The following is a 56,983-nucleotide window of genomic DNA, read 5'->3' on the forward strand; positions in this document are numbered from 1 at the left end:
TGTGCTTTGTGTTTTTCGGCTGGCTGCTGAACTACACCACCTACGGGCGCAACACCATGGCCATCGGCGGCAACCCGGAAGCGGCGTTGCTGGCAGGGGTGAACGTTGACCGCACCAAGATCCTGATTTTCGCCGTGCACGGCCTGATCGGCGCGTTGGCCGGGGTGATCCTCGCCTCGCGCATGACCTCAGGCCAGCCGATGATCGGGCAGGGTTTTGAGCTGACGGTGATCTCTGCGTGCGTGCTGGGCGGGGTGTCGTTGAGTGGTGGGATTGGCATGATCCGCCATGTGATCGCGGGGGTTTTGATCCTGGCGATCATTGAGAACGCGATGAACCTGAAGAACATCGACACGTTTTATCAATACGTAATCCGCGGTTCGATCCTGCTACTGGCGGTGGTCATCGACCGTATGAAACAGCGCTGATCCAGACCCTATGAAAGCCGAATGTGGGAGGGGGCTTGCTCCCGATAGCAGTGGGTCAGGTAATGAATATGTAGCTGACACACTGCAATCGGGAGCAAGCCCCCTCCCACAGTTTTAATCGGCGGAGAATTTGAACACGGTGTTCTGGTTGTAAGTTTGTCCTGGGTTCATCAATACGTGATCTGCGGTTTGATCCTGCTACTGGCGGTGGTCATCGACCGCATGAAACAACGCTGAACCCTCGCCATGTGAAGCCCAAAATGTGGGAGGGGGCTTGCTCCCGATAGCAGTGGGTCAGGTAATGAATATGTAGCTGACACACCGCCATCGGGAGCAAGCCCCCTCCCACAGTTTTAATCGGTGGAAAATTTGAATACGGTGTTCTGGTTGTAAGTTTGTATTGGGTTCATCAATGCGTGATCTGCGGTTTGATCCTGCTACTGGCGGTGGTCATCGACCGCATGAAACAACGCTGATCCAAACTCTATAAAGGCCAAATGTGGGAGGGGGCTTGCCCCCGATAGCAGTGGGTCAGGTAATGAATATGTAGCTGACACACCGCCATCGGGAGCAAGCCCCCTCCCACAGTTTTAATCGGCGGAGAATTTGAACACGGTGTTCTGGTTGTAAGTTTGTATTGGGTTCATCAATGCGTGATCTGCGGTTTGATCCTGCTACTGGCGGGGGGCATCGACCGCATGAAACAACGCTGATCCAAACCCTATGAAAGCCAAATGTGGGAGGGGGCTTGCCCCCGATAGCGGAGTGTCAGTTTGCACATTTGTCTCTGACACACCGCCATCGGGGGCAAGCCCCTCCCACCTATAGATCTCAACTGTATTGACGGGCGGTATTTGCCATAATGCCCGCGCTTTCATACTTATAGGCCCGATATGCAGGAAAACGCCCACACCCCCGTCAAAGACGCCGCCCCCACCGGCACCCAGACCTTGCTGCGTGGCCTGGGCGTGGTGCAGGCAGTGGCGGCCGGTGCGCGGGATCTGAAAGAGATCGCCAAGCGCATCGGCACCACTCGCAGCACCACCCACCGCCTGGCCAGTTGCCTGGTGGATGAGCGTTACCTGCGCGTAGTGCCGCAAGTCGGTTACCTGCTGGGTCCAAAGTTGATTGAACTGGGCTTCCAGGCACGGGAAGAGCTGCCATTGGTGACCCTGGCGGTGCCGTATCTGGACGAGTTGTCCGCGCTGACCGGTGACACCATCCACCTGGCGATTCGCGAATTTGACGACGTGCTGTACCTGCACAAGAACCCCGGCCGTAATGGCCCGGAAATGCGTTCACGGGTCGGCCATCGCATGCCGTTGGCGCGCACGGGCGTAGGCAAGGCAATGCTGCTGGATGACACGGTGCAAGAGTGGCAACGCTTGTACGAAACCAGCCTGCCGGCGGGAGGAAAAAACCTGCAGTGGCCGCAGCACCCGGAGCAATCCTGGGCACAGTTCGAGCAGCGTATGCATGAATATGTGGTGGGCGGTTATGCGTTCGATCTGGAAGACAACGAACCGTCGATCCGCTGCGTGGCGGCACCGGTGCGCGATGCGAGCCGGCGAATCGTCGCCGGCATCAGCATCGCCAGTACCGTGCCTTATATGCCGCTGGAGAAAATGGCCGAGCTGATCCCTGTCATCAAACAAGTCGCAGCGCGGCTTTCAGCGGAGTTGGGCGCGAAGGTCTGATCAGACCTTCAGGGTCGCCATGTCGATGACAAAGCGGTACTTCACATCACCGGCGATCATGCGGGCATAGGCCTCGTTGATCTGGCGGATGTCGAGCATTTCGATGTCGCAGGTGATGCCATGCTCGGCGCAGAAATCCAGGACTTCCTGGGTTTCGGCAATGCCACCGATCAGCGAACCGGCCAGTACCTTACGGCCCAACACCAGTTTGGCTGCATTCACCGGCGGGTCCACTGGCTCGATCAAACCGACCAGGATGTGCACGCCGTCAAAGCGCAGCACGTCGAGGTAGGGGTTGAGGTCGTGATGAACTGGGATGGTGTCCAGCAAGAAATCAAAATGCCCGGCAGCGGCTTTCATCTGCTCGGCGTCGGTGGACACGATCACGTGGTCGGCGCCCTGGCGACGGCCTTCTTCAGCCTTGCTCGCGGAGCGGGTGAACAGCGTGACTTCCGCGCCCATGGCCTTGGCGAACTTGATGCCCATATGGCCCAGACCGCCCATGCCCAGGATCCCGACTTTATCGCCGGCCTTTACGCCGTAGTGCTTGAGCGGCGAGTAAGTGGTAATGCCGGCGCACAGGATCGGCGCGGCGCTGGCCAGGTCGAGCTTGGCCGGAATCTTCACCACAAAGTGCTCGCTGACCACGATGCTGTCGGAGTAGCCGCCCATGGTGTTGCTGCCATCCACACGATCCGGCGTGGCGTAGGTCATGGTCGGGCCTTCGAGGCAGTATTGCTCCAGGTCCGATTTGCACGCTTCACAGTGACGGCACGAATCGACCATGCAGCCTACGCCGACGAGGTCGCCGACTTTATGCGCGGTAACGCTGGCGCCGACGGCAGTGACCTTGCCGACAATTTCGTGACCTGGCATCAGCGGGTACACAGCGATGCCCCATTCGTTGCGCGCCTGGTGGATGTCGGAGTGGCAGACGCCGCAGTACATAATCTCGATCGCCACGTCATCGGCGCGCGGGCTGCGGCGTTCAAACGACATGGGGGCGAGGGGAGTGGTGGCCGACTGGGCGGCATAACCGATGGCGGTATACATGGTGAAACCTCGCAAAAAGCAGTGACAAGTGAGGCGGGCCATTCTCCCCATCGACCGTCGAGGCGGCCATGGCGATTGCTCCGAGTCTCATGCCTATTCGTCCGGGAGTGCCCCTTGTTTGGATTTATGTGCCGCCAGACCTGCGATGATGCTCTCATCCCTTTTTCGCGAAGTTTTTTGCCATGTTGTTGACCCGCCATCTCGACGCCAACGCCACGTTGGTTTCCCTGATTGAGGGGCTCACGCCCTGTGACGGTTTTTCCCCTACCCATCTGCCCGGTGTGAAGGTGCTGCGCGCCAGTTGCGACGTGGCGCGCGGACCGCAGATCTATGAGCCGAGCCTGATGTTCGTGGCCCAAGGCAGCAAACTCGCTTATCTGGGGCCGCGGACCCTGGAGTATGGCGCTGGGCATTACTTGATCCAGGCGATGCCCGTGCCGTTCGAGTGCGAGACATTCGCCATGGCGCCCGGAGCACCGCTGTTGGGTGTGTCGGTGGGTATCGACCGTGTGGTGTTGGGGGAGTTGGTGATGGCCATGGGCATGCAGGCTGGGCCGCCACCGACCCCGCAAACCCTGGAGTCGATGAGTTCGGTGGTGCTGGATGACGCCATGCGCGGTTGCGTCGAACGGCTGTTGCAGTGCCTGCACGATCCGCTGGAAAGCCGGATCATGGGTCCAGCGCGGGTGCGCGAATTGTTGTTCACCGCGCTGCGCGGGCCGCAGGCGGATGTGCTGCGTGCGTTGGTAGAGCAACAGGGGCAATTCTCGCGGATTGCTACGTCGTTGAGTCACCTGCATGCCCATTTCGCCGAGCCGCTCAATATCGAGACGTTAGCCGGGTATGCGCACATGAGTGCGTCGACCTTCCATGAGCACTTCAAGCGCTGCACCTTGCTGTCGCCGGTGCAGTACCTCAAGCGTCTGCGCCTGCTCAAGGCCCAGCAATTGCTGCTGGTGGAAGGCATGGGCGTAGCCCAGGCGGCGCACAACGTGGGTTACCAGAGCACGTCGCAGTTCAGTCGCGAATACAAGCGCTACTTCGAGCGCAACCCGGGGGAAGAGCGCGCGGCTTAGTAGTAACGTCGCGGGTCAGAATCGATCAGGCTGGCCAACTTGGTCAGGGCGAAGCGCAGCTCGTCCTGACTGGTGGGCGACATCAGTACCAGCCGTACACTGCGCGTCACCCCGGAACGTTCGGCCTGGAACTGAGTGCCACTGAGCACCAACACCCCATTGGCCCGCGCCAGCATGGTGAATTCGTCGCTGGTCCAGGGCTCGGGCAGCGTCAGCCAGACATGGTAGGAGTACGGCTGGGTCTTGAGTTCGTAATTGGCGAAGATCTCCTGGGCAATCGCTTGGCGCCCGGCGGCTTCGTTGCGCTGGATACGGATCAGTTTTTTGTCCAGGCCTTCGGTGACGACATTGCTGGCCAGTTGCGCAGTCAGTGGCGACGGCATCCACACGCTGCTGCGGACCATCGACGTCAAGCGTGACAGTAGTTTTGGCGGGCTATACAGGTAGCCGATGCGCAGCGCAGGCATCACCGACTTCGACAGGCTGGTCAGGTACACCGAACGGTCCGGGGCGAACGCCGACAGCGGTTTGATTGACGGGTCGGTGGCGAGAAAACCGTAGATGTCATCGTCGAGAATGATGAAGTCGAACTCTTCGGCCAGCGCCGCGATTTGCGCCCGACGCTTTTGCGACATGATCGCCGCCGTCGGGTTCTGGCAGGTTGCCACGCAGACCAGCATCGCCGGTTTTTCGCGCTGGCACAGTTCGCGCAGTGCTTCGGGGATGATGCCTTCGTCATCCATCGGCACGCCCCGCAGACGGCGCTCCAGGCCGTGGGCCAGGGAAATGATGCCGGGGTAGCAAAGCGCTTCGCAGAGCACCAGGTCGCCGGCGTTGGTCAGGGCGCTCATGGCCACCATCAAGCCATGCTGGGCCCCGGCGGTGATGATCACTTGCTGCCACTGCGCATCGGGCAACGAATGCCGCAACCACTGTGCACCCGCCTCGCGATGAGCCGGGTGGCCGCCATCGGGTGCGTAGTCCAGGGCGCGCGCGAAATCGGTGCTCTTGGCCATGCTCACCAATGCATCGCGCAGCCAGTATTCCAGGGTTTCGCTGTAGGGCTTGATGATCGATAGATCGAGCAGTTCGGACTGCCCAAGATTCAAGGGTACGGACGCACTGTTACTCGCCGGCAGTTCCAACTGCTTTTGATTGAGCACATACGTGCCGCGCCCCACTTCACCCTGCACCAAGCGACGCCGCTGGGCTTCGCTGTACGCGCGGCTGATGGTGCCCGGCGTGACATTCAGCGTCGTGGCCAGCTCCCGCAGGGTCGGCAGGCGATCGCCTTCGTTCAATACGCCGTTGCCGATATCGCGTGCCAACGCATCGGCAATCGACAAATACATCGGCTGGCCGAATTCGCTTAGCTGGGGAACCCACATGAATGATCACTGCCCATCGTAGAAATGATGAATATCCGAGCATATCACATGGAGGTTAGGCAACTAATAAATCGACACAATTGGCGAATTGATTCGATTGATCCCGTGATTGAATCGATATTGATCGCTAGGTTCAGATATTTTTTGGTTTTTTAATCGCCTTATAAATCAAATAATTAAATGCGTAATGGCTTGAAAACAGGCACGTATAGCAAAAAAACATCCCGTAACAACCTCGCCAGCTATTGAATCAACTCAATTCCTTCAAATACACTCATCTCGAATCGAAGCAATCGACTCAATCTTCCCCTGTTCACTGCCCGGCCCCGCCGCGCCAAGTCGAGACATCATGGACACACTCAGAAAGGATCTATCCCTGTCAGCCGTCATCGCGGGCTTTATTGCCGTGATCATTTCTTATGCCGGCCCGTTGATCATCGTGTTTCAGGCGGCCAAGGAAGCGCACCTGCCCAATGACGTAGTGTCTTCGTGGATCTGGGCGATTTCCATCGGCAGCGGCATCACTGGCCTGTTCCTCAGCTGGCGCCTACGGGTTCCGGTGATTACCGCGTGGTCCACACCTGGCGCGGCATTGCTCGTCTCGATGCTGCCGACGGTGACGCTGCCACAGGCCATCGGTGCCTATGTGGTGGCGTCGGTGATCATTGCCGTGGTGGGGTTGTCCGGCGCATTCGACAAGTTGATGAGTCGACTGCCCAAGGCCATCGCCGCTGCCATGCTTGCCGGCATTCTGTTCCGCTTCGGCGCCGAGCTGTTTACCTCGATCAAGCTGCAACCCGCGCTGGTATTGTCGATGATCGCGGCCTACCTGATCTTCAAACGCCTGTCGCCGCGCTACGCAATTCTTTCGGTGTTGATTATCGGCTGTGCAGTCGCCGCCTCGTTTGGAGAGTTGAACAGCACGGCAATCACCATCGCTGTGGCGCACCCGGTGTTTATCGCGCCGGAGTGGAGTTGGCACGCCATCATCAACATCGGCCTGCCGTTGGCGCTGGTGACACTGACCGGGCAGTACGTGCCGGGCATGGCAGTGTTGCGCACTTCGGGCTACAACACCCCGGCGCGCTCGATCATTTCGGTGACGGCGATCGGTTCGGTGCTGATGGCACCGTTCGGTTCCCACGGCTTCAACCTCGCCGCGATCACCGCTGCCATCTGCACCGGCCGCGAAGCCCACGAGGACCGCGACAAACGCTACATCGCCGGGATCGCCTGCGGGGTGTTCTACATCCTGATGGGCACCTTCGGCGCGACCCTGGCTTCGGTGTTTTCCGCCTTGCCTAAAGAGTTGATTGCGTCCCTCGCCGGGTTGGCCCTGTTCGGTGCGATCAGCGCCGGGCTGACCGGTGCCATGGCCGACGAGAAGCAACGGGAAGCCGCGTTGATCACCTTCCTGGTCACCGCCTCGGGCATGAGTTTCCTCGGCTTGGCCGCGGCGTTCTGGGGGTTGATCTTCGGTCTCGTCGCCCACTTCGTGCTGACCTACACCCGAGAAAGCAAGGCCATCGCGATGGCTGAGGGCAGCCGTCCATGACCGCACGTTACGATTTCATAGTGGTGGGCGGTGGCATCGCTGGCGTGTCGGCGGCGTATGAGCTGGCGGCCCACGGCAGCGTTTGCCTGCTGGAGCAGGAGCAGCAACTGGCCTATCACACCACTGGCCGTTCGGCGGCGATCTCCATGGAAAGCTACGGCAACCAGCAGATCCGCTCGCTGACCTGCGCTTCCCGAGGCTTTTTCGAGAACCCGCCCGAAGGCCTGGCCGAACACCCATTGTGGTCGCCACGCGGTGCCTTGATCGTGGCGCAAGCGCAGCGGGTGGACAAACTGGCTGCGCGGTTCACCGCAGTGCTCGGGCAAGTGCCCACGGCAAAGTTCCTCGACGACAAACAGGTGCTCGAACTGGTGCCCTACCTGGCCGAAGGCGCCTGGAGCGCAGGCATCTATGAGCCCAGCGCGTTCGACCTGGATGTGCACGGCATTCATGGCGCCTACCTCGGCGGCCTGCGGGGGCGCGGCGGTGTGGTCAAGCGCGAAGCCGAAGTGGTGCGCGGCGAACACCGCAACGATCACTGGACCTTGCACACCGCTGACGGCCAACGGTTGGAGGCGGCGATCGTGGTCAACGCCGCCGGTGCCTGGGCTGATGAGTTTGCCCAGCGTTGCGGGGTGCCCAAGGTTGGTGTGCGGCCGCTGCGCCGCACGGTGCTGGCGGTGGATCCGCAGTGCGACGTGCACCACACGCCGTACCTGGGCACGGTGGACGAAGACATTTTCATCAAGCCGGAAGCCGGGCGCCTGATCGTCTCGCCCTGCGATGAAAACCCGTCGCTGCCCTGTGACGCGCTGCCTGACGAGCTGGACCTGGCGATCACCATGGACCGTCTGCAAAGCACTACGCGCCTGCGTCCACGCTCGATCATCAACAAGTGGGCAGGCCTGCGTACCTTTGTTGCCGACCGGTCCCCGGTGCTCGGCCAGGATCCGCAACACGAGAGCTTTATCTGGCTAGCCGCCCTCGGTGGCTACGGTATTCAAGCCGCGCCAGCCATTGCCCGGCTGTGCAGTCACGCGGCGTTGGGCATCGCCATGCCGACCGATCTGGCGGCGCTGCAACTCAACTACCAGCATTTCTCCCCGGCGCGTTGTCGCGACGAGGCGTTTTCCAGCCTGGCCGTCAAACAGGTTGCCGATTTGCACTAACCCTCCACCCACTTCACAAGGAACGTCACCATGCAGACCAACGCTCAACACCAGTCCGTCGCCAAGCCTTTCCTGGGCGAAGAAAACGTGATCTTCACCGACAAGGCGCCGCTGCCCCTGGGCACGTATTCCCAAGGGATCAAGGTCAGTCACGGGCAAACCATCTACCTGTCGGCACAGACTCCCGTCTCGGCGCTGAACAACGAGGTGCTGGCCAAGGACTTCGAAGGCCAGTTGCGTCAGACCCTGGACAATCTGCAGCAAATGGCCGAGGCCGCAGGCGGCACTTTGGCGAACGTGGTCAAGGTCACGGCGTTCATCACGGACTTGAGCGAGTTCCCGACCCTCAACCGGGTGATGGAGGAGTACTTCACCCAGCCATACCCGGCGCGCACCACTGCCGGGGCCAGCGCCCTGGCGCGCAATACCCTGGTCGCCATCGACGCCATCATGGTGGTCTGAAGCCCACTCTCTGCGTGCAGTGCCCGTCGGTCCGGGGCAGTGGACCGACGTCGGCAGCAAAAGCACCCGCACCGCGTATTTTCAGGGGGTTGGTCATGAAACATTCGTACAGCGAGTATGTGTTGCAGTGCCTGGTCTGCGATCGCAGCTACCAGCCGCATGAGGTCAGCTACTACTGCCCTCATTGCAAAACCGACGGTGCCCTCGATGCGCTTTACGATTATTCGACGCTCAAGCGCGAATGGTCCAGGGACACCCTGGTCCATGATCACGCCCGAGGCATGTGGCGTTATGACCGGCTGATGCCATTGCGTTCGACGCAGTTCATCCCGCCGCTGCTGGTGGGGAACACGCCGCTGTATTCGCGCCCGGAACTGCTCGGTAGGGGCGCGCGGATCAAGGTCTATATCAAAGATGAATCGCGCCAGCCCACCGGCTCGCTGAAAGACCGCGCCAGCGCCCTGGCGGTGGCCCATGCCATGCAGTCCGGTGCATGCACCGTGGCGGTGGCCAGTACCGGCAACGCCGCCTCGGCCCTGGCCGGGATGAGTGCAAGCCTGGGCCTGCATAACGTGATTTACCTGCCCAAAAGTGCGCCCCGCGAGAAGCTCGCTCAGATGCAAGGCTATGGCGCCGAGATTGTACTGGTCGATGGCCAGTACGACGAAGCCTTCGAACAATGCCTCAACGCCTGTGAAACCCACGGTTGGTACAACCGCACCACCGGGATCAACTCGTACATGAGCGAAGGCAAGAAAACCGTGGCCTTCGAGATGTGCGAGCAACTCAATTGGCAGGTGCCGGACCTGGTGTTCGTGCCGGTCGGTAATGGCTGCATTCTGGGCTCGGTCTACAAGGGGTTCTTCGACCTGCTGCAAATGGGCTGGATCGAGCGTATTCCACGGCTAATCGGCGTCCAGGCCGAGCACAGCAACTTTATGTACCGGGCCTGGCGCAGTGACCGGCCGATGCAGCAGATTGAACGCATTGCCCCCACCAGCCTGGCCAGCAGCATCAATGTGGCCTTGCCGCGCGACCGTCTCAAAGCCATGCGCGCCGTGACGGCCAGCGGCGGCGAGTTCATTTGCGTCAGCGATCCGAGCATTGTCGCGGCGGCTTCCCGCTTGGCCGCCAGCACCGGTGTGTTTCCCGAGGCCGGCGCGGCGAGTGCCTTCGCCGGGCTGCTCAAGTACGCCGAAGCACACCCCGACACTCCGCAGACCGCCGTGATCCTGATCACCGGCAGCGGTTTGAAAGACACCTCCATTTTTCTCTCCAACTCGACCAGGGGCCAGACACGGGTGCAATCCCAGCCCCTGGCCGACCTGCTGACCTAGGAATCCCACCATGAGCCTGCAAAATTTCGACCCCGCCATTGCCCGCCTGATCGACCGTGAACGCAATCGTCAGGAAACCCACCTGGAGCTGATCGCTTCAGAAAACTATGTGAGCGACGAAGTGCTCCAGGCCCAGGGCTCGGTGCTCACCAACAAGTACGCTGAAGGTTATCCGGGCAAGCGGTATTACGGTGGTTGCAAGGTCGTCGACGAGATCGAAAACCTGGCCATCGAACGCGCCCGCAAACTGTTCAATTGTGAATACGTCAACGTTCAGCCGCACTCCGGGTCGCAGGCCAACCAGGCGGTGTTTCTCGCGGTGCTGGAACCCGGCGATACCATTCTGGGGATGTCCCTGGCTCATGGTGGTCACCTGACCCATGGCGCATCGGTGAATTTCTCGGGCAAGTTCTACCAGGCGTTTTCCTACGGCCTGGACCCTGACACCGAGACCCTGGACTACGCCGAAATGGAAGCCCTGGCCCGGCAGCACAAACCGAAGATGATCATCGCCGGGGCCTCCGCCTATTCGCGCACCCTGGACTTCCAGCGCTTTCGCACGATCTGCGATGAGGTGGGCGCCTACTTGATGGTGGACATGGCGCATTACGCCGGTTTGATCGCGGCGGGCGTGTACCCGTCGCCGGTCGGCATTGCCGACTTCATCACCTCGACCACTCATAAAACCCTGCGTGGCCCGCGTGGCGGCTTGATCCTGGCCAAGGCGCAATACGCGGCGTTGCTCGATAAGACGATTTTTCCGGTCTACCAGGGCGGCCCGCTGATGCATGTCATCGCAGCCAAGGCTGTGGCGTTCAACGAGGCGCTTAGTGATGGGTTCAAGCATTACCAGCAACGGGTGATCGACAACGCCCGCACCATGGCCGACGTCCTCACTCGCCGTGGTTTGCGTGTGGTGTCGGGAGGCACCGATTGCCATATGTTCCTGCTTGATCTGCGCGCGATGAACATCACTGGCAAGGATGCCGAAGCGTTGCTGGAGAGTGCGCACATCACCTTGAACAAGAATGCGATTCCCAACGACCCGCAAAAACCGGCGATCACCAGCGGCATTCGCATCGGTACGCCGGCGCTGACCACACGGGGCTTTGGGGAGGCGGAGTGTGCTGAAGTGGCAAACCTGATCGCCGACCTGCTGGAGCAGCCGAACAACGCGACACTGCTGGAGAACACTCGGCGCCGGGTGATGCACCTGTGCGAGTGCTTTCCGGTTTATCTGCTGAGCTGACGCAAACAAAAAAGCCAACGCTTTTGGGCGTTGGCTTTTTGTGTTTCAGGCAATCGTCTTACATGTTCGGGTAAGTCGGTCCACCTGCGCCTTCCGGCGTGACCCACGTGATGTTCTGCGAAGGGTCCTTGATGTCACAGGTCTTGCAGTGCACGCAGTTCTGGGCGTTGATCTGGAAGCGCTTCTCGCCGTCTTCCTTGGTGATCACTTCATACACACCGGCCGGGCAGTAGCGCTGTGCCGGTTCATCGTAGAGCGGCAGGTTGGTGCCGATCGGGATGCTCGGGTCTTTCAGCTTCAAGTGGCACGGCTGCTCTTCTTCATGGTTGGTACCAGAGATGAACACCGAACTCAGCTTATCGAAGCTCAGCTTGCCGTCTGGCTTGGGGTAGTCAATCTTCGTGCTGTCTTTGGCCAGCTTCAGGCAGGCGTAGTCCGGCTTGGTGTCGTGCAAGGTGAACGGCATCTTGCCGCCGAGGATGTTCTGGTCGAACCAGTTGAAGCCCGCACCGAGGATCGGGCCGAACTTGTGCATCGCCGGGCCGAAGTTGCGGGTGGCGAACAGTTCTTCGTAGAGCCAGCTGGCTTTGAAGCTGTCGACGTAATTGGTCAGTTCATCACCGCCTTCGGACTCTGCCAGCAGGCGCTCGGCCACGGCGTCGGCGGCGAGCATGCCGGACTTCATGGCGGTGTGGCTGCCTTTGATCTTGGCCACGTTCATGGTGCCCAGGTCGCAGCCGATCAAAGCGCCGCCCTTGAAGACCATTTTCGGCAACGAGTTGATGCCGCCCTTGGCCAGGGCGCGAGCGCCGTAGCTGATGCGCTTGCCGCCTTCCAGGTACTGTGCGAGCACCGGGTGATGCTTGAGGCGCTGGAACTCATCGAACGGCGACAGGAAAGCGTTGCTGTAGGACAGGTCGACGATCAGGCCCACGACCACCTGGTTGTTTTCCAGGTGATAAAGGAAGGAGCCGCCAGTGTTCTCGTTGCTCATGATGTCCAGCGGCCAACCGGCGGTGTGGACCACCAGGCCTGGCTGGTGCTTGGCCGGGTCGATTTCCCAGATTTCCTTGAGACCAATGCCGTAGTGCTGGGCGTCGGCGTCGCTGTCCAGGTTGAAGCGCTGGATCAACTGCTTGCCGATATGCCCGCGGCAGCCTTCGGCGAACAACGTGTACTTGCCACGCAGTTCCATGCCTGGGGTGTACACGCCTTCTTTAGGATTGCCTTCGCGGTCGACGCCGAGGTCACCGGTGATGATCCCGCGCACCACGCCGTTCTCGTCGAACAGTGCTTCCTGGGCGGCGAAACCTGGGTAGACTTCCACGCCCAGATTCTCGGCCTGCTGGGCGAGCCAGCGGCACAGGTTGCCGAGGGAGATGATGTAGTTGCCTTCGTTGTGCATGGTCTTGGGCACGAAGAAGTCAGGCACTTTGGTGGAAGCTTCGGGGCTGCGCAGTACATAGATGTCATCGCGCACCACAGGTGTGTTGAGCGGGGCGCCGAGTTCTTTCCAGTCCGGGAACAGTTCGTTCAGGGCCCGTGGTTCAAACACGGCACCGGAGAGGATGTGTGCGCCGACTTCGGAGCCTTTCTCGACCACGCAGACGCTGATTTCCTTACCGGCTTCGGCGGCCTTCTGCTTCAGTCGGCAGGCGGCGGACAGGCCAGCCGGGCCAGCGCCGACGATGACCACGTCGAATTCCATGTATTCGCGTTCCACAGGCTATCTCCTACTCAAGGCTCAACAGGCTTTTTTTCTAATGGGTGGAGGTTCGGTGTCGTCTTGCGGCAACGGCAAGACCCACCTTTCTCTCTAGGTGGCGCATTATATATAGACCACTGTCAGCGTCCAATACAAACGTTTGTTTGAATTGCCCGCAGGCTAGGAAAATCAAAGCAACGCGGCTTATGACTGGCCATTTTGCCGTATTGACCAGAATAGGCGTTCCGGTCAATATACGGTCGGTTTTGCGCTTACCGTAGGCAGACAGCAGGTTTCAAGAGCACGTCCAAAAGCGAAACAGGTGACGCGCGCCTAAACACCGGCGCGCAGTTTACACGCCGCGATAAAGAATGACCTCTCAGTCACCACTGACGAACGGTCGTCATTTCCCGTGAGCAAGGTCATTTGCCCAGGTTTTTGGAGGTGCCCTTGTGTGCCGATGAGCATCAACCGCCAGGTTCGCCTAGGCGACTTTCTTTTCACCGGAGAGTAACGAGGAATCCATGAAGGTTCTTGTAGCTGTCAAACGCGTTGTCGATTACAACGTGAAAGTTCGCGTCAAGGCGGACAATTCCGGCGTCGATCTTGCTAACGTCAAGATGTCGATGAACCCTTTCTGTGAAATCGCTGTGGAAGAAGCCGTACGCCTGAAAGAGAAAGGCGTAGCGACTGAAATCGTCGTGGTTTCCATCGGTCCTACCACTGCTCAAGAGCAGCTGCGTACCGCCCTGGCACTGGGCGCTGACCGCGCTATCCTGGTCGAATCCGCTGAAGACCTGACCTCCCTGGCCGTTGCCAAGCTGCTCAAGGCTGTTGTCGACAAGGAACAGCCTCAGCTGGTGATCCTCGGCAAACAGGCCATCGACAGCGACAACAACCAGACTGGCCAGATGTTGGCTGCACTGACCGGTTACGGCCAGGGCACCTTCGCCTCGAAAGTCGAAGTAAGCGGCGACAGCGTTGCCGTGACCCGCGAAATCGACGGCGGCGCACAGACGGTTTCCCTGAAACTGCCGGCCATCGTCACCACCGACCTGCGTTTGAACGAGCCGCGCTACGCGTCCCTGCCAAACATCATGAAAGCCAAGAAGAAGCCTCTCGAAGTGCTGACTCCGGACGCTTTGGGCGTTTCCACCGCCTCCACCAACAAGACCGTCAAAGTTGAAGCGCCGGCTGCACGCAGCGCGGGCATCAAGGTCAAGTCGGTGGCTGAACTGGTCGAGAAACTGAAAAACGAAGCGAAGGTAATCTAACCATGACTATCTTGGTAATCGCAGAACACGACAACAAAGTGCTGGCCCCGGCCACGCTGAACACTGTTGCTGCTGCCGCCAAAATCGGTGGCGACATCCACGTGCTGGTAGCAGGCCAAGGCGCTGGCGCCGTGGCTGAAGCCGCAGCCAAAGTGGCTGGCGTGAGCAAAGTACTGCTGGCCGACAACGCCGCTTACGCTCACCAACTGCCGGAAAACGTCGCTCCACTGGTTGCAGAGCTGGGCGCTGGCTACAGCCATATCCTGGCTGCCGCTACCTCCAACGGCAAAAACATCCTGCCACGCGTTGCCGCGCAGTTGGACGTTGACCAGATCTCCGAGATCATCTCGGTTGAAAGCGCCGATACCTTCAAGCGCCCGATCTACGCCGGTAACGCCATTGCCACCGTGCAATCGACTGCTGCCGTCAAAGTCATCACCGTGCGTGCCACCGGTTTCGATCCGGTTGCTGCTGAAGGTGGTTCGGCTGCCGTTGAAGCCGTCTCCGCTGCCCACGACGCTGGCACTTCAAGCTTTGTTGGCGAAGAGCTGGCCAAGTCGGACCGTCCTGAGCTGACCGCTGCCAAGATCGTCGTATCCGGCGGTCGTGGCATGCAGAACGGTGACAACTTCAAGCACCTGTACGCCCTGGCCGACAAGCTGGGTGCTGCGGTTGGCGCTTCCCGCGCCGCCGTCGACGCAGGTTTCGTACCCAACGACATGCAGGTCGGCCAGACCGGCAAGATCGTGGCGCCACAGCTGTACATTGCCGTCGGTATCTCCGGCGCGATCCAGCACTTGGCCGGTATGAAAGACTCCAAAGTGATCGTTGCGATCAACAAGGACGAAGAAGCACCGATCTTCCAGGTGGCTGATTACGGCCTGGTAGCGGACTTGTTCGAAGCCGTACCTGAGTTGGAGAAGCTGGTCTAATCCAGCCGCTTCACTTATAAAGAGCCCGGTCTTGCGACCGGGCTTTTTTTTGTCCGGCCTTTTTGAATATCGGAGAAACCGCCATGGAATTGCGTCCCTGGGCACTATTGCTGGGCCTGTCGCTGCTGCCGAGCCTGACCTTGGCCGCTGGCAAATGTGAGCGCCTGGTGATCACCGGCAGCCCTGACGCACCGCCCTTGTTATGGCGCGACCCCCAAGACCCCACGCACCTGATCGGCGCCACCGCCGACGTGCTCCAGCAAGTGGCAAAGGACCTAGGGTTGAAAATCGACCTGCTTTACGGCGGCAAGCGTTCCCAGGCCTTGGATGAGGTGCGCAGCGGCCGTATGGATATATTCGCCGATACGCCGCTAAACCTCGGCGAGCTGGAAAATCTTGATTACATCCACCCGGCGTTGGTGCAGACCGATTATCTCGTCTGGACGCGCAAAGACTCGGCACTGGTCTACACCACAGCTGCCGACCTGCACGGGCACAAGGGTGCAGTATCGGAGCGTTCCCGTTTTAGTGCCGGATTCGAAACCTTCGCCGGTGAGCAACTGACCTTACAGCGCCTGCCGACGTTGACTCCGGCATTCCAGAAACTGCTGCTGGGGGAGGTGGAGTACGTGCTGGCGGGACGTTATTCCGCAATGGCCATGGCTCAGACACTGGGCATGAGCAACGACCTGATCGCCCGCGATGTTCCGATCGATCAGCCGGGGCTGTACCTGGCTATTTCCCACAACTCGGCCTGCAATGATCCGTGGTTGCGCGGACAGCTCACCAAAAAGATGACAGAATTGCCCGGGTCTGGTGTGACGGAAGCCGCGCTGCAGCGCAATCTGGAGCGTTGGAAAGCGCAATTGCAACAACCCGTCGGCACCCCAACAAAGTAGGGATTTTCAGTGACTCTTCGACCTTTTTTCGCGGCCCTCGCCGTTGTCGCTCTGGCGGGATGTGCGGCCGATCCTGCGCCGAATGAACAAATTCGCCTCACCCAGCAAGCCCTGGAGCAAGCCAACGCGGTGGGTGCCAGCGCCGATGAATCCCCTGAACTGAAGCTGGCCGAAGACAAATTCGCCCAGGCCAAGGCCGAAATGGCCGACCAATCCTACAAAGACGCGCGCATGCAGGCCGAACAGGCCGAGTTGGACGCGCGCCTGGCCGAAGCCCAGGTGCTGACTCGCAAGAGCCAGGAACAACTGAACGTGCTTAACACCCGCATCACGCGCTTGCGCAAGCAATTGCAGTTAGGGGAAGCCCAATGAGTCGGATGATCCGTGGAGTGGGTTTTACCGTGCTGCTGGGCAGTGCGGTGCTGGGCGGTTGCGCCAGTCACCCGAATGGCGAGCAAGCCTTGCAACAGGCCGGCAGCGACTTCCAGAAGGTTAAGGAAGACGCCAACGTGCTGCGCATCGCGCCTAAAGACGTGATTCGCGCCGGTGAATCCCTGGCGCGGGCTGACCGCTTGTCCAGCTACTGGGGCAGCGGCGCCGACGTGGTGCATTACGCTTACCTGAGCCAGCGCTACAGTGCCATCGCCCGTGAACACACCGAGCAGGCACTCAACGAGGAACGCGCCGCCAAGCTCGAACTGGAACGCCAGCGCCTGCAACTGGCCCTGCGTGAAAGCAAGCTGATCAGCGTGCAGCAACAGGGCAAATGGCTGGAAGAACAGATAGCCAGCCTGACCACCACCCAGACCGATCGTGGCCTGGTGATGACCTTGGGCGATGTGCTGTTCGATACCGGCGAAGCGGAGTTGAAGAACTCGGCCAACCGCACCGTGCTGAAAATCGTGCAGTTCCTGCAATTGAACCCCAAGCGCGTAGTGCGCATTGAGGGTTACGCCGACAACACCGGCGGCCAGCAGGAAAACCTCAAACTGTCCCGTGACCGCGCGCAATCGGTGGCCGATGTGTTGGTGGATCTGGGAATCGATGAAAAGCGTATCCAGGTAGAAGGCTATGGTGACCAATACCCGGTGGAAGCCAACGCCTCCGAACGAGGTCGCGCGCAGAACCGTCGGGTCGAGATTGTGTTTTCCGACGAGAAAGGCCAACTGGGCGCCGCTCGCTAAAGTCTTGTACCGATCAAAACTGTGGGAGGGGGCTTGCCCCCGATGACGGAATATCAGTCACCGAAAAGGCTGACTGAACCACCGCAATCGGGAGCCAGACCCCTCCCACAGTTTTTTCGTATACACCTGAAAATTCTATCCGACACCCTTACAGTTTTTACTGTCACTCCCGCGCGCGCTCGACTATTGTGGCAACTGTCCCCGTACACTTTCAAACTGTGCCGGTATGTTTCACACAAAAATAAAATACCCGTGAAATCGAGTGCTGCGTCATGACCAATCTGTTGCTTTACCAACGTATCGCCCAGCAACTGGCTGAGGACATCCGACGCGGTGTCTATCAACCGGGTGAGCGCGTGCCCTCGGTGCGCAAGATGAGCTCCCAGCTCAATGTGAGCCACGCCACGGTATTGCAGGCTTACGCCAACCTGGAAGACCAGGGGCTGATCCGGGCGCGGCCGCAGTCCGGCTACTACGTGCACCAGACGCCAGCGCTCACGGCGCCGACACCGGACATCGCACGGGTCGAGCGCCCGGGGTTGGTTACGCGCAGCAGCATCATTCAGCAGGTTTTGGGCGAATCGCGCCGCGAAGGCGTGTTCCCGCTGGGCGCCGCCGTGCCGAGTGTCGACTACTTGCCGGTGCGGGCGCTCCACCAGCAGTTGGCCAAGGTCACGCGGTTCCAGAGCCCGCGCGCGTTCAGTTATATGTTCAGCCCAGGTTTCGAGCCGCTGCGCCGCCAAGTGGCGATCCGCATGCGCGATGCGGGCGTTGTGGTTGACCCGTCCGAAGTAGTCATCACCCACGGTTGTGTCGATGCATTGCAGATGTCTTTGCGCGTGCTGACGCGCCCCGGCGACTTGATCGCGGCTGAATCACCGACGTATTACGGCTTGCTGCAACTGGCCGACTTGCTGGGCCTTAAAGTCATTGAGATCCCCAGTGATCCGTCCACCGGCATGAGCCTGGAGGCCCTGCAACTGGCAGCCAACCAATGGTCGATCAAGGCCCTGGTGCTGACCACGCGCCTGAGCAACCCCTTGGGCGGCACCATGCCCGAGGAGCGGCAGAAACAGTTGCTGCGCCTGGCGTCGGATTTCGATATCCAGATTGTCGAGGACGATATCTACGGCGAGTTGATGTTCGAAATCGGTCGCACCAAGGCCCTCAAGGCCTACGACCGCCTGGACCGGGTGATCTATTGCTCAAGCTTCTCCAAGACGTTGTCTCCGGGCGTGCGTATCGGCTGGATGATCGCCGGTAAGTACCAGCAGGAAATTCAGCGCCTGCAGATGTTCAGTACCCATTCGGCATGCAGCGTCACTCAGATGGGCGTGGCGGCGTACTTGGAGAACGGCGGCTACGACCGGCATCTGCGCTACATCCGCCAGGAATACCGCAAGAATCTCAGCGCCTTCCAACTGGCAGTGCAGCAGTATTTTCCCGAAGGCACCCAGATGACCCGTCCGACCGGCGGTTTTATCCTGTGGGTCAGTTTGCCCGGACGCGTCAATACCCAGGAACTGCACGTGCGCGCCCTGCAACAGGGCATCAGCATCGCGCCGGGGTTGATCTTCAGTAACACCGAGCAGTTCAACCACTGTATTCGCCTTAACTGCGGCACCCCGTGGAACCGCGAGGCAGAGCGGGCGCTGATGACGTTGGGGATGCTGGCCAGCCAGTTGTGTCAGGAAACCGCGGCAGGATTTTGAGGCGCTGAAAGGGGACAACTCCGATAGCTGGCTAATCACCGCCCTTGTCATGGCGCGCACAACAAGCGAGCATATGGCCCTCTGCCGTTAATGCTGTAGGCGATATGACCTCGATTGTTCGTGCTGTTTTGGTGATTGGCCTGTTAAGCCTGTGCAACGTCAGCACAGTGCTGGCGGCGGCACCTGTGACTGAAAACAAGCCTGCTGCCACTACCGAGCAGAACGCTCCGGCAAAGAAACCAAGCCCCGCCAAGCAAGCCTCCGTTACGAAGAAACAAGCCGCCACGGCGAAAAAGCGTGTAGCGAAGGCGAAAAAGTCCAAGTCAGCCCAGGAAGTGGCACAGACCAAGCTGCCACCGGCACAGTTGGATCTGTCGCTGCCGTCGGACATGGTCAGGCACCTGCAGCCCCTCGGCACCATGCCCAAGCCCCAGAGCGTGCCGTTGCTGCCGCCAATGTTTGGCGAAAAGCCCACCGACAACAGTGCCTTCCAGATCAATGGCCGTCTGCTCAGCAATGAGATGAAGCTACAACTGCGGAACGAAGAGCGCCGTGACGTGGAAGGTGCCGCGCTGGAATTCGAGTTCAAGCAATAAACGTTTCCCATAGACGTGACGCAGGCCAATGACCATCTGTCGCAGACTGGTCAGTCATGTTTTTTTTATGCGAAAAACCCCTGTTAGACCATTTTAAAACGGCTGTTTAAGGGCGTACTCTAGCCCGGCCATCCCTATTGAGTCGTCGAGGACCTGCTGGTCATGAATTGCCGTGAAGGCTGTGGCGCTTGCTGCATCGCTCCCTCCATCAGTTCGCCATTACCCGGAATGCCCCATGGCAAACCGGCGGGCGAACGCTGCCTGCACCTGTCGGTCGAACAGCTGTGCCAACTGTTCGGCCAACCGGAACGCCCGGCGGTGTGCAGTGATTTCAAGGCGGATATCGATGTCTGCGGCACCGACCAAGCCGACGCGATCCGGTTGATCGGCTGGTGGGAGCAGATGACGGCGGCTTGATGGGCTTTACTATCGGAACTTCAACAATAAGGAATACAACAATGGGTTCGCTGAAACGAATGGCTGTGCTGTGCGGGTTTACGGTGTTGTTCGCTGCCACTGCCCAGGCTGAGGATTGGCAAGTCGCGAAGGATGAGGACGGTATCAAGATTTCCCTGAGCGAAATCGCCGGCTCCAAGTACAAGGCGTATCGCGGTGTGACCGTGATCAAGGCCCCTGTCGCCAAGATCCAGGCCCTGCAGGAAGATGTGGCAGGCGCCTGTTCATGGATTCATGAGTGCAAATCCCAGAAGCTGGTGGACAAGAAAGGCGATGAGGCCTGGACTTACACCCAGTTCAAGGCGCCGTTCCCGGTGACCGATCGCGATTCGTATATCCATGTCACCACCACCAAGGACGCCGATGGCAGCGTGACCCGCAAGTTGCAGGGCGTGCCTACGTACAAGCCTGAAGAGAAAGGTTACGTGCGTGTTGCCCAGGTTGAGGGTTTCTGGAAGCTGGTGCCTAAAGGCGCCAATGAAACCGAAGTCACTTATCAGGTTCACACCGAGCCAGGCGGCAGCGTGCCTTCGTGGTTGGCGAACAAGTTTGTGGTGGACGCGCCGTTCAACACTTTGAAAGCCTTGAAAGAACACGCTGAAAAATAAGTGCAGTTGATCAGGTGTCTCCGGACTTGAGCGGAACGTTTTCCGGGCCCTCAAGGTCCAGATAGTTGTAAGCCCAAACACGGGTTTTATCGAGGAGGCACCGATGCAAAAGTGGCAGATTACCTTCGTTGATGATCACGGCGTCCAGTCCGTGGAGCAGTTCACCTGCGACCAAAAGCCCAGCCTCGAAGATGCGGCACACATGATTCGCAACAAGTTGGTCCCCGTCGCAGCAGAACTCGACCTCAATGACCTGGAGGGCCGCAAGCCCGAGCCTACGGTCAAGATCCTGAAAGACCAGAACAGTATCCAGATCCTCGATATCTCGCCCGCCGTCTGAACATTCCCGCTATGCCATCCATGCGCCTCTGGTGGAGGTGATAGCTTCGCGCTACTCTGCAAGTGAGATCAGCGAATGAATCGCTAAGGTCTGGTCTTGTCAGCTACATGCTTGTTTTCCTGCGGTGATGTTATTGCCGTGGTGCCCGCGCCAGCAGCGCGCGGGGCTTTGGGAAGCACGGAAAGTCTATCCATCAGTTTGAGGAGGACGTTTCATGAGCACAGCCTATCAAGAAGACATCAGCACCAACGTTCTGCGCCGCATGAAAGAGGGCGGCTTCGACTTTTCACGCTTCCACCCCATCGAGTTCTACGCCATTTTCCCGGATGAGGAACGGGCGCGCAGGGCTGCGGGTGAGTTTCGTGGAGAATCACTGAATGCCCAGGTCAGCGCGCGCGACGATGGCGCCTGGTACCTGGAACTGAGCAAAATCATGTTCGCCACCTACGACGGCATAGGAGACTTCGAGCAGGACTTTGAGGCGGTGGTCGAGCCGCTGGGCGGGATCATCGAAGGATGGGGCGTCAAGCAGGAGGTGCGTGGGTTACCCATGTAGCGCAATTGTATGAGTAACGCAGCGTATCGGCTGACCTTAGGGTCGGCCGATTTTGTATGGGTTGCGAGAAAATTCCTGGAACTTGCGCTGCCTTTTCGTGCACCAAAAAAAAAGCCATCCTAAAAGGATGGCTGAAAGGGAAGACCGTAGGAGTCAGTCAGTACACGAGCTGTCACGGTACCGAGTGTGCAAGGGGTAAAGCTGTAGGAAAGATCCTGTTCAGCTGATGGAGGCGATTATCCGCACCCTTCGTCCGGCAGTGAAATCAACTCTGGCTATGCTGTTGATAGTCAAAGCCTGCATTGCGATGAAGCGTGCAGCAATACGACGGGCGTTCTGCGCACCAGGACGGTGCGATCAGCGCTTCGATTTTATTTAACTCACTGATTTTTAAGTGTTTATGCCGCTGGCACGGGCCTTGCGATGGTTCTTGCGTCCGGGTGACAAGGAGTACGGCATGATCCGCACTTATTACGACGAAATGTACGATGGAGCGGGGCAGGTCCGCCCCCATTACCGCGAGTTCGCCCGCTGGTTGGCCGAGACCCCTGCAGAACTGCTGGCCCAGCGCCGGCGTGAAGCCGATTTGCTGTTTCATCGCGCCGGTATCACCTTCACGCTTTATGGCGACGAGCAGGGCACCGAACGCCTCATTCCTTTCGACACCATCCCTCGCAGTATCCCCGCCAGTGAGTGGCGAATTGTGGAGCGCGGCTGTATCCAAAGGGTCAAGGCGCTGAACATGTTCCTTGCCGACCTGTACCACGAGCAACGCATCATCAAGGCTGGGATTATCCCCGCCGAACAGGTGTTGGCTAACGAGCAATACCAGTTGGCGATGCAGGGGCTGGACCTGCATCGCGACCTGTATTCCCACGTCTCCGGGGTCGACCTCGTACGCGATGGCGACGGCACTTACTACGTGCTTGAAGACAACCTGCGCACACCGAGCGGCGTGAGCTACATGCTCGAAGACCGCAAGATGATGATGCGCCTGTTCCCCGAACTGTTCGCCGCCCAGCGCATCGCGCCCATCGACCACTATCCCAACCTGTTGCTCGACACCCTTAAAAGCTCCAGTCCTTTGGATAACCCCAGCGTGGTGGTGCTGACGCCGGGGCGCTTCAACAGCGCGTTCTTTGAACATGCGTTCCTTGCCCGGGAAATGGGTGTGGAACTGGTGGAGGGCGCCGATCTGTTCGTACGTGATGACCGCGTCTTCATGCGCACCACTGACGGACCTAAGGCGGTGGACGTGATCTACCGCCGTCTCGATGACGCGTTCCTCGACCCGCTGGCCTTCAACCCGGATTCCATGCTCGGTGTGCCGGGCCTACTGGCGGCCTATCGCTCCGGCAACGTGGTGCTGGCCAACGCCATCGGCACCGGGGTGGCGGATGACAAGTCGGTGTACCCCTTCGTTACCGAGATGATCCGTTTCTATCTGGATGAAGAACCGATCCTAAAGAACGTTCCTACCTTTCAATGCCGTAAGCCTGACGAATTGTCCCACGTACTGGCCAACCTGCCGGACCTGGTGGTCAAGGAAACCCAAGGCTCCGGCGGCTACGGGATGTTGGTGGGGCCGGCGTCCACGGCGGCTGAAATCGAAGCGTTCCGGGCGCGAATCAAAGCCAAGCCTCATGCCTATATCGCACAGCCGACCCTATGTTTATCCACCTGCCCGACCTTTGTCGAAAACGGTATCGCCCCGCGCCACATCGACCTGCGCCCGTTTGTGCTGTCCGGCAAGGAAACCCGTGTGGTGCCGGGTGGCTTGACCCGCGTGGCGCTGCGCGAAGGTTCGCTGGTGGTCAACTCGTCCCAGGGCGGCGGCACCAAAGACACCTGGGTGGTTGAGGACTGAATGCCATGTTGAGTAGAACTGCCTCGGATTTGTATTGGATGTCGCGCTATCTGGAGCGTGCGGAAAACCTCGCGCGCATGCTCGATGTCAGTTATTCGCTGTCGCTGATGCCTCAGGATGGGCGCGGCGATGGCCTGCATGAATTAGCCATGCCGCTGCTGATCACCGGCACCCTGGATGATTACCGCGAGCGCCACGGTGAATTGCATGCCGAACGCCTGCTGCACTTCTTTGCCCTGGACGCGGCCAACCCGGCGAGCATCTACAGTTGCCTCGGCTCGGCGCGGGCCAGCGCCCATGCGGTGCGTGGGCGAATTACCGCCGACATGTGGGAAAACATCAACGCCACTTGGTTGGATATTCGCGATATCGCTCAGCAAGGTCTCAGCCGCTACGGTATGAGTCGCTTCTGTGAGTGGGTTAAGGAACGCTCCCATCTGTTTCGAGGGGCGACCTACGGCACCATCATGCGCAACGATGCATTCCGTTTCATTCGTTTGGGCACCTTTATCGAACGCGCTGACAACACCCTGCGTTTGCTTGATGCGCGCTATGAAATGGCCGGCGACCGTGCTGAAGCCGTCACCGATGGCACGGCCCACGCCTACTATCAATGGAGTGCCTTGCTGCGGGCGTTGTCGTCGTTCGAGGCCTACACCGAGATCTATCGCGATGCCCCTGGCGCCCGGCAAGTCGCCGAATTATTGCTGTTACGCGCCGATGTGCCGCGCTCGCTGCGCGCCTGCAGTGAAGAAATCGACCAGATCCTTGCCAGCCTGCCCGGCCTCAACGGTCGACCGGCCCAGCGCTTGGCCGCCGAAATGGACGCGCGCCTGCGCTTTACCGCGATCGATGAAATCCTTGAGGAAGGCCTGCACGCCTGGCTGACCGACTTTATCCCCCTGGTCCGCCAATTGGGCGACGCCATCTACAGTTCCTACCTGGAGGCGGCATGAGACTCTCCATCAGCCACGAAACCACCTACCACTACGAGGACCAGGTTCGCGCCAGCATCCAATACCTGCGCCTGACGCCCCATGACAGCGAGCGTCAGCACGTGCTCAGTTGGCAACTGGACCTGCCGCGCCCGGTGCGCGCTCAAGTGGACCCTTTCGGCAATATCCTGCACGTGTTGACTCTGGACGAACCCCATGACGCCATCATCATCGGCGCCCGTGGCCAAGTGGATATCGACGAATTACGCGAAGCCGAGCATGAGAGCCAGTCGGCGTTTCCGTTCCTGCGTTGCACGCGCCTGACTGAACCGGATGACGCCTTGCGTGGCTTCGCTGCACAGCATTGTCATCAGCGTCGTGATCGCACCGCGCTGATCGACCTGATGCACGCGCTCAACCAAGCGATGGTCTACACGCCAGGCGCTACTGAGGTCGACACCTGCGCCGCCGAGGCCTTCGCTGGGGCTGCGGGCGTGTGCCAGGACCACACCCACGCGTTCCTGGCCTGCGCACGCAGCCTGGGCATTCCTGCGCGGTATGTGTCGGGGTATTTGTACACCGAAGACAGTACGCATCTGGCCAGCCACGCCTGGGCCGAAGCCTGGTTGGATGACGCCTGGTACAGTTTTGACGTGACCAACCAATTGGCGCGCCCGGAGCGGCATCTCAAGCTGGCTGTGGGACTGGATTACCTGGATGCGTGCCCCGTACGCGGCATGCGTCGTGGCGGCGGGCATGAGCAAATGCACGCGAAGGTGTTTGTGGCGCCGACGCCGGTGGTTTCTGTGCAGCAGCAATAAATGATGAGTGGGTCGTGGCTTGTTGGGGGGAGAGAGCTTTCTGTGGTGAGCGGGCTTGCCCCGCGCTGGGCAGCGAAGCAGCCCCAAGACCATCCGCCGCGTAATGCCTGCCCGACAAAATTCTGCTGTATTGGGGCTGCTGCGCAGCCCAGCGCGGGGCAAGCCCGCTCACTACACGAAAACTATCTTTCGAAGGAGGCTGGCTCAGGGCTGCTGCTTACGCCCCGCCATATGCTTCAAATACCCCACCAATAAATCCAGCTCGCTGTCAGGCAACACACTGGCAGCGAACGCCGGCATCTTCGCCTGGGGCCAATGCCTCAAACTCTGCGGATCACGGATATAGCGCTTGAGGAAATCCCCACCGAAATATTCGGTAGGGCTGTAGGGGATATTCAGATCCGGACCCACTTGCGCATCGCCCGCGCCATTGAGGCGATGGCACGCCAGGCAGTTTTTCTGGAACAGGGCAAAGCCCTGGTTGATGGGGTCATTCGCCGCCAGTTCCGGATCGGGCAGCAGCGCGGGGAAGCGTTCGGCTACGGTCTTCAATTGCTTGATTGTCGAGACTTGAAACGGCCACTGCTCGGGGCTGATGTGCCCCGCTTGCGGGTCGGTCCACACCAGATAAAACGGGCCGGCACTGTGTTTGCCATCGGTCAGGGCGGGCCACGGTTTGGCCGGGTCTTCCACGGCCAACCACGCGCGGGCGCCGTTTTGTTCCAGCAGCGGTGCGGCGGTCAGTTCTGCAGCGAAGCCATCCAGGGCAACCGCTTGCACATGGCTCTGTGGCGTTAGGCCTGGTAAGAGCACCGCCAGCGGCACCGCGCGATAGGTCATGTTGCGCTTGTAGGAAACGTCATCGACGATCTGCACCGTCTGCGCATCCGGATGCTTGAGCAGGTCGGCGGTCTGCCAGGTCTTGCGGGTGTGGTCCAGTTCGATAGTCAATTGCGCCGCGGCTGCGGGCAGAGCAAGCAACAAGGCTAAGAGTGCGAAGATCGGTTTCAAGACAGAGGCCCCGTGTTAAGTGGCAATGGGACTCACAATACCGGAAAAACGCGCGTAAAAAGGCAGCCCCTGCAACGGGGTCGCTATGCACGAAGTCCCGGCAGGTGCTGCCAAAAAGCTGCAATCCTGATGCACAAAGCGCGGAGGATAGAGGGTCACCCAATGACCTTGGTCAAATTGGGCAGTATCAGAATCAGTGTGGTGGCGAACAGAATAAGTCCCGCCTGACGTACTTTCGAATGCTTGAACATGGCTGACTGCCTTTTGTTGTTATTCCTGAGCGTCAAATACGTGCCGTTTTATTTCAGTATGGCGCTATGACGTGTCACTTTTCTTACAGTTGCTCCAGCAAAACCCGGCAGCAACATCTTACTGATTGAACCTTAGAGCCCTCGTTCTTCGCGGCTTAGATCCATTTCATATCAGCTAATCAGGATTTCAGCTTAAAAAGGCATGAGGCAGAACGCCATCTTGGCGCCAATGCCTTGGCTAGACAGCTAAAACGATTAATCAGCCTATGCGCTTAGGGGCCTACCGTTCGTCCGAGCGTGGGGGTCAAAAGCAATGAGCGCATCCGTCATTGAAACCGTGTCAATCGGGCCTAAGGTAAGGGCACTACTGCGCAATGGTTCGAGGATGTCATGACCCAAGCTTTGATCTTTGATGCGATACGCACGCCACGGGGCAAAGGCAAGGCAGACGGCGCCTTGCACAGCGTGAAACCGGTAAATCTGGTGGCAGGTCTGCTCACGGCGCTGGCGCAACGCAGCGACCTCGACACCCACCAAGTGGATGACATCGTGCTCGGCTGCGTCACCCCAGTGGGCGACCAAGGCGCCGACATCGCCAAGACCGCCGCCTTGGTAGCGAACTGGGCGATCAGCGTCGCTGGCGTACAGGTCAACCGCTTCTGCGCCTCGGGCCTTGAAGCAGTGAACCTGGGGGCGATGAAAGTGCGCTCCGGCTTTGAAGACCTGGTGGTGGTTGGCGGAGTCGAGTCTATGTCCCGTGTGCCCATGGGCAGCGATGGCGGTGCCTGGGTGCTGGACCCGCAGACCAACCTGCACAGCCACTTCACACCCCAAGGCATCGGCGCGGATCTGATCGCCACCCTGGAGGGTTTCAGTCGCCAGGATGTCGATAGCTTTGCCCTGCAGTCCCAGCAGAAAGCGGCCAGGGCCAGTGCCGACGGTTCCTTCAGCAAGTCGTTGATCGCGGTGCAGGACCAGAACGGTATTGTCCTGCTGGACCATGACGAATTTATCCGTGGCGACTCGACCCTTGAAGGCCTGGGCAATCTCAAACCGAGCTTCGAGATGATGGGGCAAATGGGCTTCGACGCTACGGCTCTGCGGGTCTACAGCCATGTGGAACGCATCAACCACGTACATACCCCGGGTAATAGCTCCGGCATTGTCGACGGCGCCGCACTGATGTTGATCGGCTCTGAAGCGAAGGGGCGCGAACTGGGCTTGCAACCGCGGGCGCGCATCGTCGCCACGGCGGTTACCAGCACTGATCCCACCATCATGCTCACGGGGCCCGCGCCAGCCACACGAAAAGCCTTGGCCAAGGCCGGTTTGCGCGTGGAAGACATTGATCTGTTCGAGGTCAACGAGGCCTTTGCCTCAGTGGTGCTCAAATTCATCAAGGACATGGGCATCGATGCCGCACGCGTCAACGTCAACGGCGGTTCCATCGCAATGGGCCACCCGTTGGGCGCCACTGGTTGCGCGATCCTTGGCACTCTGCTTGACGAGCTTGAAGTGCGCCGGCAGCGCTACGGCCTGGCCACCCTGTGTGTCGGCGGTGGCATGGGCATCGCCACTATTATCGAACGTCTCTGAGCCTAAGGAATTTCTAATGACCGATGCCATTCGTTACGAAAAAGGCCAGGACCAAATTGTGGTGCTGACTCTCGACATGCCCGGCCAGAGCGCCAACACCATGAACGGTATTTACCGCGATGCCATGGCCGCTGCGGTTCTGCGCCTTGAGTCGGAAAAGGACCACATTGCCGGTGTGATTATCACCTCTGCAAAGAAGACTTTTTTCGCGGGCGGTGACCTCAATGAACTGATCAAGGTCGAGAAGTCCCACGCCAAGGACTTCTATGAGAGCGTGTTGGTGCTTAAGGCGCAGTTGCGTCGCTTGGAAACCCTCGGCAAGCCGGTGGTGGCCGCGATCAACGGCGCGGCCCTGGGCGGCGGCTGGGAGATTTGCCTGGCCTGTCATTACCGTGTGGCGCTGGATGACAAATCGGTGCAGCTTGGATTGCCGGAAGTCACCCTCGGCTTGCTGCCGGGCGGCGGTGGCGTGGTGCGTATGGTGCGCATGCTCGGCTTGGAAAAAGCCCTGCCGTATTTGCTGGAAGGTAAAAAAGTACGGCCGCAACAGGCGCTCCAGGCGGGGTTGATCAACGAACTGGCGGAGGACCGCGATGGGCTGCTGGCCAAGTCCCGCGCTTGGATTCTCGGCAATCCCGAGGCTAAACAACCCTGGGACAACAAGTCGTACCAGATTCCCGGCGGCACTCCATCGAACCCAAAAGTCGCGCAGATGCTGGCGATTGCACCGTCGATCCTGCGCAGCAAAACCAATGGCTGTTTTCCGGCTCCAGAGAAAATCCTCTGTGCTGCCGTTGAAGGCGCTCAGGTGGACTTCGACACCGCGCACTTGATCGAAACCCGTTACTTCACCGAGTTGGTCACCGGGCAAGTGGCGAAAAACATGATTGGCACCTTCTGGTTCCAGCTCAATGAAATCAACGCCGGCAGCTCGCGACCCAAGGGTTTTTCACCTTACGTGACACGCAAAGTGGGTGTGCTTGGTGCCGGGATGATGGGGGCTGGAATTGCGTATGTCAGCGCCTGTGCGGGGATCGAGGTGGTGCTCAAGGACGTCACCCAGGCCGCCGCCGAGAAGGGCAAGGCACATTCGGCCGCGCTGCTGGACAAGAAGGTCAGCCGTGGGCAATTGACCGCCGAGCAGCGGGAAGCCACCTTGGCGCGGATTTACCCTACTGCCTCGGATGCTGATTTGGTCGGCTGCGATTTGATCATTGAGGCCGTTTTCGAAGACCGTGAACTTAAGGCCAAGGTTTCGGCCGCCGCGCAACGTGTGGTCGGAGCCGACGCGGTGATCGCCTCCAATACCTCAACGTTGCCCATCACCGGCCTTGCTAGAGCTGTGGCGGATCAAGGCAAATTTATCGGCCTGCATTTTTTCAGCCCGGTGGACAAGATGCCTCTGGTTGAAATCATCAAGGGCGCCCAGACCTCGGACGAAACCCTGGCCCGAGGTTTCGATTTCGTCCTGCAAATCAAGAAAACTCCGATTGTGGTCAACGACAGTCGCGGCTTCTTCACCTCGCGGGTGTTCGGCACGTTCACCAATGAAGGCATCGCCATGCTCGGTGAAGGTGTGGCCGCGCCGATGATCGAGACCGAGGCGCGCAAGGCCGGTATGCCGGTGGGGCCGCTGGCGGTGTCCGATGAAGTGTCCCTCAGCCTCATGAGCCATATCCGACAGCAGACGGCCAAGGATTTGCAGGCCGAAGGTAAGACGGTGCCAGGGCATCCGGCAACGGCGGTCATCGATCTGTTGGTGAATGAATACAAACGCGCGGGCAAGGCGGCGGGTGGCGGTTTTTACGAGTATCCCGCTGGAGGGCAGAAGTACCTGTGGCCGGAGTTGAAAGCCCGCTTTGAACGGCCGGGCCAGCAGATTTCGCCACAGGATGTGCGCGACCGTTTGCTGTTTATCCAAGCCATCGAAACTGTGCGCTGTGTGGAGGAGGGCGTGTTGATGTCCACCGCTGATGCCAATGTGGGATCGATCTTCGGCATTGGTTTTGCGGCGTGGAGCGGTGGGGCGTTGCAGTTTATCAATCAGTACGGCTTGAACGACTTCATCGCCCGTGCGCGTTATCTGGCTGAGCAATATGGGGAGCGCTTTGCGCCGCCAGTGTTGTTGCTGGAGAAGGCGGCGAGGAGTGAAGTGTTTCGGTGATTAATGGAGGGGCTTGCCTTGAAGGGGTGTTTCAAGGCAGGCTCTGGGTGTTCAATATTCCCATCGCCGTGTCAGGTATTTTTTATGTCGCTACGCGTCTGCATCCTGGAAACCGATATCCTGCGTCCAGGCTTGATCGATCAGTACCAAGGTTACGGGCAGATGTTCAAGCGCCTGTTCTCCAAGCAGCCGATTGCTGCCGAGTTTGTGGTTTACAACGTGGTGCAGGGCGAATATCCGTCAGACGATGAAGTGTTTGATGCCTACCTCGTTACCGGCAGCAAGGCCGATTCCTTCGGTACCGACCCTTGGATCCAGACCCTCAAGACCTACTTGCTGCAGCGCTATGAGCGTGGCGACAAATTGCTCGGTATCTGCTTCGGTCACCAGTTGTTGGCATTGCTGCTCGGCGGCAAGACTGAGCGCGCCAGCAAAGGCTGGGGCATGGGCATTCATGACTACAAACTCGATGCCAAGGCTCCGTGGATGAGCCCTGAGGTGCCTGAGTTGACGCTGTTGATCAGTCACCAGGACCAAGTCACCAGCTTGCCGGACAATGCCACGGTCATCGCCTCCAGCGATTTTTGCCCGTTCGCGGCGTATCACATTGGCGACCAGGTGCTGTGCTTCCAAGGCCACCCGGAATTTATCCACGACTATTCGCGCGAGTTGCTGGAGATTCTTCAGACAACCCTCGGGGAAACGGTTTACACGAATGGTGTCGCCAGCCTGGAGCGCGACCACCACGGCGCCACCGTGGCGGAATGGATGATGCGGTTTGTGGCGCACAAAGCTTAAAGCCAGCCCGAGCGTTTGAAACTGGCCCACAGGCTGGTGCATCCCACCGCAATAAACCCGAGCACCGCAAAATAGCCATAGTGCCATTGCAGCTCGGGCATGTTCTGGAAGTTCATCCCATAAATCCCTGCCACCGCGGTGGGGAATGCTAGGATCGCCGCCCACGCGGCAAACTTGCGCTGCACCACGCTCTGGCGTGACGCCTCCAGCAACACCCCGATTTCGATCGTCTGGCTGGCGATGTCGCGCAGGGTAGTGAGGTCCTCCATCTGCCGTGTCACGTGGATCTGCACATCACGAAAATACGGGCGCATGTTCTTGTCGATAAACGGGAAGCTCAGCTTCTGCAACTCCTGGCTGATCTCCACCATCGGCGCCACATACCGCTTGAGCCGCAGCACATCGCGGCGCAGACCGTGGATCTTCTGAATATCGCGTTCGCTCAGTGAACTGCACAGTACGTTGCGCTCCAGTTCATCGATCTCGGCGTGGATCGCCTCGCTGACCGGCTGGTAGTTTTCGGTGACGAAATCCAGCAACGCATAGAGTACGAAATCTTCCCCATGCTCCAGCAACAGCGGGCGCGCCTCACAGCGTTGGCGCACAAAGCCGTAGGACGCTGAGTGACCGTTGCGGGCGGTGATGATATAGCCGGTGCCGGCAAAGATATGGGTTTCGATAAACTCCAGCTTGCCGTTCTCGCGCACCGGTGAATAGGTGACGATAAACAGCGCATCGCCGAAGGTTTCGAGCTTGGGGCGGCTGTGTTTTTCCAGGGCGTCTTCGATGGCCAGTTCATGCAGGTTGAACTGGCGCTGCAGGTTGGCCAGCTCCTGGGCATCGGGCTCTTCCAGGCCGATCCACACAAAATGCCCGGGCTTGGCGGCCCAGGCGGCGCCTTCATCAAGGGTGATATCAGAGACTTTCTTACCGGCGCTGTAGACGGCTGCCGCAACAACTCTACCCATGGTGCTGATCACTTCTTGTTTGGAGGACAGATGTTGGGCAGCTTAGCTTGAATGGCGTTCCGTTGTAGACGTCGTTGCGGCGAGCTTTGTGTGGTGAGCGAGGTTGCTCGCGATGGGGAAGGAGCGCCCAAATAACGTGTTCAGGCGGACTGCACTTCGCGGTCCAGTTCTGCAATGCATGCATCCATCTGCGCCTGACACGCCTGCATCAACGCAGGGACGTCATTCGCTGTCAGCCCGGCTGTAGGAACGGGTGGCAAAGAACGTATGAGCACATCACCACTGTTCCAGCGATTAAGCTTCATATGAACGACGTAATTGCTGACGCACACCTGCACGATAGGTACACCCGCCGCAATCGCCATATGAAACGCGCCTTTCTTGAACGGCAGCAGACCCTTGCCCAGATTGCGCGTGCCTTCCGGGAACACCCAGATCGACGTGTCTTTGTGTTGCAGCGTATGGGTGGTGGTCAGCATCGCACGGCGCGCCTTGTGCGCATTGCCGCGGTCGATCAACACATTGCCTGCCAGCCAGAACAACTGGCCGAACAACGGCACCCATTTCAGGCTCTTTTTGGCAATACACACTGTGCGATGGGGCACTACAGTGCCCACCACGAACAGGTCATAGTTGGACTGGTGGTTGGCGATGACCACGCAGGTGCCGGGCTTGTTGCGCAGCGAGTCGACATCGGCCTTCACGTTCAGTCGCAAGATGCGCATCGCGGGCAGCGCATACAGGCGCGCGCACAGGCGGCTGTTGTCCGGGTTGAACGGCCGGCAGATACCTAGAAAAACCCCGAGCACACCCGCCACCATAAAGTGCAGGCCCATCAACAACATACGCAGCAGAAAAAGCATCGACACGGCCTATCGGGACAAAAGGTGGCGCAGTGTACGGATGTGCACTGACTTCGGCAATTACCCAGGTAGAGGTCGGAGATAGGCGATGTTTAAGCGTATGTTTCAACATGTGCCGACACTGGCTGGCTAGAGCGGCTAGGGGCGTTTCGGATTTACGTGTAAGAAAAAGCCCGACACAAGGTCGGGCTCTGGCACAGCAGGTGTAGGGACTTAGCTCAGGTTGTGGCCCTGATCCTGGATAATTGCATCGTCCAAGGCTTCCAGGAGCGCTTTACGCACTTTCAACTTGGTGTGCTTGTGGGCATTCATATTGATCTTCTTCAACTGGCGCGCCGCTTCCAGTGCCGCTGCGTGCAGTTCTTCAGGCGCCACCACCTTGTCGAGGAAACCGGCCTGCAACGCGCCCTGCGGGTCAAACATCTCGGCATTGATCACCGAGCGGTGGAACGCCGACTTGCGCAGACGATCCCGCGCCAGCTCGATCCCTGCGTGGTGCATGGTCATGCCGATTGCCACTTCATTCAGGCCGATGCTGAACGGGCCTTCCACCCCAATCCGATAATCGGCCGACAGCAACAGAAACGCGCCCTTGGCCACGGCATGCCCAGGGCACGCCACAATTACCGGGAATGGGTGCGACAACAGACGACGCGCCAACGTCGAGCCCGACGTGACCAGGCCGATGGCCTCTTTAGGGCCTGCCGTCATCACTTTCAAATCATAACCACCCGACAAAATCCCCGGCGTGCCGGTGATCACCACCACCGCCCGATCTTTCTCGGCTTGGTCCAGCGCTGTATTGAACGCACTGACAACATCTGGAGAAATGGCATTCACCTTGCCGTTGCTCAAGGTCAGGGTCGCGATACCGTCTTCGAGGTGGTAGGCAATCAACTCACTCATGACGCGGTTCCTTGTAGGACTTGTTATAGAAGAATGCAGCAGACGTTACCCACCACGCCCGTTCCGGTAAAGCGCAATGACTGACTGGCCAGTCAGCCTTTTCCCGTATCCCTGGTCGAAAATGGCCTGCAGCCGGGCACAGTACCCAGCGAAGACCCTCTGAACCCTCCCCGAGATTGGCATAATCACTGTCCTCCCGCGGGCCCATTCCGGTATAACCGTCTAACCGCATGAAAATTCTGAAAAAAACCTTTGCCATCAGAAAGGCTTTCGACTACATTAGCGCGCCTCGACAGACTGAACTGGTTTGACGAGATACGGTGAAGTGTCCGAGTGGCTTAAGGAGCACGCCTGGAAAGTGTGTATACAAGAAATTGTATCGAGAGTTCGAATCTCTCCTTCACCGCCACATTCTACAAACACAAACCCCTGATTTTCCTAGAGAAAGTCGGGGGTTTGTGGTTTTTGGCGTTCAAAAAAAGCCCCGTTAGCGGGTTTGCGACAGGGTCATCTCGTATGGGCGCTCACGAAGGTCCTGCGTACGGTTCCCATCGCCCCAAAGAAACCCACCCGATCGATAGCTTGCTTTAAATATGTATGTATCCGTATATTCGGTTATTCACATATAGCAAGTGGCCCACATGATTACGCCTCCAGAAGTGTTTAAGAGCCTTGCAGAGGAAACTCGCGCACGCGCTACTTTGCTGATTGCCTCCCAAGGAGAACTCTGCGTCTGCGAACTGATGTGCGCTCTCGGCGACAGCCAATCGAAGATCAGCCGTCACCTCGCACAGTTACGCAGCAGTGGTCTCCTGCTGGATCGTCGGCAGGGACTCTGGGTTTACTACCGCTTAAATCCGGACCTTCCCAGCTGGGTGCACGAGATCCTGCAAGTGACGTTACGAGCCAACGTTCACTGGCTGCAGGGCGACACTTCCCGTCTACAGAATATGGATGGACGCCCTGTCCGCGATGTTGCCTGCTGCTAATCCCAACCGTTAACCCTATCGAAGCTGGCGCTGCGCCTAAGTGTTTAATGTCCGCGAAGAGTGGAAGGAGTAATTAATGCGAGTCTTGTTCATGTGCACGGCCAACAGCTGCCGAAGCATTCTTTCAGAAGCCATGTTCAACCACCTGGCGCCGGAGGGTTTCAAAGCGGTGAGCTCCGGAAGCTTTCCCAAGGGGCAGGTGCTACCTCGCAGTTTGACGACTTTGACCCAATCGGGCATTTCCATCGAAGGCTTGAGCAGCAAGGGCAACGAAGCGTTCGAAGATAACCCTCCGGATATCGTCATTACCGTATGCGACAAGGCAGCTGGCGAGTCTTGCCCGGTCTATTTCGGCCCAGCCGTGAAAGCTCATTGGGGCCTGGAAGATCCTTCCGATGTGATGGGGGGCGAAGAAGAAGTTGATGCTGCTTTCCGAGCCACGCTCGCTTGCATCGAAAAACGCTGTAAAGCGTTCTTTGCGCTTCCCTTCAACAGCCTCAGCCGCGATGAACTCAAACGCGAGCTGGATCAAATCAGCAAACACTGAGAAGGAGGACATATGTCAGAGCAACTGCCCAACCTAGACCTCTCTCTGTTCGACCCCCTGCCAATTGCATCTCGCCCGAAAGATCAAAAGCCTCGAATTCTCTTGCTGTATGGGTCGACCCGCGAGCGCTCTTTCAGCCGTCTGCTGGTCGAAGAAGCTGCGCGTTTACTGGAGCACTTTGGTGCGCAAACCCGTGTGTTCAATCCTAGTGGGTTGCCACTGCCCGACGACGCATCGGTGAATCATCCTAAGGTGCAGGAACTGCGGGATCTGATGTTGTGGTCGGAAGGTCAGGTCTGGTGTTCACCAGAACGGCATGGCGCGATGTCAGCGGTGTTCAAGGCGCAGATCGACTGGGTGCCTCTTGAACTCGGCGCTGTTCGCCCCACCCAGGGAAAGACCCTGGCCGTGATGCAGGTCTGCGGTGGTTCACAGTCCTTCAATGTGGTTAATCAGTTGAGGGTACTGGGTCGCTGGATGCGCATGTTCACGATACCCAATCAATCCTCTGTACCGAAAGCCTATATGGAGTTCGACGAGGCAGGCCGAATGAAGCCTTCTGCTTTTTACGATCGCGTGGTCGATGTGATGGAGGAACTGGTGAAGTTCACCCTGTTGCTGCGTGACCAAAAGGCGTTTTTGGTGGATCGTTACTCGGAACGCAAGGAAAGCGCGGAACAGCTCATGGCGCGCGTGAACCAGCGTTCAATCTGAGTTCAATCAATGTCCATTGAAATCAGAGCGGCACGGCTTGGAGATGCTGTTGCCATCCAGGCTATCTATGCCTCGGTAGTGACCGGCTCGGCTATTTCCTTTGAAGAGGTGCCGCCTAGTATTGAAGAGATACAGCAGCGCATTGAGCTAACGCTGCGGATCTATCCATATCTGGTGGCGGTTCGAGAAGGCAAGGTGGTCGGCATATGCTTATGCAAGTCAGCACCGAGCTTCTGGTTCGGCAGGGCTATCGTCTGGCCTATGCTGGCATTTCTCAGCCCAATTCAGGCAGCGTCAAGTTGCATGAGCGGTTTGGCTTCCAACACATCGGTACCTATCCTCAAGTCGGTTATAAGCTCGGTCAGTGGCACGATGTGGGCTATTGGCACCTTGAGTTAGCGGATAAAAGCCAGCCGATCGGGCGTCTGTTGGTCTCAGAGCCATGCCCATCGCCCCTCAATGCCTGTGCCGATGATGCACATCCGGAAAATGCGCATGGCTGTGCCTCAGCGGACTGTGCACATGCACATGGCTGTGGGGCTCAGCCGGATCCCACTCAAACCCGTGCTCATGTTGGTGATGTTCATCATGCACATGCCGATGTCCGTGCTCCATGGCCTCATGCTGATGATCATGGGCATGCCGTTCCGTCAGGTGCAGCCAAACGCCCATGGCCATCAACGCCGATGCAATCCAGAAAGCCAATGTCATTGACTCACCCAACATCAGCACCGCAATCGCGGCACCCAGAAACGGCGCGGTAGAAAAATAGGCTCCCGTGCGTGCACTGCCCAGTCCGCGCAGCGCCAGCACGAACATCACCAGGCTGATGCCATAGCCCAGAAAACCAACCAGCAAGATAGGCGTCAGCTGCGCCATACCCGGGATTTGCGCTCCGAAATAGAGCGCCAACCCGCCATTCACCAGCCCCGCAATCAACCCCTTGGTCCCGGCGATAAACAGCGCGTCCGACGCAGACACTTTGCGCGTCAGGTTGTTATCAATCCCCCAGCACAGGCACGCCACGGCAACCGCCAGCGGCCCCGTCCAGTCATGGCTCGTGCCACCGCCGTCGGCCCATGACAACACCACGCCGCCCAGCACGATGGCGATCATCCCCAGGACGATGCGACGGTCGGCGTTTTCCTTGAACACGACCCAGGCGATGACGGCGGTCAGCACTGATTCCAGGTTGAGCATCAGGGAGGCGGTTGCGCCGGCCGTGCGGGTCAGGCCGAACATCAGCGCGACAGGCCCGAGGAAGCCGCCGAATGCGATGGCGCCGAGCAGCCAGGGCCATTCCGATGAGGTCAGTCCGCTGGGTTTCCAGCCACGGTCACGGATCAGGCGCACGCCGGCGAGGCCGACGCCGCTGCCGAGGTAGAGCAGGCCGGCGAGCAGCACGGGCGAGAGGCCCTGGCCGAGATTTTTGGCGAGCGGGGTGCTGGCGCCGAACAGGGCGGCGGCGGCGAGTGCGTAGAGGATACTGAGGTTCATGGGTCATCCTCGAAAGGGTGGCCCATGATACGTCGCGGGCTCAGGTGAAAGCCCGAGCGGATTTACTGCGCGGTTTTCAGCTTGATCACATCACCGGAAATCTTGGTGGTGTAACCGCTGAGGACCCAGGCCCAGAACCAGTTTTCCTGCACTTGGGTGTTGATCAGCGCATCGCCGCCTTTTGCTTTGATGGCGGCATCCTGGGCGCGCACGAAACGGCTGTTCTGGCCGATCGGGATCACGCCGAACAGCATAATGCCGGTGGCGCTGGCTTCACTGTGGCCCAGGACGGTGTATTGGCTGCTGTCGTATTGCGGGGATTTGATGGCGGTGCCGGTGCAGCCTGCAAGCGTGAAACCGAGAACGGCTGCTGCAACCACTTTACTGATGTACTTCACTGGGAAACTCCATGGACTAAAGCCCGAGATTCAATTCTCGGGGGGCGTACTTTAATCGCCCCGGCAGGGGATTGAAATCAATCTTCCCGTCGTCAGATGTGCAACCACGCCAGGCTGCCTAACACCACCGCCACCCCCGCCGCCGTATACGCCATGCGCTTCAACCACTCCTTCCTTGTGAGCAACGTAATTGCCGCCAGCGAAATCGCGATCTGAATCGCGGTCATCGCCTGGGCCCAGCGGTGGTGCTGGTGCAACGCCTGCTCTGATTTTTCATCCCATTCCCGCGAGGTGGCCTCAAGCTTTTCTGCCTGCTGGCGCACGTCCTCCTTCTGGCTTTTGTAGCGCTCGATCTCGCCCTTGTAATGCGCAGCGTCTACGCCGGGAATATGGGTGGCCAGCTCCGCCAGGTTTTGGCGGCTGGATTTGGCCTGGTAGTAGTTCCACTGGTTGGCTGCTTCGGTCTTGATGATGGCCGCGTTGTTCTTGTCCATCGCCGCTTCGCTTTCGGTGGAACCGGCCTGGTAGCTGAGCATGGCGCCGAGAGTGGCCATCAGCGCGGTCATGACGGCGATTCGGCTGGCGAAACTGTCTCCTCTTGCGTGGGCATGTTCGGTGGTGTGTTCGATGTGTTTTTCGTGGGGGCTGGGGACTTCGAAGGCTTCGGACATGGCGGCGGCTATGAAGGGACTGAGGGAGTCTGATTCTTCACCCGTGCGGCTGTCTCAAGGCTGTACGTAACGCCGAATCAGCCGCGTATACACCGCGATATTGATCACTAACACCAATGCACCCAGCGCCAGTTGAATCTGCGGAGTCAGGCCAGCCGGATAGATGAGCGTAAGAATGTAGTGTTCGATGAATCCGCCGCCGTAGCCGTCTTGACCGGCGAGATGGCGAAGCAAGTTTTCCCAGCGCGTGAGTGGGCACGGCAGGTGAAAGACCTCGACGGCCACGCCCCACGCGGCAGCGGGCAAGTGAAGCCAGATAACCGGCCGCCACTTAAGGGCCAGCAGCCCGCCGAATAATACGAACAGGATAAAACACAGGTGAAACAGCACGAGGCTGTCGGCAGCTAGACGGTAGAGCATTGTGCGCGCTTCAAAAAGGGGAGGGCGTAGTCTAAGGGTTGCCCGCAGGTAAGCGGGACCGTTATTGTGCTGAATCCTTTTAGTCCTTCCTCCCAAGGATCTGTTGTGATGAATTCGCCACGTACCGTTGCCCCGATCAAGGCTGTGATTTTCGATATGGACGGGTTGTTGCTCGATACAGAAGGCATCTACACCGAAGTCACGCAGATCATCGCCGAGCGCTACGGTCGTACTTATGATTGGGGGATCAAGCAGCATATTATTGGCCGTGGCGCCCAGGACCTGGCCGATTACGTGGTCAAGGCACTGGACTTGCCGATCACACCGGCGCAGTTTCTGGAAATTCGCGAACCGTTGATGAGCGAGCGCTTTCCAAAGGCCCTGGGCATGCCCGGTGCCGAGGCGCTGGTTCGGCACTTGAAGGCACACAACATTCCGATTGCCGTGGGCACCAGTTCGTCGCGCAATTCGTTTGGCCACAAAACCACGTTGCACCGCGAGTGGTTTAGCCTGTTTGGGACCATCGTTACCGCAGATGACCCCGAAGTTGGCGCCGCGAAACCCGCGCCGGATATTTTCCTCACCGCTGCACGCCGCCTGGGCGTTGCCCCTGAGGATTGCCTGGTGTTCGAGGATTCGCCCTTTGGTGTAACGGCTGCGAAGGCCGCCCATATGACCGCCATCGCCGTGCCCGACGAAGCCATGGCCGACAGCAAGTACCAGCATGCCGACCAGATCATCCGCAAGCTTGCGGACTTTGACCTGGCGGCCTATGGCTTGCCGCCAATCTCCTGACCTTACTCGGTAAAAAATGTGGGAGGGGGTTTTCCCCCCCCCGATGGCAGAGTGTCAGTCACCATTGAGCTGGCTGACACTCTGCCATCGGGGGCAAGCCCCCTCCCACATTTGTTTTTGCAGGGATTCAGAAAATTTGGTTTTGCAGGGATTCAGAAAATCAGGCGCTGAACCCACCATCAATGGTCAGGCTGGCACCGGTGATATACCCCGCTTCCGGTCCGGCCAGATAGGCCACGAAACTGGCAATCTCTTCTACATGCCCGTAACGCCCCACCGCCATTAACCCGATCAGGCTCTCGGCAAAATCACTGTTTGCCGGGTTCATATCGGTGTCCACCGGCCCAGGCTGCACATTATTGATGGTGATGCCCCTCGGTCCCAGATCCCGCGCCAACCCCTTGGTCAGGCCCACCAGCGCCGCTTTGCTCATCGCGTACGGGCCACCTCCGCCAAAGGGCATGCGTTCGGCATTGGTGCTGCCGATGTTGATCACCCGACCACCTTCACCCATATGCTTGGCGGCTTCCTGGGTAGCGATAAACACGCTGCGCACGTTGATCGCCAAGGTCTGGTCGAAGTCTTCCAGCTTGAAGTCTTCCAGCGGTGCGATGGCCAGCACGCCAGCGTTATTCACCAGGATGTCCAGGCGGCCAAAGGCTTCCACGGTGGTATTGACCGCGTTGCGGATCGCAGTGGCATCGGCGCTGTCGGCGTGAATCGCCAGGGCTTTGCCGCCGGCGCTGATTACGCTGTTCTGCAACTCTTCTGCCTTGGCGGCCGAGCTGACATAGGTAAAGGCGACCGCTGCGCCTTGGGCGGCGAGGCGCTTGACGATGGCGGCGCCGATACCGCGGGAACCGCCTTGAATCAAGGCGACTTTGCCGCTGAGGTTGAGTGTGGTCATGTCGATCTCCTGGCTGTTCAAGGCAGGCTGCCTTGTTGTTGGAGCCGAGTATCGACTTCACCCAGCCCTACCGGTAGACCGTGATTGCTATAGTCTGTGTAAACCAAAAGTTTAGAGTGGGCTGTGATGGAAAGCTTTGGAAGTATCGAATGCTTCGTGCGCAGCGCCGAAGGTGGCAGCTTTGCCGAAGCGGCGCGGCACTTGAGCCTGACCCCGGCGGCGGTCGGTAAAAGCGTCGCCAAGCTGGAAGCGCGCCTCGGTGTGCGGCTCTTCCAGCGCAGCACTCGGCGCCTCACGCTGACTGAAGCCGGCAAGCTGTTTCTAGAAGAGGTCAGCGCCAGCCTTACCACTATCCAGAACGCCGTCGCCAACCTGGCCAGCGCCGAAGGGCGACCGGTGGGTACGCTCAAGGTCAGCATGGGCACGGTGTTCGGCAATCGCTATGTGGTCCCGCTGCTGGGGGAGTTTATGCGGCGTTTCCCGGATATCAGCCCGGACTGGCATTTTGATAACCGCCAGGTGGACCTGATCGGCCAAGGCTTTGATGCCGCGATTGGCGGCGGTTTTGAACTGCCCCAAGGCGTGGTGGCGCGCAAGTTGACGCCCGCGCACCGGGTGCTGGTGGCTTCACCGGGTTACCTGGCGCAACGCCCACCGGTGCGCGAGCCTGAAGACTTGTCGCGGTGCAAAGGTATCCTGATCCGCTCACCGCAAACCGGGCGTATCCGTTCCTGGCAGTTGACCAGTGTCGAACGTGAATGCCGCCCGCTGGTGCTCAAACCCGGCATGACCATGAGCGACTCCGAAGCCGCCTGCCGCGCCAGCGCTCAAGGCTTGGGAATTGCGCTGGTGAGCATGCCCATGGCCGTGCCGTTCTTCGACAGCGGCGAGGTGGTAAGGGTATTGCCCGACTGGTACGTCGACGACGGCAATATTTCCATCTACTACGCCGAGCACAAACTGCTGCCCGGCAAGACCCGGGCGTTTGTGGACTTCATCATTGAGCAGTTTGCCGAAAAAAAACTGGGGCAAAGGTTCAGCGCAATCTAAAACCAGACGCAGCTCGAAATGTGGGAGGTGGCTTGCTCCCACATTTGATTTTCAGCGGCCGAACCGGGTCGGCCAGCCAATGACCTTCTTCGGCCGAGGCGTCGCGTAAGTCCGGATCTTCGACGTCGACAACCCCAGCCGTACCAAGGATTCGGCGATGGTCACCGCCGCCGTCACGCCATCCACCACCGGCACCCCGGTGCGCTGGCGAATCTGCTCATCCAGCCCGGCCATGCCGCCGCAACCCAGGCAAATCACTTCGGCCTTGTCCTCGCGGATGGCCAGTTCCGCCTGGCGCACGATGGCTTCCATCGCAGCCAACGGGTCTTCTTCCAGCTCCAAAACCGCCATGCCACTGGCCCGAACTGAAGCGCAGCGCTGGTACAGGCCGGCAAGTTTCAGGCGGTCTTCGATCAGCGGCACGGTGCGGTCCAGGGTGGTCACCACCGAATAGGCATGGCCCAGGAACATCGCCGTGCTGGCCGCCGCCTCGGTGATATCCACCACCGGCACATTCAATAACTCCTGCAAACCTTCCCGGCCGTGTTCGCCGTAGCCGGCCTGGATCACCGCATCGAACGGTTGGTCGTAAGCCATTACCCGGTCCATCACGGCGATGGCGGCCAGGTAGCTCTCAAAATTGCCTTCAACCGATTCCGCGCCGAAGTACGGGGTAAGTCCGACAATCTCAGTGCCCGGCGAGGCCACGGCCCGCGCTTGCTGGGCGATGGTTTCAGTGATGGATTCGGTGGTGTTGACGTTGACCACGAGGATACGCATGGAAGGTCCTTACTCAGTGACTGACGTTATCGACGGCAATGCTTTCGCCGCTGACATCGGCGTAGAACGGCTGGCGCTTGGCGATCAGCAGGTACAGCAACCCTGCAATACCGGCGCCAAACAACCAGGAAAACGGTGAGACGCTGGCAAATCCCGGCAACAGCGCCAGCAGGATGGCGATGATGGCCGCAGGAATAAACGCCGCCACTGCACGCATATTCACCCCACGGCTGTAGTAATAAACGCCATTCGGGTTTTCGCTATACAGCTGGGGTACGTCCACCTGGCTTTTACGGATCAGCCAGTAGTCGACCATGATCACCCCGTACAACGGCCCTAGCAGTGCGCCGAGGCCAGAGAGGAAATACACGATCACCAGCGGGCTGTTGTAGAGGTTCCACGGCAGAATCAATACAGCCACGGTGGCGCTGATCAGACCCGCACGGCGGAAGTTCAGGTACTTGGGCGCCAGGTTGCTCAGCACAAAGGCAGGCGCAACGAAGTTGGCCATGATGTTCACCGCCACGGTGACGATCAGGAACGCCAGGCAGCCCAGCACAAGGAAGAAGGTATTGGGGATGGCCGCGATGATTTCGGTCGGGCTTTCGATCACCCGGCCATTGAGTTGGAATTGTCCGCCGCAGAGCAGCACGGTGATTGCGGCAAACACCAGGATGTTCACGGGCAAGCCCCAGAAGTTGCCGACCAGGATGGTCTTGCGGCACGGCGAAGAGCGTGCAAAGTCGCAGAAGTTGAGGATCAGCGTGCCGTAGATCGCCAGCCATAGCGCGCCGCCGGCAAAGATATTGCGCCACATCTCGCCACCGCTCAGCGGTTCGCGGATCGACCAGGCAATGTTGCCGCCGGCCTGGAAGTACATCCAACCGGCCAGCGACGCCACAGTCAGCAAAATCACCGGCCCGGCGAAGCCTTCATAGCGCCGTACCATCTCCATGCCGTAGGCCAGGATCACCAGTTGTACGAACCATATCGCCACAAAACACGCCCAGCCAAGGGATGACAGGCCGAGGATTGAGTTGTGGTCATAGTCGGCAAACCCTGGATGAATTGCCGTCAGCAGCACGCGGAAAACCACCGAGGCCAGGTAGGTCTGGATACCAAACCAGGCAATCGCAATGACCGCACGGATCAACGCGGGAATCTGTGCGCCGTGAATGCCAAAACTGATACGGCTGATGACCGGGAACGGTACGCCGGTCTTTTGCCCCATATACCCCGACAAGTTCATGAAGAAGTACACCAGCGCCGCACCGATCCCCAGGGATAACAGGATCTGCCAGCCGCCGAGGCCCAGTGCATATAAGCCAATGGCGAACGAATAGTTGGCGATGTTGTGCACGTCATTGGTCCACAACGCAAAGATGCTGTAGCGCCCCCATCGACGGCCTTCGATCTTGGTCGGCGCCAGGTCTTTATTGTGCAGGCGTGGGCTGAGCACTAACGGGCCGGGGCATGCGGCGTCCGGGTTCAGGGCGGAGGAGGGCAGATCCAGTGCGATATTGTTCGAGAGGCTTGTACGCATTCCGGCAGGCTCCAGCATATCTGCCGGGAAGAGGCAGATGGCAAAGTGTATGTAGGTTTTGTATTTATTGTATACAAAGCGCAATTCACCTTAAGCCACATGCGTGCCAGTTTTGGATCTATGAAAGTCCTGGGTAATTTCGTTTTTATAGGTTGGTTAAATAAATAGCTGAATTTAAAGAGATATAAATTGACCGACTGAACAGCTATTTATTTTTGGGTTGCCAGTATGCGATTCGCCAGGCCAATCGAGGGGAGGGTAGAGGTGTTACGTTATGGTGCGGCCGAATAAGAATTGCACACATAAATGGCACCGATGGTTACATGTATGTGTACATCTCCAACACTCAACCCAAGACAAATGTGGGAGGGGGCTTGCCCCCGATAGCGGCCTGTCAGTCAATCTATGTTTGACTGGAAAACCGCTATCGGGGGCAAGCCCCCTCCCACATTTTCTAACCGCGTCAGCCCTTAGGCCTTGCTGATGATATTCCCGGCGTGCAGCCCGCATTCTTTCTGCGTGGCTTCTTCCCACCACCAACGACCCTCTCGCTCATGCTGGTTCGGCAGCACAGGCCGGGTGCATGGCTCACACCCGATGCTGATAAAACCGCGCTCATGCAAGCTGTTGTACGGCAGCTCCAGCATGCGGATATAGCCCCAGATCTCTTCGCTGCTCATCTGCGCCAGCGGGTTGAATTTGTATAGGGTGCGTTCCGGGGTAGAGAAGGCGGTGTCGATCTCCAGCGCCGCCACTTGGCTGCGGGTGCCAGGGCTCTGGTCACGGCGTTGGCCGGTGGCCCAGGCACTCACGCCCGACAGCTTGCGGCGCAGCGGCTCGATCTTGCGCACGCCGCAGCATTCGCCATGACCATCCTTATAGAAGCTGAACAGACCTTTCTCCTTGACGAAGGGCTCCAGCTTGCTCTGGTCCGGCGAAATCAGTTCGATGTCGATCTTGTAGAAGTCGCGCACCTGCTCGATAAACCGGTAGGTCTCCGGGTGCAGACGGCCGGTGTCGAGGCTGAACACCTTGACGTTCTTGTTCAGCTTCCAGGCCATGTCCACCAGCACCACGTCCTCGGCGCCGCTGAAGGAGATCCACAGGTCATCGCCGAACTGGCTGAACGCCAGCTTGAGAATGTCCTGGGCGGATTTGTTGGCGTAAGTCGCGGCGAGTTCAGCGACGTCGAAGGCTTGGTTCATCAGGACGGTTCCTACAGGTCAGTGGCGCTGAGCGCTCTATAGGGGAGCGATGGTATCAAAATCCGCTCCGCGTTGCGGCGGCGAGCTTGAATCGCTAGAGTTCGGCAGTCCTTTTGCTCGCTCAACTAACAACATCCAATAGGAGTGTCTTGTGGAAATTGCCTGTCTCGACCTGGAAGGGGTACTGGTACCGGAAATCTGGATCGCCTTCGCCGAAAAAACCGGTATTGAATCGCTACGGGCCACCACCCGGGACATTCCTGACTACGACGTGCTGATGCAGCAGCGCCTGCGCATTCTCGACGAGCACGGGCTCAAGCTCGCCGATATCCAGGCAGTGATCGCCACGCTCAAGCCTTTGGACGGCGCCATCGAGTTCGTCAACTGGCTGCGCGAGCGTTTTCAGGTGGTGATCCTGTCCGACACCTTCTACGAATTTTCCCAGCCGCTTATGCGCCAACTGGGTTTCCCGACTCTGCTGTGCCACCGCCTCATCACCGATGAATCCGACAGGGTGGTGAGCTACCAACTGCGCCAGAAAGACCCCAAGCGCCAGTCGGTATTGGCGTTCAAGACTCTTTACTACCGCGTGATCGCCGCTGGCGACTCCTACAACGACACCACCATGTTGGGCGAGGCCGACCGTGGGATTCTGTTCCATGCGCCGGAGAATGTGATTCGCGAGTTCCCGCAATTCCCGGCGGTGCATACGTTTGAGGATTTGAAGAAAGAGTTCATCAAGGCGTCGAATCGGTCGCTGAGCCTCTAAAGCGGATTGTGGCGAGCGGGCTTGCCCCCGGAATGGGACTGCTGCGCAGTCCAACGCGAGCAAGCTCCCTCGCCACAAGAGGTCTACCTGCTACAACCCTTCCAGCGTTTGCAGCAAAACCCGCACCTTCGTCAGCGACTCCTGATACTCGGCCTCCCACTGCGAATCCGCGACAATCCCGCCACCGCCCCAGCAGCACACTTGCCCATCCTTGACCAATAAGCTGCGAATGGCGATGGAGCTGTCCATCTCGCCGCGTACGTCCAGGTACACCAGCGAACCGCAGTACAAGCCGCGTCGGGTGGGTTCCAGTTCGTCGATGATCTGCATGGCGCGAATCTTCGGCGCGCCGGTGATGGACCCACCAGGGAAGCTGCCGGCGATCAGGTCGAGGGCGTCTTTGTCGTCGGCCAGTGTGCCGGTGACGCTGCTCACCAGGTGGTGCACGTTGGGGTAGCTTTCCAGGCTGAACAACTCCGGCACGCTCACCGAGCCGGTGCGGCAACTGCGCCCCAGGTCGTTGCGCAGCAGGTCGACGATCATCAGGTTTTCGGCGCGATCCTTGGGGCTGGCCAGCAGTTCCGTGGCGTGGACGGCGTCTTCTTCAGGCGTGACACCGCGTGGGCGAGTGCCTTTGATCGGGCGGGTTTCGACCTGGCGCTCGCTGACGCGCACGAAACGCTCCGGTGACAGGCTCAATACCGCGCCGTCATTGGGCAGGCTCTGGAATCCGGAGAAGGGCGTCGGGCAGGCTTCGCGCAAGGCGCAATAGGCGACCCAAGGATCACCGCTGCACGGCGCACGAAAACGTTGGGCGAAGTTGACCTGGTAGCAGTCGCCGGCCTGGATGTAATCCTGGATGCGCTCAATGGCCTGCTGGTAAGCCTCGACGCTGAGATCCGGCGCCATGGGGCCCTGCAATTTGAAGGTTGCAGGGGCGGTGGCGGCGTCACCGCTGAACAGCGTGATCAGTCGCTGCCGTTCGCTATCGGCCAGCGCCGGGTGAAACACCAGTTGGCTGGTCTGTGCCAAGTGGTCGCTGATCAGCGCCCAGGCATACAGTCCAAAACGCGCATCCGGCAGGTGCAAATCATCCACCGCCAAGTGCGGCAACTGTTCCAAATGCCGGCCAAAGTCGTAGCTCAGGTAGCCGATCAAGCCACCGGCAAACGGCAACTCATAGCCGTCGGGCAATTTCGCTTCACCCAACTGTGAAAGGTTTTTCCGTAATCGCCGCAGGAAGTTGCTGCCGCTTTCGTCAGGATCCACTGCAAGAGTCGCCTCGGGCCAGGCGCTGAGCAGGTCATAACGACCGCGTTCGGCAGCAGGTCGGCCGCTGTCGAGCAGGACCGCGCCGGGTGCATGGCGAATCGCCGCAAAATACTCGGCGGGGTTGGCCCGATAGGGCAGTGGGTGTACTGAACAGGTCGACATGCGAGGGTGGATCAGCCAAGGCGCGGGGGAGGGAATTGTAGTCCCCTGTAGGATTTGCTCCTAGAGGGGATGTCGGCGATAGACAGTTCGAAGACCGGATCAGCCTTCCAGAGGGGGAATATGCCCAAACATTTCCTGCACAAACTTCACCCGCTCTTCCGGGGTTTCCGTCACACCGGCGGCTTTGAGTGCTTCCAGTCGTGCTTCTACCGCGTGGGTGCGCAAGGTCAGGCCGCAATCGTTGGCGATCTGGATGTTCAGCCCTGGCCGCGCATTGAGCTCCAGGATCAGCGGGCCTTTTTCCTGGTCCAGCACCATGTCCACACCGATGTAGCCCAGCCCGCATAGCTCATAGCAGCCGGCGGCCAGCTTCATGAAACCGTCCCAGTTGGGCAGTTGCACGCCATCCACCGCGTTAGTGGTGTCGGGGTGTTTGGTGATGATGTTGTTCAGCCAGGTACCGCGCAGGGTCAGGCCGGTGGCAAGGTCCACACCGACGCCAATCGCGCCCTGGTGCAGGTTGGCCTTGCCGCCGGACTGGCGGGTCGGCAACCGCAGCATGGCCATCACCGGGTAGCCCATCAGCACGATGATGCGGATATCCGGCACGCCTTCGTAGCTGATGCTCTTGAAGATCTGGTCGGGTACCACACGGTACTCGATCAGCGCGCGGTCACGGTGGCCGCCCAGGGAATACAGGCCTGTGAGGATGCTGGAAATCTGATGCTCGATCTCTTCATGGCTGATGATCTTGCCGGACACCGTGCGGTAGCGCCCTTCAAAACGGTCGGCCACCACGAGAATGCCGTCACCGCCGGCGCCCTGGGCCGGCTTGATCACGAAGTCGCTGCGCCCACCGATAATTTCATCGAGCTTGTCGATTTCCTTCTCGGTGGAGATCACTCCATACATTTCCGGCACGTGGATACCCGCCGCGATCGCCCGTTCCTTGGTGATGATCTTGTCATCCACGATCGGGTACAGGCTGCGCTTGTTGTACTTGAGCACGTAATCGGCGTTACGCCGGTTGATGCCCATGATTCCCCGCGCTTCCAGGGCTTTCCAGGTCTTCCAGAAACCGAACATTACTTATCAGCCTTCAAGAACGCCTTGAAACGCACCAGCTCGGTCAGGCGGTAGCCGCGATAACGACCCATGGCCAGCATGAAGCCCACCAGGATCAGGAGGATCGCAGGGAAGGTGAACACGAAGTACACCAACTCCGGCACGCTCATAATCAAGTGCGCCAGGGAGGCAGCGAACAACGTACCAATCGCCACTTTCAACGCATGGTTGGCACCGCGTTCTTCCCAGGTGATCGACAGGCGTTCGATGGTCATGGTCAGGATCACCATCGGGAACAATGCCACCGACAGCCCGCGCTCCAGCCCCAGTTTATGGCTGAACAGACTGATGGCCGCGATCAGCACCACCACGAAGGTCAGCACCACCGACAGCCTCGGCAACATTTGCAGCTTCAAGTGTTCCAGGTACGACCTGAGTGACAGCCCCAGTGCCGTAATAATGGTGAAAAGCACGATTCCGAAGCCCAATTGCGTCTCGCGGAACGCGAGGGCAATCAGCACTGGCGTGAACGTGCCCAGGGTCTGCAGGCCGATCAGGTTGCGCAGGATCAGAATCACCAGCACGCCAATCGGGATCATCACCATGATCATGAACGTCTGCTGGGTTTGCAGTGGCAGGCCGTACAGCGAGTATTCGAGGAAGTTGGCGTCGGTGTTTTCATCCGTCAGCTTGGCCAGGCGAATCGCGTTCATTTCGCTGTTGTTCAGGCTGAACGTCACCATGGCTTTCTTGCCGCCGTCGACCGTGATCAGGTTTTCATCGCCGGTCCACCACAGCAAGCGGTCGCTGGGCAGGCCCTGTTCGCCGGTTTCCGGGTTGAAGTAGAGCCAGTCATTGCCATTAAAGCTGCGCAGCCAGAGTTCGGGCGTTTGCGGCTGGTCGGCGACCAGGCGGATGGTGTGGACCTTTTCCACCGGCACGTGGGCGATGGACAGCAGCAACTCGACGATCTTGGCCTTGTGCGGCGTGGACGGGTCGCCGGCCAGCAACAGCTTCACATTGTCGTCGTTGAGGTTGTTGGTGCGCTTGATGGCTTCGGTAATGAAGGTTTCGACGTCGGCCGAATGCTGGCGGATCGGCGCCAGCAGGGCTTCGGCGGCGATTTTTTCCGGGCCTTCCACCGCGATGCTGTCGCGGAACGTTGGGCCTTTGATCTTGGTTTTTTCACCGCTGTAACGCTTGGTCAGCACCAGGCGGTAATACAGGGTCTGGTTGCCGTTGGCGCGGCGTGCCGACCAGGTGACCTTACGGTTGCCATCAATACGATTGACGCTCACCCCATAGTTGTTCGAGATAAAGCTCTCATTAAGGCTGACGAAATCGCGGCTCAGGGGCGGCACGAACATCTGGATCTTCACCGGGTCCTTCGGATTGGCGACGAACTCGACCTTGGCGTCGATGTTCCACAAATCGTCGGTCGCGTCCTCAGTGACAGGAATGCCCAGCACGAAGATCTGGTAGGCGGTGACCGAAATACCCAGCACCACCAGGATGGCGATCAGGATTTTCAGGTGCAGGGTAAGAGAGCGCATTCGGTTTACTCGGCGGTATGAGCGTCGGTGGCGCAGGCGGGTTTGCCTGCTGCGTATTTAAGACTGGGGTCGACCAGCGCATCAAAGCGTTTCAACGCTTCGGAGCCGATCAGCAGCGGATATTGGAATGCGCTGCGGTCAGTCAAGTTCACTTCGATGCTGCGTAAAGCGGTGCCCATGCAGATATCCAGGGCTATCACTGGACGGGCGGTGTAGTTCTTGTCCTCATCGGGGTCGTAGTCACCGGCGCGGCGCTTGATCTTGCTGACGCGGGCCAGGGGCCGTTCGATGGGGTGGGAATGGGCGGTGTCGATGGCCAGGTAGAAGCGCACCCAGGATTCGCCGTTGCGCTTGAAGCGCTTGATATCACGGGCGCTGAGGGAGGCGGTCTTGGCGCCGGTGTCCAGCTTGGCGGCCACTTCAAGGTCGATGCCAGCCAATTGGGCGTATTCATTGAGGCCATACACGGTCTTCTCGGCGGCAACGCCAAGGCCGGGGATGAACAGTAGGCAAAACAGGGGGAAGGGCTTGAGTCTCATAGATCCTGAGGCGGTGCAGTGCGATGTTCAATTCAAGGCGACTGGCATTGCTGCGCAAACTCCCTCGTGCGCCGTTTCATCAAGCGATGTCAGGCAAATGCGGCGGCATTCTAACATGATGCTTTTTTGGCGCCACCGCTGGCAGGCGGCCATGCTCCGAGCGCGTGCAACAAGGGTTATTAGACGATTGTCGACAATGTGTATTTATTCTTTGACTATCGAGGTCTGATTGGCTAGTTTTTGCGGCATTGCTTTTCAAGGTGTCGACAATATGCTGGTTCAGCCTGAAGCTCCGATAGTCGTGTCGGACGAATCCCAAACGATGTCGGAGAACGTTTTCCGGCGCATCCAGGCCGCCATCGTCAAAGGCGAGATCGCCCCCGGCAGCAAGATCTCCGAACCGGAACTGGCCCGCACCTACGGCATCAGCCGTGGCCCGTTGCGTGAGGCGATCCACCGCCTGGAAGGCCAGCGCCTGCTGGTTCGCGTGCCCCATGTGGGCGCGCGGGTCGTGTCCCTGAGCCACGCCGAGCTGATCGAACTCTATGAAATCCGCGAATCTCTGGAAGGCATGGCCTGCCGCCTGGCCGCCGAGCGCATGACCGACGCCGAAATCGAAGAGCTGCGCCAAGTGCTGCACACCCACGAACGGGATGCTGCGTTCCAGGCCGGCGTCGGCTACTACCAGCAAGAAGGCGACTTCGACTTTCATTACCGGATAATTCAAGGCGCCGGTAACCGCACCCTGACCCAAATGCTCTGCGGCGAGCTGTACCAGTTGGTGCGCATGTACCGCATTCAGTTCTCCACCACCCCCAATCGTCCACGCCAGGCTTTTGCCGAGCATCACCGCATTCTTGACGCGATTGCCGATCGCGACGGTGAACTGGCCGAACTGCTGATGCGCCGTCATATCGGCGCGTCCAAACGCAACATTGCCCGTCACTTCCCGGACGGCGCCCCTGATAGAGGTGAGTCATGAGTTCGAACAATAAAAGCACACCCGGCCAGCGTTTCCGTGACGCAGTCGCCAGTGAACAGCCGTTGCAGGTCGTCGGCGCAATCAACGCCAACCACGCGCTGCTGGCCAAGCGCGCTGGCTTCAAGGCGATCTACCTGTCAGGCGGGGGCGTGGCGGCCGGTTCCCTGGGCGTGCCCGACCTGGGCATCACTGGCCTGGATGACGTGCTCACCGACGTGCGCCGTATCACCGACGTCTGCGACCTGCCGCTGTTGGTGGACGTGGACACCGGTTTTGGCTCCTCGGCGTTCAACGTCGCGCGCACCGTCAAATCGATGATCAAGTTCGGCGCCGCCGCGATTCATATCGAAGACCAGGTCGGCGCCAAGCGCTGCGGCCATCGTCCGAATAAAGAAATCGTGTCCCAGCAGGAAATGGTCGACCGCATCAAGGCTGCCGTGGATGCGCGCACCGATGACAGCTTCGTGATCATGGCGCGTACCGATGCCTTGGCCGTCGAAGGGTTGGAGTCCGCCCTGGAACGCGCCGCCGCCTGCATCGAAGCCGGCGCCGACATGGTGTTCCCGGAAGCCATCACTGAACTGGAGATGTACAAACTGTTCGCCGCCCGTGTGAAAGCGCCGATCCTGGCCAACATCACCGAATTTGGCGCGACGCCGCTGTACACCACCGAACAGTTGAAATCTGCTGATGTTTCCATCGTGCTGTATCCGCTCTCGGCCTTTCGCGCCATGAACAAGGCCGCCGAGAACGTTTACACCGCGATCCGTCGCGACGGCACCCAACAGAACGTGATCGACACCATGCAAACCCGCATGGAGCTTTACGATCGCATCGACTACCACACCTTCGAGCAGAAGCTCGACGCGCTGTTCGCCGCGAAGAAGTGACGAACACGTCTCCCTGAATAACGACAAAATTGGAGAAAAACCATGGCTGAAGCAAAAGTACTGAGTGGCGCCGGCCTGCGTGGCCAGGTCGCCGGGCAAACTGCACTGTCCACCGTGGGCCAGGCCGGTGCCGGCCTGACCTACCGCGGCTACGATGTTCGCGAACTTGCTGCCGATGCGCAGTTTGAGGAAGTCGCCTACCTGCTGCTGTACGGCGAATTGCCGACCAAAGCCGAACTGGCTGCGTACAGCCAGAAGCTGAGCAAGCTGCGCGACCTGCCGCAAGCGCTCAAGGAAGTGCTGGAACGCATCCCCGCCGACGCCCATCCGATGGACGTGATGCGCACCGGTTGTTCGTTCCTGGGCAACATCGAGCCGGAAAAAGACTTCAGCGTGCAGCGCGATGTCACCGACCGCTTGCTCGCCGCCTTCCCGGCAATCATGTGTTACTGGTACCGCTTCAGCCACGACGGTAAGCGCATCGACTGCGTGACCGACGAGCCGAGTATCGGTGGTCATTTCCTGCACCTGCTGCACGGCGAGAAACCGAGCGAGCTGCATGAGAAGGTCATGAACGTCTCGCTGATCCTTTACGCCGAGCACGAATTCAACGCGTCGACCTTCACCGCTCGCGTGTGTGCCTCGACCCTGTCCGATCTCTACTCCTGCGTCACTGCCGCCATTGGCTCCCTGCGCGGTCCGCTGCATGGCGGCGCCAACGAAGCGGCGATGGAAATGATCGAGCGTTTCGGTTCGGCAGAGGAGGCTGTCGAAGGCACCCTCGGCATGCTGGCGCGCAAAGACAAGATCATGGGCTTCGGCCACGCGATCTACAAAGACAACGACCCGCGTAATGAAGTGATCAAGGGCTGGTCGAAAAAACTCGCTGACGAAGTGGGCGACACCGTGCTGTTCCCTGTCTCCGAAGCCATCGACAAGACCATGTGGGAACAGAAAAAACTCTTCCCTAATGCCGACTTCTACCATGCCTCGGCGTATCACTTCATGGGCATTCCGACCAAGCTGTTCACGCCGATTTTCGTCTGCTCGCGCCTTACCGGCTGGGCAGCCCACGTATTCGAGCAACGCGCCAACAACCGCATCATCCGTCCAAGCGCCGAGTACACCGGCGTCGAACAGCGCAAGTTCGTGCCAATCGAACGTCGCTGAAGACTGACGATCCCAGGATTGGAATGAGGTCAAAGTGTGGGAGGGGGCTTGCTCCCGATGGCGGTATGTCATTCAACACCTATGGCAACTGATAAACCGCTATCGGGGGCAAGTCGAAACGTCGCACCGCCCCTCCTACATTTGAATCGCATTTCAATTCTGGATCGGCCCAGGTCTTCCTTTTGTAATCACCGTGACCGAGTCCTGACGATGAACACAGAATTTCGCAAACCGCTCCCCGGCAGCCGCCTGGATTTCTTCGACGCCCGTGCGGCAGTCGAAGCAATCACCCCCGGCGCCTACGCCACCTTGCCCTACACCTCCCGCGTACTGGCAGAAAACCTGGTGCGCCGCTGCGACCCGGCCACTCTCAATGCTTCCCTGAGCCAGTTGATCGAACGCAAGCGCGATCTCGACTTCCCCTGGTTCCCGGCGCGTGTGGTGTGCCACGACATTCTTGGCCAGACCGCGCTGGTCGACCTCGCCGGCCTGCGCGATGCCATCGCCCTGCAAGGCGGCGACCCGGCCCAGGTCAACCCGGTGGTGCCGACCCAATTGATCGTTGACCACTCCCTGGCCGTCGAAGCCGGGGGGTTTGACCCCGATGCGTTCGAGAAAAACCGCGCCATTGAAGACCGTCGCAACGAAGACCGTTTCCACTTTATCGAGTGGACCAAAAAGGCCTTCAAGAACGTCGACGTGATCCCGCCGGGTAACGGCATCATGCACCAGATCAACCTGGAGAAAATGTCCCCGGTGATCCAGGTGCGTGACGGCGTGGCGTTTCCGGATACCTGCGTCGGCACCGACAGCCACACGCCCCACGTGGATGCTCTGGGCGTGATCGCCATTGGCGTCGGCGGCCTGGAAGCGGAGAGCGTGATGCTCGGTCGCGCCTCGTGGATGCGCCTGCCGGAAAGCGTCGGTGTCGAGCTGACGGGCAAGCTGCTGCCGGGCATCACCGCCACCGATATGGTGCTGGCGCTGACCGAGTTCCTGCGCCAACAGAAAGTCGTCGGCGCATGGCTGGAGTTCTTTGGCGAAGGCGCATCAAACCTGACCTTGGGCGACCGCGCGACCATCTCCAACATGGCCCCGGAATACGGCGCCACGGCAGCGATGTTTTATATCGACCAACAAACCATCGCCTACCTGAAACTCACCGGTCGTGAAGATGAACAGGTCGCACTGGTCGAGCAATATGCGCGTCACACCGGTCTGTGGGCGGATGATTTGAAAGGAGCGCAGTACGAGCGCGGCCTGACCTTCGACCTTTCCAGCGTCGTGCGCAACATGGCCGGCCCGAGCAATCCCCACGCCCGCGTCGCCACCCGCGACCTGGCGGCCAAAGGTATCTCCGGACAGTGGGATGAAGTGCCGGGGCAAATGCCTGATGGCGCGGTGATCATCGCCGCCATCACCAGTTGCACCAACACCAGCAACCCGCGCAACGTGATCGCCGCCGGGCTGTTGGCGCGCAATGCCAACAAGCTGGGGCTCAAGCGCAAGCCGTGGGTCAAATCCTCCTTGGCACCCGGTTCGAAAACCGTGGCCATGTACCTGGAAGAAGCCGGCCTCGGTCACGAACTGGATAAGCTCGGTTTCGGCGTGGTGGCGTTTGCCTGCACCACCTGCAACGGCATGTCCGGCGCGCTCGACCCGGTGATCCAGCAAGAGATCATTGACCGCGACCTTTACGCCACCGCCGTACTGTCGGGTAATCGCAACTTCGACGGGCGCATTCACCCTTACGCCAAGCAAGCCTTCCTCGCGTCGCCGCCGTTGGTGGTGGCGTATGCGATTGCCGGCACCATCCGTTTCGACATCGAGAAGGACGTGCTCGGCCTCGACGCCGACGGCAAGGAAATCCGCCTGCAGGACATCTGGCCGAGCGACGAAGAAATCGACGCGGTGGTCAAGGCCTCGGTCAAGCCGGAGCAGTTCCGCGCGGTGTATATCCCGATGTTTGCGATCCACGAAGACACCGGCCCCAAAGTCGCGCCGCTGTACGACTGGCGTCCGCAGAGCACGTATATCCGCCGTCCGCCGTATTGGGAAGGTGCGCTGGCCGGAGCGCGTCCGCTGAAGGGCATGCGCCCGCTGGCGGTGCTGCCGGACAACATCACCACCGATCACCTGTCGCCGTCCAACGCGATCATGCTCGACAGCGCTGCCGGTGAATACCTGGCGAAAATGGGCCTGCCGGAAGTCGACTTCAACTCCTACGCAACCCACCGCGGCGACCATTTGACCGCGCAGCGCGCAACGTTCGCCAATCCGAAACTGTTCAACGAAATGGTGGTGGAAAACGGCAAGGTCAAACAGGGTTCCCTGGCGCGCATCGAGCCGGAAGGCCAGGTTACGCGGATGTGGGAAGCCATCGAAACCTACATGGAACGCAAGCAGCCGCTGATCATCATCGCCGGTGCCGATTACGGCCAGGGCTCGTCCCGCGACTGGGCGGCCAAGGGCGTGCGCCTTGCTGGTGTGGAGGCGATTGCCGCCGAAGGTTTCGAGCGCATCCACCGCACCAACCTGGTGGGCATGGGCGTGTTGCCCCTGGAGTTTTTGCCGGGGACCGACCGTCACACCTTGCACATCGACGGCAGTGAAACCTATGACGTGGTCGGCGAGCGCACCCCGCGTGCGCAGTTGACCCTGGTGATCAATCGCAAGAATGGCGAACGTGTCGAAGTGCCGGTGACCTGCCGCCTCGACACCGCCGAAGAAGTGTCGATCTACGAGGCGGGCGGCGTGTTGCAACGTTTTGCCCAGGACTTCCTGGAATCGGCGGCGACCGCTTAAGAGGACAACCATGGCACACGTACCGCAAATCAAGATCCCCGCCACCTATATGCGTGGCGGCACGAGCAAGGGCGTATTTTTCAGCCTCCAGGACCTGCCCGCCTCGGCGCAGGTACCGGGCGCTGCCCGCGATGCCTTGTTGTTGCGGGTGATCGGCAGCCCCGATCCCTACGACAAACAAATCGACGGCATGGGCGGCGCCACATCGAGCACCAGTAAAAGCGTGATCCTGGCCAAAAGCACCCGCGCCGAGCACGACGTGGACTACCTGTTTGGCCAAGTCTCCATCGACAAACCCTTTGTCGACTGGAGCGGCAACTGCGGCAACCTGTCGGCGGCGGTGGGTTCGTTCGCCATCACCGCCGGGTTGGTCGACCCGGCTCGCATTCCGCACAACGGCGTGG

Annotated in this window: 54 protein-coding genes, 1 tRNA gene and 2 pseudogenes (1 of these 57 cut by a window edge); 38 read left to right on the forward strand and 19 right to left on the reverse strand. The window is 59.4% G+C overall.

Annotated features, from left to right (window positions below):
• Both CKW32_RS15240 and CKW32_RS15245 read left to right on the forward strand, forming a co-directional pair.
• Positions 1–428, forward strand: a pseudogene (locus CKW32_RS15240) (L-arabinose ABC transporter permease AraH); the annotation flags it as partial.
• Between the two features lie 893 nt (positions 429–1,321).
• Complete coding sequence (locus CKW32_RS15245; RefSeq protein WP_032887414.1) at positions 1,322–2,125, forward strand: IclR family transcriptional regulator; 804 nt, start codon at positions 1,322–1,324, stop codon at positions 2,123–2,125.
• Here CKW32_RS15245 and CKW32_RS15250 read toward each other — a convergent pair whose 3' ends face one another.
• On the reverse strand, positions 2,126–3,178 hold the full coding sequence (locus tag CKW32_RS15250; RefSeq protein ID WP_095185322.1) for an NAD(P)-dependent alcohol dehydrogenase: 1,053 nt from the start codon (positions 3,176–3,178) through the stop codon (positions 2,126–2,128).
• Positions 3,179–3,360: 182 nt separating this feature from the next.
• Here CKW32_RS15250 and CKW32_RS15255 point away from each other — a divergent pair, with 182 nt between their 5' ends.
• Entirely contained in the window at positions 3,361–4,254 is an 894-nt protein-coding gene (locus CKW32_RS15255) for an AraC family transcriptional regulator (protein WP_032887418.1), read from the forward strand.
• Here the strand turns inward: CKW32_RS15255 and CKW32_RS15260 are convergent.
• Positions 4,251–5,642, reverse strand: a complete 1,392-nt coding sequence (locus tag CKW32_RS15260; protein WP_095185323.1) for a PLP-dependent aminotransferase family protein — start codon at positions 5,640–5,642, stop codon at positions 4,251–4,253. The genes CKW32_RS15255 and CKW32_RS15260 overlap by 4 nt on opposite strands.
• A 349-nt stretch (positions 5,643–5,991) precedes the next feature.
• On the opposite strand from CKW32_RS15260, the gene CKW32_RS15265 reads away from it, so the two are divergent.
• The 5 genes from CKW32_RS15265 to glyA all read left to right on the forward strand — a co-directional run bounded on the left by CKW32_RS15265 (position 5,992) and on the right by glyA (position 11,414).
• A complete protein-coding gene (locus CKW32_RS15265; protein WP_032887422.1) occupies positions 5,992–7,197 on the forward strand; it encodes a benzoate/H(+) symporter BenE family transporter in 1,206 nt (401 codons plus the stop codon).
• A complete protein-coding gene (locus CKW32_RS15270) occupies positions 7,194–8,366 on the forward strand; it encodes an FAD-binding oxidoreductase (protein ID WP_095185324.1) in 1,173 nt (390 codons plus the stop codon). Before CKW32_RS15265 ends, CKW32_RS15270 begins: the two co-directional genes overlap by 4 nt.
• Positions 8,367–8,396: 30 nt before the next feature.
• Complete coding sequence (locus CKW32_RS15275) at positions 8,397–8,828, forward strand: Rid family detoxifying hydrolase (RefSeq protein WP_050442841.1); 432 nt, start codon at positions 8,397–8,399, stop codon at positions 8,826–8,828.
• A gap of 95 nt (positions 8,829–8,923) precedes the next feature.
• The gene (thrC, locus tag CKW32_RS15280) at positions 8,924–10,165 is read left to right on the forward strand and encodes a threonine synthase (RefSeq protein WP_095185325.1); all 1,242 of its coding nucleotides are present in this window, start codon (positions 8,924–8,926) and stop codon (positions 10,163–10,165) included.
• A gap of 10 nt (positions 10,166–10,175) precedes the next feature.
• A complete protein-coding gene (gene glyA, locus CKW32_RS15285; RefSeq protein WP_095185326.1) occupies positions 10,176–11,414 on the forward strand; it encodes a serine hydroxymethyltransferase in 1,239 nt (412 codons plus the stop codon).
• 58 nt (positions 11,415–11,472) lie between these two features.
• On the opposite strand, the gene CKW32_RS15290 is transcribed toward glyA, so the two are convergent.
• Positions 11,473–13,137, reverse strand: a complete 1,665-nt coding sequence (locus CKW32_RS15290; protein WP_032887428.1) for an electron transfer flavoprotein-ubiquinone oxidoreductase — start codon at positions 13,135–13,137, stop codon at positions 11,473–11,475.
• 506 nt (positions 13,138–13,643) lie between these two features.
• Here CKW32_RS15290 and CKW32_RS15295 point away from each other — a divergent pair.
• From CKW32_RS15295 to CKW32_RS15360, 14 genes are all read left to right on the forward strand, one after another.
• Positions 13,644–14,393, forward strand: a complete 750-nt coding sequence (locus CKW32_RS15295; RefSeq protein WP_032887429.1) for an electron transfer flavoprotein subunit beta/FixA family protein — start codon at positions 13,644–13,646, stop codon at positions 14,391–14,393.
• A 2-nt stretch (positions 14,394–14,395) separates the two neighbouring features.
• Entirely contained in the window at positions 14,396–15,325 is a 930-nt protein-coding gene (locus CKW32_RS15300) for an electron transfer flavoprotein subunit alpha/FixB family protein (RefSeq protein ID WP_027603632.1), read from the forward strand.
• An 83-nt stretch (positions 15,326–15,408) separates the two neighbouring features.
• Entirely contained in the window at positions 15,409–16,224 is an 816-nt protein-coding gene (locus CKW32_RS15305; protein ID WP_032887431.1) for an ABC transporter substrate-binding protein, read from the forward strand.
• A 9-nt stretch (positions 16,225–16,233) separates the two neighbouring features.
• On the forward strand, positions 16,234–16,596 hold the full coding sequence (locus tag CKW32_RS15310) for a DUF4398 domain-containing protein (RefSeq protein ID WP_095185327.1): 363 nt from the start codon (positions 16,234–16,236) through the stop codon (positions 16,594–16,596).
• Positions 16,593–17,408: an OmpA family protein gene (locus tag CKW32_RS15315; RefSeq protein WP_032887435.1), complete on the forward strand. Its 816-nt coding sequence runs from the start codon at positions 16,593–16,595 to the stop codon at positions 17,406–17,408. Before CKW32_RS15310 ends, CKW32_RS15315 begins: the two co-directional genes overlap by 4 nt.
• A gap of 272 nt (positions 17,409–17,680) precedes the next feature.
• A complete protein-coding gene (locus tag CKW32_RS15320) occupies positions 17,681–19,120 on the forward strand; it encodes a PLP-dependent aminotransferase family protein (RefSeq protein WP_032887437.1) in 1,440 nt (479 codons plus the stop codon).
• Positions 19,121–19,224: 104 nt separating this feature from the next.
• A complete protein-coding gene (locus CKW32_RS15325; protein WP_095185328.1) occupies positions 19,225–19,716 on the forward strand; it encodes a translation initiation factor 2 in 492 nt (163 codons plus the stop codon).
• Between the two features lie 162 nt (positions 19,717–19,878).
• Positions 19,879–20,133, forward strand: a complete 255-nt coding sequence (locus CKW32_RS15330) for a YkgJ family cysteine cluster protein (RefSeq protein ID WP_032887441.1) — start codon at positions 19,879–19,881, stop codon at positions 20,131–20,133.
• Positions 20,134–20,174: 41 nt separating this feature from the next.
• Positions 20,175–20,780, forward strand: coding sequence for an START domain-containing protein (locus tag CKW32_RS15335; RefSeq protein WP_032887442.1), 606 nt, complete (start codon positions 20,175–20,177; stop codon positions 20,778–20,780).
• A 103-nt stretch (positions 20,781–20,883) separates the two neighbouring features.
• Complete coding sequence (locus tag CKW32_RS15340) at positions 20,884–21,120, forward strand: hypothetical protein (RefSeq protein ID WP_032887444.1); 237 nt, start codon at positions 20,884–20,886, stop codon at positions 21,118–21,120.
• Positions 21,121–21,334: 214 nt separating this feature from the next.
• Positions 21,335–21,676 carry a ribonuclease E inhibitor RraB gene (locus CKW32_RS15345; protein WP_015885395.1) on the forward strand — a complete coding sequence of 114 codons (342 nt, stop codon included), beginning with the start codon at positions 21,335–21,337 and terminating at the stop codon, positions 21,674–21,676.
• Between the two features lie 457 nt (positions 21,677–22,133).
• Entirely contained in the window at positions 22,134–23,543 is a 1,410-nt protein-coding gene (locus tag CKW32_RS15350; RefSeq protein WP_032887446.1) for a circularly permuted type 2 ATP-grasp protein, read from the forward strand.
• Positions 23,544–23,548: 5 nt separating this feature from the next.
• On the forward strand, positions 23,549–24,499 hold the full coding sequence (locus CKW32_RS15355) for an alpha-E domain-containing protein (RefSeq protein WP_032887448.1): 951 nt from the start codon (positions 23,549–23,551) through the stop codon (positions 24,497–24,499).
• Positions 24,496–25,299, forward strand: coding sequence for a transglutaminase family protein (locus CKW32_RS15360; RefSeq protein ID WP_095185329.1), 804 nt, complete (start codon positions 24,496–24,498; stop codon positions 25,297–25,299). Before CKW32_RS15355 ends, CKW32_RS15360 begins: the two co-directional genes overlap by 4 nt.
• Positions 25,300–25,503: 204 nt before the next feature.
• Here the strand turns inward: CKW32_RS15360 and CKW32_RS15365 are convergent, their stop codons facing one another.
• On the reverse strand, positions 25,504–26,310 hold the full coding sequence (locus CKW32_RS15365) for a cytochrome c (protein WP_095185330.1): 807 nt from the start codon (positions 26,308–26,310) through the stop codon (positions 25,504–25,506).
• A 641-nt stretch (positions 26,311–26,951) separates the two neighbouring features.
• Here CKW32_RS15365 and CKW32_RS15370 point away from each other — a divergent pair.
• The 3 genes from CKW32_RS15370 to CKW32_RS15380 all read left to right on the forward strand — a co-directional run bounded on the left by CKW32_RS15370 (position 26,952) and on the right by CKW32_RS15380 (position 31,119).
• On the forward strand, positions 26,952–28,157 hold the full coding sequence (locus CKW32_RS15370) for an acetyl-CoA C-acetyltransferase (protein WP_095185331.1): 1,206 nt from the start codon (positions 26,952–26,954) through the stop codon (positions 28,155–28,157).
• Between the two features lie 16 nt (positions 28,158–28,173).
• A complete protein-coding gene (locus tag CKW32_RS15375) occupies positions 28,174–30,321 on the forward strand; it encodes a 3-hydroxyacyl-CoA dehydrogenase NAD-binding domain-containing protein (protein ID WP_095185332.1) in 2,148 nt (715 codons plus the stop codon).
• Between the two features lie 84 nt (positions 30,322–30,405).
• On the forward strand, positions 30,406–31,119 hold the full coding sequence (locus tag CKW32_RS15380) for an amidotransferase (protein ID WP_032887456.1): 714 nt from the start codon (positions 30,406–30,408) through the stop codon (positions 31,117–31,119).
• Here CKW32_RS15380 and CKW32_RS15385 read toward each other — a convergent pair.
• The 3 genes from CKW32_RS15385 to CKW32_RS15395 form a co-directional block, all read right to left on the reverse strand.
• Positions 31,116–32,087 carry a magnesium and cobalt transport protein CorA gene (locus tag CKW32_RS15385; protein WP_032887457.1) on the reverse strand — a complete coding sequence of 324 codons (972 nt, stop codon included), beginning with the start codon at positions 32,085–32,087 and terminating at the stop codon, positions 31,116–31,118. The genes CKW32_RS15380 and CKW32_RS15385 overlap by 4 nt on opposite strands.
• 140 nt (positions 32,088–32,227) lie before the next feature.
• The gene (locus tag CKW32_RS15390; protein ID WP_095185333.1) at positions 32,228–32,950 is read right to left on the reverse strand and encodes a 1-acyl-sn-glycerol-3-phosphate acyltransferase; all 723 of its coding nucleotides are present in this window, start codon (positions 32,948–32,950) and stop codon (positions 32,228–32,230) included.
• Positions 32,951–33,163: 213 nt separating this feature from the next.
• On the reverse strand, positions 33,164–33,856 hold the full coding sequence (locus CKW32_RS15395) for a crotonase/enoyl-CoA hydratase family protein (RefSeq protein WP_032887461.1): 693 nt from the start codon (positions 33,854–33,856) through the stop codon (positions 33,164–33,166).
• A gap of 319 nt (positions 33,857–34,175) precedes the next feature.
• Here CKW32_RS15395 and CKW32_RS15400 point away from each other — a divergent pair.
• The 5 genes and pseudogenes from CKW32_RS15400 to CKW32_RS15420 form a co-directional block, all read left to right on the forward strand.
• Positions 34,176–34,265: transfer RNA gene (locus CKW32_RS15400), tRNA-Ser, on the forward strand.
• Positions 34,266–34,497: 232 nt separating this feature from the next.
• Positions 34,498–34,845 carry a metalloregulator ArsR/SmtB family transcription factor gene (locus tag CKW32_RS15405; protein ID WP_032887533.1) on the forward strand — a complete coding sequence of 116 codons (348 nt, stop codon included), beginning with the start codon at positions 34,498–34,500 and terminating at the stop codon, positions 34,843–34,845.
• A 76-nt stretch (positions 34,846–34,921) separates the two neighbouring features.
• Positions 34,922–35,392 (forward strand): arsenate reductase ArsC, encoded by a 471-nt coding sequence (locus CKW32_RS15410; RefSeq protein WP_032887535.1) that lies wholly within the window; start codon positions 34,922–34,924, stop codon positions 35,390–35,392.
• A 12-nt stretch (positions 35,393–35,404) separates the two neighbouring features.
• Positions 35,405–36,106 (forward strand): arsenical resistance protein ArsH, encoded by a 702-nt coding sequence (gene arsH, locus CKW32_RS15415; RefSeq protein ID WP_032887537.1) that lies wholly within the window; start codon positions 35,405–35,407, stop codon positions 36,104–36,106.
• Positions 36,107–36,115: 9 nt separating this feature from the next.
• Positions 36,116–36,537 (forward strand): annotated as a pseudogene (locus CKW32_RS15420) (N-acetyltransferase family protein); the annotation flags it as partial.
• Between the two features lie 25 nt (positions 36,538–36,562).
• Here the strand turns inward: CKW32_RS15420 and CKW32_RS15425 are convergent.
• The 4 genes from CKW32_RS15425 to CKW32_RS15440 form a co-directional block, all read right to left on the reverse strand.
• On the reverse strand, positions 36,563–37,603 hold the full coding sequence (locus CKW32_RS15425) for a DMT family transporter (RefSeq protein ID WP_095185334.1): 1,041 nt from the start codon (positions 37,601–37,603) through the stop codon (positions 36,563–36,565).
• A 62-nt stretch (positions 37,604–37,665) separates the two neighbouring features.
• Positions 37,666–38,001: a hypothetical protein gene (locus CKW32_RS15430; RefSeq protein WP_032887540.1), complete on the reverse strand. Its 336-nt coding sequence runs from the start codon at positions 37,999–38,001 to the stop codon at positions 37,666–37,668.
• A 92-nt stretch (positions 38,002–38,093) separates the two neighbouring features.
• A complete protein-coding gene (locus tag CKW32_RS15435) occupies positions 38,094–38,672 on the reverse strand; it encodes a DUF4337 domain-containing protein (RefSeq protein ID WP_032887542.1) in 579 nt (192 codons plus the stop codon).
• A 54-nt stretch (positions 38,673–38,726) separates the two neighbouring features.
• Complete coding sequence (locus CKW32_RS15440; RefSeq protein ID WP_032887544.1) at positions 38,727–39,092, reverse strand: DUF2784 domain-containing protein; 366 nt, start codon at positions 39,090–39,092, stop codon at positions 38,727–38,729.
• A gap of 108 nt (positions 39,093–39,200) precedes the next feature.
• On the opposite strand from CKW32_RS15440, the gene CKW32_RS15445 reads away from it, so the two are divergent.
• A complete protein-coding gene (locus CKW32_RS15445) occupies positions 39,201–39,887 on the forward strand; it encodes an HAD-IA family hydrolase (protein ID WP_095185335.1) in 687 nt (228 codons plus the stop codon).
• Between the two features lie 160 nt (positions 39,888–40,047).
• Here CKW32_RS15445 and CKW32_RS15450 read toward each other — a convergent pair whose 3' ends face one another.
• Positions 40,048–40,794, reverse strand: a complete 747-nt coding sequence (locus tag CKW32_RS15450; RefSeq protein WP_032887548.1) for a 3-oxoacyl-ACP reductase family protein — start codon at positions 40,792–40,794, stop codon at positions 40,048–40,050.
• Between the two features lie 126 nt (positions 40,795–40,920).
• Between CKW32_RS15450 and CKW32_RS15455 the strand changes: the two genes are divergently transcribed.
• Positions 40,921–41,844, forward strand: coding sequence for a LysR family transcriptional regulator (locus CKW32_RS15455; RefSeq protein ID WP_095185336.1), 924 nt, complete (start codon positions 40,921–40,923; stop codon positions 41,842–41,844).
• Positions 41,845–41,895: 51 nt separating this feature from the next.
• On the opposite strand, the gene CKW32_RS15460 is transcribed toward CKW32_RS15455, so the two are convergent.
• From CKW32_RS15460 to CKW32_RS15470, 3 genes are all read right to left on the reverse strand, one after another.
• Positions 41,896–42,624 (reverse strand): aspartate/glutamate racemase family protein, encoded by a 729-nt coding sequence (locus CKW32_RS15460; RefSeq protein WP_032887552.1) that lies wholly within the window; start codon positions 42,622–42,624, stop codon positions 41,896–41,898.
• A gap of 13 nt (positions 42,625–42,637) precedes the next feature.
• Positions 42,638–44,167: an NCS1 family nucleobase:cation symporter-1 gene (locus CKW32_RS15465; RefSeq protein ID WP_095185337.1), complete on the reverse strand. Its 1,530-nt coding sequence runs from the start codon at positions 44,165–44,167 to the stop codon at positions 42,638–42,640.
• A 470-nt stretch (positions 44,168–44,637) separates the two neighbouring features.
• Positions 44,638–45,372, reverse strand: coding sequence for a phosphoadenylyl-sulfate reductase (locus CKW32_RS15470; protein ID WP_032887556.1), 735 nt, complete (start codon positions 45,370–45,372; stop codon positions 44,638–44,640).
• A 151-nt stretch (positions 45,373–45,523) separates the two neighbouring features.
• Here CKW32_RS15470 and thrH point away from each other — a divergent pair, with 151 nt between their 5' ends.
• Complete coding sequence (gene thrH / locus CKW32_RS15475; protein WP_032887558.1) at positions 45,524–46,141, forward strand: bifunctional phosphoserine phosphatase/homoserine phosphotransferase ThrH; 618 nt, start codon at positions 45,524–45,526, stop codon at positions 46,139–46,141.
• A 90-nt stretch (positions 46,142–46,231) separates the two neighbouring features.
• Here the strand turns inward: thrH and pabB are convergent, their stop codons facing one another.
• The 4 genes from pabB to CKW32_RS15495 form a co-directional block, all read right to left on the reverse strand.
• Positions 46,232–47,575: an aminodeoxychorismate synthase component I gene (gene pabB / locus CKW32_RS15480; protein WP_095185338.1), complete on the reverse strand. Its 1,344-nt coding sequence runs from the start codon at positions 47,573–47,575 to the stop codon at positions 46,232–46,234.
• Positions 47,576–47,674: 99 nt separating this feature from the next.
• Positions 47,675–48,661: an alpha-L-glutamate ligase-like protein gene (locus CKW32_RS15485; protein ID WP_095185339.1), complete on the reverse strand. Its 987-nt coding sequence runs from the start codon at positions 48,659–48,661 to the stop codon at positions 47,675–47,677.
• A complete protein-coding gene (locus CKW32_RS15490) occupies positions 48,661–50,193 on the reverse strand; it encodes an inactive transglutaminase family protein (protein WP_032887564.1) in 1,533 nt (510 codons plus the stop codon). Before CKW32_RS15490 ends, CKW32_RS15485 begins: the two co-directional genes overlap by 1 nt.
• Before the next feature lie 5 nt (positions 50,194–50,198).
• Positions 50,199–50,732: an ATP-dependent zinc protease gene (locus CKW32_RS15495; RefSeq protein ID WP_095185340.1), complete on the reverse strand. Its 534-nt coding sequence runs from the start codon at positions 50,730–50,732 to the stop codon at positions 50,199–50,201.
• 271 nt (positions 50,733–51,003) lie between these two features.
• Between CKW32_RS15495 and CKW32_RS15500 the strand changes: the two genes are divergently transcribed.
• From CKW32_RS15500 to prpF, 5 genes are all read left to right on the forward strand, one after another.
• Positions 51,004–51,714 (forward strand): GntR family transcriptional regulator, encoded by a 711-nt coding sequence (locus CKW32_RS15500; RefSeq protein WP_032887568.1) that lies wholly within the window; start codon positions 51,004–51,006, stop codon positions 51,712–51,714.
• Positions 51,711–52,604 (forward strand): methylisocitrate lyase, encoded by an 894-nt coding sequence (prpB, locus tag CKW32_RS15505; protein WP_015885362.1) that lies wholly within the window; start codon positions 51,711–51,713, stop codon positions 52,602–52,604. The genes CKW32_RS15500 and prpB overlap by 4 nt, the downstream gene beginning before the upstream one ends.
• A gap of 42 nt (positions 52,605–52,646) precedes the next feature.
• Positions 52,647–53,774 (forward strand): 2-methylcitrate synthase, encoded by a 1,128-nt coding sequence (gene prpC, locus CKW32_RS15510; protein ID WP_032887571.1) that lies wholly within the window; start codon positions 52,647–52,649, stop codon positions 53,772–53,774.
• Positions 53,775–53,984: 210 nt separating this feature from the next.
• On the forward strand, positions 53,985–56,579 hold the full coding sequence (acnD, locus tag CKW32_RS15515; protein WP_095185341.1) for a Fe/S-dependent 2-methylisocitrate dehydratase AcnD: 2,595 nt from the start codon (positions 53,985–53,987) through the stop codon (positions 56,577–56,579).
• Between the two features lie 10 nt (positions 56,580–56,589).
• On the forward strand, positions 56,590–56,983 hold the 5' end (the start) of the coding sequence (gene prpF, locus CKW32_RS15520; RefSeq protein ID WP_095185342.1) for a 2-methylaconitate cis-trans isomerase PrpF. Its footprint extends 797 nt past the window's final position; 394 of the gene's 1,191 nt are visible here — the first part of the coding sequence; it begins with the start codon at positions 56,590–56,592; its stop codon lies off the right edge, out of view.

The sequence above is a fragment of the Pseudomonas sp. Irchel 3H9 genome, from assembly GCF_900187495.1.
In the GTDB taxonomy this organism is placed as follows: domain Bacteria; phylum Pseudomonadota; class Gammaproteobacteria; order Pseudomonadales; family Pseudomonadaceae; genus Aquipseudomonas; species Aquipseudomonas sivasensis.

Coding starts and splice junctions, on each gene's coding strand:
- CKW32_RS15255 (WP_032887418.1), top strand. CDS start 3,361: ATGTTGTTGACCCGCCATCTCGACGCCAACGCCACGTTGGTTTCCCTG.
- CKW32_RS15450 (WP_032887548.1), bottom strand. CDS start 40,794: ATGACCACACTCAACCTCAGCGGCAAAGTCGCCTTGATTCAAGGCGGT.
- CKW32_RS15440 (WP_032887544.1), bottom strand. CDS start 39,092: ATGCTCTACCGTCTAGCTGCCGACAGCCTCGTGCTGTTTCACCTGTGT.
- CKW32_RS15470 (WP_032887556.1), bottom strand. CDS start 45,372: ATGAACCAAGCCTTCGACGTCGCTGAACTCGCCGCGACTTACGCCAAC.
- CKW32_RS15375 (WP_095185332.1), top strand. CDS start 28,174: ATGACCGATGCCATTCGTTACGAAAAAGGCCAGGACCAAATTGTGGTG.
- CKW32_RS15425 (WP_095185334.1), bottom strand. CDS start 37,603: ATGAACCTCAGTATCCTCTACGCACTCGCCGCCGCCGCCCTGTTCGGC.
- CKW32_RS15270 (WP_095185324.1), top strand. CDS start 7,194: ATGACCGCACGTTACGATTTCATAGTGGTGGGCGGTGGCATCGCTGGC.
- CKW32_RS15485 (WP_095185339.1), bottom strand. CDS start 48,661: ATGTTCGGTTTCTGGAAGACCTGGAAAGCCCTGGAAGCGCGGGGAATC.
- CKW32_RS15320 (WP_032887437.1), top strand. CDS start 17,681: ATGACCAATCTGTTGCTTTACCAACGTATCGCCCAGCAACTGGCTGAG.
- CKW32_RS15445 (WP_095185335.1), top strand. CDS start 39,201: ATGAATTCGCCACGTACCGTTGCCCCGATCAAGGCTGTGATTTTCGAT.
- CKW32_RS15345 (WP_015885395.1), top strand. CDS start 21,335: ATGAGCACAGCCTATCAAGAAGACATCAGCACCAACGTTCTGCGCCGC.
- CKW32_RS15350 (WP_032887446.1), top strand. CDS start 22,134: ATGATCCGCACTTATTACGACGAAATGTACGATGGAGCGGGGCAGGTC.
- acnD (WP_095185341.1), top strand. CDS start 53,985: ATGAACACAGAATTTCGCAAACCGCTCCCCGGCAGCCGCCTGGATTTC.
- glyA (WP_095185326.1), top strand. CDS start 10,176: ATGAGCCTGCAAAATTTCGACCCCGCCATTGCCCGCCTGATCGACCGT.
- CKW32_RS15325 (WP_095185328.1), top strand. CDS start 19,225: ATGACCTCGATTGTTCGTGCTGTTTTGGTGATTGGCCTGTTAAGCCTG.
- CKW32_RS15245 (WP_032887414.1), top strand. CDS start 1,322: ATGCAGGAAAACGCCCACACCCCCGTCAAAGACGCCGCCCCCACCGGC.
- CKW32_RS15390 (WP_095185333.1), bottom strand. CDS start 32,950: ATGCTTTTTCTGCTGCGTATGTTGTTGATGGGCCTGCACTTTATGGTG.
- prpB (WP_015885362.1), top strand. CDS start 51,711: ATGAGTTCGAACAATAAAAGCACACCCGGCCAGCGTTTCCGTGACGCA.
- CKW32_RS15360 (WP_095185329.1), top strand. CDS start 24,496: ATGAGACTCTCCATCAGCCACGAAACCACCTACCACTACGAGGACCAG.
- CKW32_RS15355 (WP_032887448.1), top strand. CDS start 23,549: ATGTTGAGTAGAACTGCCTCGGATTTGTATTGGATGTCGCGCTATCTG.
- CKW32_RS15380 (WP_032887456.1), top strand. CDS start 30,406: ATGTCGCTACGCGTCTGCATCCTGGAAACCGATATCCTGCGTCCAGGC.
- CKW32_RS15305 (WP_032887431.1), top strand. CDS start 15,409: ATGGAATTGCGTCCCTGGGCACTATTGCTGGGCCTGTCGCTGCTGCCG.
- CKW32_RS15460 (WP_032887552.1), bottom strand. CDS start 42,624: ATGCGTATCCTCGTGGTCAACGTCAACACCACCGAATCCATCACTGAA.
- CKW32_RS15330 (WP_032887441.1), top strand. CDS start 19,879: ATGAATTGCCGTGAAGGCTGTGGCGCTTGCTGCATCGCTCCCTCCATC.
- thrC (WP_095185325.1), top strand. CDS start 8,924: ATGAAACATTCGTACAGCGAGTATGTGTTGCAGTGCCTGGTCTGCGAT.
- CKW32_RS15250 (WP_095185322.1), bottom strand. CDS start 3,178: ATGTATACCGCCATCGGTTATGCCGCCCAGTCGGCCACCACTCCCCTC.
- prpC (WP_032887571.1), top strand. CDS start 52,647: ATGGCTGAAGCAAAAGTACTGAGTGGCGCCGGCCTGCGTGGCCAGGTC.
- CKW32_RS15495 (WP_095185340.1), bottom strand. CDS start 50,732: ATGAGACTCAAGCCCTTCCCCCTGTTTTGCCTACTGTTCATCCCCGGC.
- CKW32_RS15465 (WP_095185337.1), bottom strand. CDS start 44,167: ATGCGTACAAGCCTCTCGAACAATATCGCACTGGATCTGCCCTCCTCC.
- CKW32_RS15275 (WP_050442841.1), top strand. CDS start 8,397: ATGCAGACCAACGCTCAACACCAGTCCGTCGCCAAGCCTTTCCTGGGC.
- CKW32_RS15370 (WP_095185331.1), top strand. CDS start 26,952: ATGACCCAAGCTTTGATCTTTGATGCGATACGCACGCCACGGGGCAAA.
- CKW32_RS15295 (WP_032887429.1), top strand. CDS start 13,644: ATGAAGGTTCTTGTAGCTGTCAAACGCGTTGTCGATTACAACGTGAAA.
- CKW32_RS15335 (WP_032887442.1), top strand. CDS start 20,175: ATGGGTTCGCTGAAACGAATGGCTGTGCTGTGCGGGTTTACGGTGTTG.
- CKW32_RS15265 (WP_032887422.1), top strand. CDS start 5,992: ATGGACACACTCAGAAAGGATCTATCCCTGTCAGCCGTCATCGCGGGC.
- pabB (WP_095185338.1), bottom strand. CDS start 47,575: ATGTCGACCTGTTCAGTACACCCACTGCCCTATCGGGCCAACCCCGCC.
- CKW32_RS15405 (WP_032887533.1), top strand. CDS start 34,498: ATGATTACGCCTCCAGAAGTGTTTAAGAGCCTTGCAGAGGAAACTCGC.
- CKW32_RS15315 (WP_032887435.1), top strand. CDS start 16,593: ATGAGTCGGATGATCCGTGGAGTGGGTTTTACCGTGCTGCTGGGCAGT.
- CKW32_RS15410 (WP_032887535.1), top strand. CDS start 34,922: ATGCGAGTCTTGTTCATGTGCACGGCCAACAGCTGCCGAAGCATTCTT.
- arsH (WP_032887537.1), top strand. CDS start 35,405: ATGTCAGAGCAACTGCCCAACCTAGACCTCTCTCTGTTCGACCCCCTG.
- CKW32_RS15395 (WP_032887461.1), bottom strand. CDS start 33,856: ATGAGTGAGTTGATTGCCTACCACCTCGAAGACGGTATCGCGACCCTG.
- CKW32_RS15385 (WP_032887457.1), bottom strand. CDS start 32,087: ATGGGTAGAGTTGTTGCGGCAGCCGTCTACAGCGCCGGTAAGAAAGTC.
- CKW32_RS15500 (WP_032887568.1), top strand. CDS start 51,004: ATGCTGGTTCAGCCTGAAGCTCCGATAGTCGTGTCGGACGAATCCCAA.
- CKW32_RS15300 (WP_027603632.1), top strand. CDS start 14,396: ATGACTATCTTGGTAATCGCAGAACACGACAACAAAGTGCTGGCCCCG.
- CKW32_RS15435 (WP_032887542.1), bottom strand. CDS start 38,672: ATGTCCGAAGCCTTCGAAGTCCCCAGCCCCCACGAAAAACACATCGAA.
- CKW32_RS15490 (WP_032887564.1), bottom strand. CDS start 50,193: ATGCGCTCTCTTACCCTGCACCTGAAAATCCTGATCGCCATCCTGGTG.
- CKW32_RS15260 (WP_095185323.1), bottom strand. CDS start 5,642: ATGTGGGTTCCCCAGCTAAGCGAATTCGGCCAGCCGATGTATTTGTCG.
- CKW32_RS15340 (WP_032887444.1), top strand. CDS start 20,884: ATGCAAAAGTGGCAGATTACCTTCGTTGATGATCACGGCGTCCAGTCC.
- CKW32_RS15455 (WP_095185336.1), top strand. CDS start 40,921: ATGGAAAGCTTTGGAAGTATCGAATGCTTCGTGCGCAGCGCCGAAGGT.